This is a genomic window from Pseudomonas sp. W5-36 (genome assembly GCF_046540455.1).
Lineage (GTDB): Bacteria > Pseudomonadota > Gammaproteobacteria > Pseudomonadales > Pseudomonadaceae > Aquipseudomonas > Aquipseudomonas graminis_B.
Genome location: NZ_JAXCIQ010000013.1, coordinates 113,075 through 155,665, shown reverse-complemented (window position 1 = coordinate 155,665; position 42,591 = coordinate 113,075). Strand labels below are relative to the sequence as shown.

The 42,591-nt window shown below is 61.8% G+C and carries 42 protein-coding genes (1 of these 42 running past the window's edge); 19 read left to right on the top strand and 23 right to left on the bottom strand.

Going from position 1 to position 42,591, the window contains the following annotated elements; all coding sequences use genetic code 11:
* The first annotated feature begins 214 nt into the window (after positions 1–214).
* From SLW74_RS20000 to SLW74_RS19985, 4 genes are all read left to right on the top strand, one after another.
* On the top strand, positions 215–1,012 hold the full coding sequence (locus SLW74_RS20000; protein ID WP_410929865.1) for a hydroxymethylpyrimidine/phosphomethylpyrimidine kinase: 798 nt from the start codon (positions 215–217) through the stop codon (positions 1,010–1,012).
* Between the two features lie 23 nt (positions 1,013–1,035).
* The gene (thiE, locus tag SLW74_RS19995; protein WP_410929872.1) at positions 1,036–1,662 is read left to right on the top strand and encodes a thiamine phosphate synthase; all 627 of its coding nucleotides are present in this window, start codon (positions 1,036–1,038) and stop codon (positions 1,660–1,662) included.
* A gap of 57 nt (positions 1,663–1,719) precedes the next feature.
* On the top strand, positions 1,720–3,003 hold the full coding sequence (hemL, locus tag SLW74_RS19990; RefSeq protein WP_065988357.1) for a glutamate-1-semialdehyde 2,1-aminomutase: 1,284 nt from the start codon (positions 1,720–1,722) through the stop codon (positions 3,001–3,003).
* A 198-nt stretch (positions 3,004–3,201) separates the two neighbouring features.
* Positions 3,202–3,768: a tetratricopeptide repeat protein gene (locus SLW74_RS19985; RefSeq protein ID WP_410929864.1), complete on the top strand. Its 567-nt coding sequence runs from the start codon at positions 3,202–3,204 to the stop codon at positions 3,766–3,768.
* A 54-nt stretch (positions 3,769–3,822) separates the two neighbouring features.
* On the opposite strand, the gene SLW74_RS19980 is transcribed toward SLW74_RS19985, so the two are convergent.
* The gene (locus SLW74_RS19980; protein ID WP_410929863.1) at positions 3,823–4,149 is read right to left on the bottom strand and encodes a DUF1820 family protein; all 327 of its coding nucleotides are present in this window, start codon (positions 4,147–4,149) and stop codon (positions 3,823–3,825) included.
* Positions 4,150–4,280: 131 nt separating this feature from the next.
* On the opposite strand from SLW74_RS19980, the gene miaB reads away from it, so the two are divergent.
* The 5 genes from miaB (at position 4,281) to lnt (ending at position 9,806) form a co-directional block, all read left to right on the top strand.
* Positions 4,281–5,609, top strand: a complete 1,329-nt coding sequence (miaB, locus tag SLW74_RS19975; protein ID WP_167355784.1) for a tRNA (N6-isopentenyl adenosine(37)-C2)-methylthiotransferase MiaB — start codon at positions 4,281–4,283, stop codon at positions 5,607–5,609.
* 262 nt (positions 5,610–5,871) lie between these two features.
* Positions 5,872–6,888 (top strand): PhoH family protein, encoded by a 1,017-nt coding sequence (locus SLW74_RS19970; protein ID WP_410929862.1) that lies wholly within the window; start codon positions 5,872–5,874, stop codon positions 6,886–6,888.
* Positions 6,881–7,411: an rRNA maturation RNase YbeY gene (ybeY, locus tag SLW74_RS19965; RefSeq protein ID WP_410929861.1), complete on the top strand. Its 531-nt coding sequence runs from the start codon at positions 6,881–6,883 to the stop codon at positions 7,409–7,411. The genes SLW74_RS19970 and ybeY overlap by 8 nt, the downstream gene beginning before the upstream one ends.
* A gap of 5 nt (positions 7,412–7,416) precedes the next feature.
* Entirely contained in the window at positions 7,417–8,259 is an 843-nt protein-coding gene (locus SLW74_RS19960) for an HlyC/CorC family transporter (RefSeq protein ID WP_065988361.1), read from the top strand.
* A gap of 26 nt (positions 8,260–8,285) precedes the next feature.
* On the top strand, positions 8,286–9,806 hold the full coding sequence (gene lnt / locus SLW74_RS19955) for an apolipoprotein N-acyltransferase (protein ID WP_410929860.1): 1,521 nt from the start codon (positions 8,286–8,288) through the stop codon (positions 9,804–9,806).
* Positions 9,807–10,492: 686 nt separating this feature from the next.
* Here the strand turns inward: lnt and SLW74_RS19950 are convergent.
* The 3 genes from SLW74_RS19950 to SLW74_RS19940 form a co-directional block, all read right to left on the bottom strand.
* Positions 10,493–10,969, bottom strand: a complete 477-nt coding sequence (locus SLW74_RS19950; RefSeq protein WP_410929859.1) for an REP-associated tyrosine transposase — start codon at positions 10,967–10,969, stop codon at positions 10,493–10,495.
* Positions 10,970–11,441: 472 nt separating this feature from the next.
* Positions 11,442–12,203: a YdcF family protein gene (locus SLW74_RS19945; protein ID WP_410929858.1), complete on the bottom strand. Its 762-nt coding sequence runs from the start codon at positions 12,201–12,203 to the stop codon at positions 11,442–11,444.
* 85 nt (positions 12,204–12,288) lie between these two features.
* The gene (locus SLW74_RS19940; protein ID WP_410929857.1) at positions 12,289–12,660 is read right to left on the bottom strand and encodes a hypothetical protein; all 372 of its coding nucleotides are present in this window, start codon (positions 12,658–12,660) and stop codon (positions 12,289–12,291) included.
* A gap of 300 nt (positions 12,661–12,960) precedes the next feature.
* On the opposite strand from SLW74_RS19940, the gene leuS reads away from it, so the two are divergent.
* The 5 genes from leuS to SLW74_RS19915 all read left to right on the top strand — a co-directional run bounded on the left by leuS (position 12,961) and on the right by SLW74_RS19915 (position 19,019).
* Positions 12,961–15,567, top strand: coding sequence for a leucine--tRNA ligase (gene leuS, locus SLW74_RS19935; RefSeq protein ID WP_410929856.1), 2,607 nt, complete (start codon positions 12,961–12,963; stop codon positions 15,565–15,567).
* An 88-nt stretch (positions 15,568–15,655) separates the two neighbouring features.
* Positions 15,656–16,261 carry an LPS assembly lipoprotein LptE gene (gene lptE, locus SLW74_RS19930; protein ID WP_065988367.1) on the top strand — a complete coding sequence of 202 codons (606 nt, stop codon included), beginning with the start codon at positions 15,656–15,658 and terminating at the stop codon, positions 16,259–16,261.
* Between the two features lie 42 nt (positions 16,262–16,303).
* Positions 16,304–17,341 carry a DNA polymerase III subunit delta gene (gene holA / locus SLW74_RS19925; protein ID WP_065988368.1) on the top strand — a complete coding sequence of 346 codons (1,038 nt, stop codon included), beginning with the start codon at positions 16,304–16,306 and terminating at the stop codon, positions 17,339–17,341.
* A 95-nt stretch (positions 17,342–17,436) separates the two neighbouring features.
* Positions 17,437–17,595: an alternative ribosome rescue factor ArfA gene (gene arfA / locus SLW74_RS19920; RefSeq protein WP_037017982.1), complete on the top strand. Its 159-nt coding sequence runs from the start codon at positions 17,437–17,439 to the stop codon at positions 17,593–17,595.
* An 86-nt stretch (positions 17,596–17,681) separates the two neighbouring features.
* Complete coding sequence (locus SLW74_RS19915; protein WP_065988369.1) at positions 17,682–19,019, top strand: lytic murein transglycosylase; 1,338 nt, start codon at positions 17,682–17,684, stop codon at positions 19,017–19,019.
* 85 nt (positions 19,020–19,104) lie between these two features.
* Here SLW74_RS19915 and lipA read toward each other — a convergent pair whose 3' ends face one another.
* The 12 genes from lipA to SLW74_RS19855 form a co-directional block, all read right to left on the bottom strand.
* The gene (gene lipA, locus SLW74_RS19910) at positions 19,105–20,166 is read right to left on the bottom strand and encodes a lipoyl synthase (RefSeq protein ID WP_410929855.1); all 1,062 of its coding nucleotides are present in this window, start codon (positions 20,164–20,166) and stop codon (positions 19,105–19,107) included.
* Between the two features lies 1 nt (position 20,167).
* Positions 20,168–20,815: a lipoyl(octanoyl) transferase LipB gene (gene lipB / locus SLW74_RS19905; RefSeq protein ID WP_065988371.1), complete on the bottom strand. Its 648-nt coding sequence runs from the start codon at positions 20,813–20,815 to the stop codon at positions 20,168–20,170.
* Positions 20,815–21,090, bottom strand: a complete 276-nt coding sequence (locus tag SLW74_RS19900) for a DUF493 domain-containing protein (protein WP_065988372.1) — start codon at positions 21,088–21,090, stop codon at positions 20,815–20,817. Before SLW74_RS19900 ends, lipB begins: the two co-directional genes overlap by 1 nt.
* Positions 21,091–21,188: 98 nt before the next feature.
* Positions 21,189–22,349: a D-alanyl-D-alanine carboxypeptidase family protein gene (locus SLW74_RS19895; protein WP_192133526.1), complete on the bottom strand. Its 1,161-nt coding sequence runs from the start codon at positions 22,347–22,349 to the stop codon at positions 21,189–21,191.
* A gap of 195 nt (positions 22,350–22,544) precedes the next feature.
* Complete coding sequence (locus tag SLW74_RS19890; RefSeq protein ID WP_410929854.1) at positions 22,545–23,588, bottom strand: septal ring lytic transglycosylase RlpA family protein; 1,044 nt, start codon at positions 23,586–23,588, stop codon at positions 22,545–22,547.
* Positions 23,588–24,598 carry a lytic murein transglycosylase B gene (mltB, locus tag SLW74_RS19885; RefSeq protein WP_410929853.1) on the bottom strand — a complete coding sequence of 337 codons (1,011 nt, stop codon included), beginning with the start codon at positions 24,596–24,598 and terminating at the stop codon, positions 23,588–23,590. The genes SLW74_RS19890 and mltB overlap by 1 nt, the downstream gene beginning before the upstream one ends.
* 17 nt (positions 24,599–24,615) lie before the next feature.
* Positions 24,616–25,719 (bottom strand): rod shape-determining protein RodA, encoded by a 1,104-nt coding sequence (rodA, locus tag SLW74_RS19880; RefSeq protein ID WP_065988478.1) that lies wholly within the window; start codon positions 25,717–25,719, stop codon positions 24,616–24,618.
* Between the two features lie 31 nt (positions 25,720–25,750).
* Complete coding sequence (gene mrdA, locus SLW74_RS19875; protein ID WP_410929852.1) at positions 25,751–27,649, bottom strand: penicillin-binding protein 2; 1,899 nt, start codon at positions 27,647–27,649, stop codon at positions 25,751–25,753.
* A 31-nt stretch (positions 27,650–27,680) separates the two neighbouring features.
* Entirely contained in the window at positions 27,681–28,148 is a 468-nt protein-coding gene (gene rlmH, locus SLW74_RS19870) for a 23S rRNA (pseudouridine(1915)-N(3))-methyltransferase RlmH (protein WP_065988377.1), read from the bottom strand.
* 9 nt (positions 28,149–28,157) lie between these two features.
* The gene (gene rsfS, locus SLW74_RS19865) at positions 28,158–28,577 is read right to left on the bottom strand and encodes a ribosome silencing factor (RefSeq protein ID WP_065988378.1); all 420 of its coding nucleotides are present in this window, start codon (positions 28,575–28,577) and stop codon (positions 28,158–28,160) included.
* A gap of 66 nt (positions 28,578–28,643) precedes the next feature.
* Positions 28,644–29,288 (bottom strand): nicotinate-nucleotide adenylyltransferase, encoded by a 645-nt coding sequence (gene nadD / locus SLW74_RS19860; RefSeq protein ID WP_167355788.1) that lies wholly within the window; start codon positions 29,286–29,288, stop codon positions 28,644–28,646.
* Between the two features lie 82 nt (positions 29,289–29,370).
* Positions 29,371–30,645 carry a glutamate-5-semialdehyde dehydrogenase gene (locus tag SLW74_RS19855; protein ID WP_410929851.1) on the bottom strand — a complete coding sequence of 425 codons (1,275 nt, stop codon included), beginning with the start codon at positions 30,643–30,645 and terminating at the stop codon, positions 29,371–29,373.
* A gap of 643 nt (positions 30,646–31,288) precedes the next feature.
* Between SLW74_RS19855 and SLW74_RS19850 the strand changes: the two genes are divergently transcribed.
* Both SLW74_RS19850 and SLW74_RS19845 read left to right on the top strand, forming a co-directional pair.
* Complete coding sequence (locus SLW74_RS19850; protein WP_410929850.1) at positions 31,289–31,972, top strand: DNA-3-methyladenine glycosylase; 684 nt, start codon at positions 31,289–31,291, stop codon at positions 31,970–31,972.
* A gap of 4 nt (positions 31,973–31,976) precedes the next feature.
* Complete coding sequence (locus SLW74_RS19845; protein WP_410929849.1) at positions 31,977–33,293, top strand: bifunctional DedA family/phosphatase PAP2 family protein; 1,317 nt, start codon at positions 31,977–31,979, stop codon at positions 33,291–33,293.
* A 57-nt stretch (positions 33,294–33,350) separates the two neighbouring features.
* On the opposite strand, the gene SLW74_RS19840 is transcribed toward SLW74_RS19845, so the two are convergent.
* From SLW74_RS19840 to SLW74_RS19830, 3 genes are read right to left on the bottom strand one after another with little or no spacing between them, the layout of a single operon-like run.
* Entirely contained in the window at positions 33,351–33,941 is a 591-nt protein-coding gene (locus SLW74_RS19840) for an LON peptidase substrate-binding domain-containing protein (protein ID WP_065988382.1), read from the bottom strand.
* Between the two features lie 10 nt (positions 33,942–33,951).
* Positions 33,952–34,662 carry an LrgB family protein gene (locus tag SLW74_RS19835; protein ID WP_410929871.1) on the bottom strand — a complete coding sequence of 237 codons (711 nt, stop codon included), beginning with the start codon at positions 34,660–34,662 and terminating at the stop codon, positions 33,952–33,954.
* A 2-nt stretch (positions 34,663–34,664) separates the two neighbouring features.
* Positions 34,665–35,027 carry a CidA/LrgA family protein gene (locus SLW74_RS19830; protein ID WP_410929848.1) on the bottom strand — a complete coding sequence of 121 codons (363 nt, stop codon included), beginning with the start codon at positions 35,025–35,027 and terminating at the stop codon, positions 34,665–34,667.
* A 196-nt stretch (positions 35,028–35,223) separates the two neighbouring features.
* Here SLW74_RS19830 and SLW74_RS19825 point away from each other — a divergent pair, with 196 nt between their 5' ends.
* From SLW74_RS19825 to SLW74_RS19815, 3 genes are all read left to right on the top strand, one after another.
* A complete protein-coding gene (locus SLW74_RS19825) occupies positions 35,224–35,679 on the top strand; it encodes a MaoC family dehydratase (RefSeq protein ID WP_065988385.1) in 456 nt (151 codons plus the stop codon).
* A gap of 171 nt (positions 35,680–35,850) precedes the next feature.
* A complete protein-coding gene (locus SLW74_RS19820) occupies positions 35,851–37,545 on the top strand; it encodes a C13 family peptidase (protein WP_410929847.1) in 1,695 nt (564 codons plus the stop codon).
* A gap of 202 nt (positions 37,546–37,747) precedes the next feature.
* The gene (locus tag SLW74_RS19815; protein ID WP_410929846.1) at positions 37,748–38,389 is read left to right on the top strand and encodes an oxidoreductase; all 642 of its coding nucleotides are present in this window, start codon (positions 37,748–37,750) and stop codon (positions 38,387–38,389) included.
* 138 nt (positions 38,390–38,527) lie between these two features.
* Here SLW74_RS19815 and SLW74_RS19810 read toward each other — a convergent pair whose 3' ends face one another.
* The 4 genes from SLW74_RS19810 to SLW74_RS19795 all read right to left on the bottom strand — a co-directional run.
* Positions 38,528–38,815 (bottom strand): YceK/YidQ family lipoprotein, encoded by a 288-nt coding sequence (locus tag SLW74_RS19810; RefSeq protein WP_410929845.1) that lies wholly within the window; start codon positions 38,813–38,815, stop codon positions 38,528–38,530.
* Complete coding sequence (gene ubiX / locus SLW74_RS19805) at positions 38,808–39,437, bottom strand: flavin prenyltransferase UbiX (protein WP_410929844.1); 630 nt, start codon at positions 39,435–39,437, stop codon at positions 38,808–38,810. The genes SLW74_RS19810 and ubiX overlap by 8 nt, the downstream gene beginning before the upstream one ends.
* Positions 39,434–40,783, bottom strand: a complete 1,350-nt coding sequence (mpl, locus tag SLW74_RS19800) for a UDP-N-acetylmuramate:L-alanyl-gamma-D-glutamyl-meso-diaminopimelate ligase (protein ID WP_410929843.1) — start codon at positions 40,781–40,783, stop codon at positions 39,434–39,436. Before mpl ends, ubiX begins: the two co-directional genes overlap by 4 nt.
* Positions 40,784–41,083: 300 nt before the next feature.
* On the bottom strand, positions 41,084–42,591 hold the 3' portion of the coding sequence (locus tag SLW74_RS19795; RefSeq protein ID WP_410929842.1) for a sigma-54-dependent Fis family transcriptional regulator. Its footprint extends 403 nt past the window's final position; the window shows 1,508 of its 1,911 coding nt (coding positions 404–1,911); its start codon lies beyond the right edge, outside the window — the gene reads right to left on this strand; its stop codon occupies positions 41,084–41,086.

Genomic DNA, 42,591 nt, shown 5'->3' with positions numbered 1-42,591 from the left:
TTACTTTTGATCGTATGCTTTTTCATGGGCTCGCCCTCGCTGTCGTTGGCTTCTTAAGAATGCCACCGTGGCGCTACTGACGCCTCGGCTTGGGCGAGTCCATCCAATTACTAACAGCATGCGTCCTGCCGCAAAATTGATGGTGTTTGTACTGGCGCTTTCCCGGCTGAAGCCGGTCCCACCGGCAAAAACTTTAGTGGTAAGCTCGCGCACCATGAATATCTATAGCTCCCGCCCTGTTGTCCTCTGTCTCTCCGGTCACGACCCCAGTGGCGGCGCCGGCTTGCAGGCAGATATCGAAGCCCTGCTCGCCCAGGGTTGCCACGCGGCTCCCGCCATCACCGCCCTGACTGTTCAAGACACCGTGAACGTCACTGACTTTCGCGTGCTGGATCGTGAGTGGGTGCTGGCGCAAGCCAATGCCGTGCTCAACGATTCCGTCGTCGCGGCAGTGAAGCTGGGCATGCTGGGTTCGCTGGAGATAGTCGACACCGTCGTCGAACTGCTGACGGCGCATCCGCACCTGCCCATGGTCTGCGATCCGGTGTTGCGTGCCGGTGGCGGCGGTCGGTTGGGCAAGGACGAAGTGGGTTACGCCATGCGCGAGCGTCTTTTGCCTCTGGCGACTATCGCCACGCCGAACCTGCCGGAAGCGCGCATTCTGGCTGAGCTGCCTGAAGGCACGGCCGATGAGTGCGCCGAGAAGCTGCTGCCGTTCTGTGAGCACCTGTTGATTACCGGCGGTCATGGCGATGAGCACGAAGTTCACAACCGCCTGTACATCCGCGGCGGTCAGTCACGCACCTTTACCTGTCAGCGTCTGCCGGGCAGCTATCACGGCTCCGGCTGCACACTGGCCAGCGCACTGGCGGGAAGACTGGCCCAGGGTCAGGACCTGATCGGCGCTGTGCAAATGGCGCTGGACTACACTTGGCGCACGCTGCGCGATGCCGAACAGCTGGGCCGGGGACAATTCGTTCCGCGCCGCCTGCCGCTGGATTTCTGCTCGTAACGCCACGAAAAAGAGGCACCTTGATGAGATTACGTGGCTTGTATGCCGTGACCGACAGCCAGCTGTTGGCCGGCAAATTCCTGTCTTACGTCGAAGCCGCCCTCGATGGCGGTGTGACCCTTCTGCAATACCGCGACAAATCCGGTGACGAGACCCGCCGCCTGCGCGAGGCCTCAGCGCTCCTCAAACTGTGCGAGCGCTACAAGACCCGCCTGATCATCAACGACGACGCCGAAGTGGCCGCGCGGCTGGGTGTCGGCGTGCATCTGGGGCAAACCGATGGCTCGCTGCCGGACGCCCGCGCCCTGCTCGGTCACAAAGCCATTGTCGGGGCGACCTGCCACGCGCAGCTTGAGCTGGCCGACAAGGCCAAGGCCGACGGCGCCACCTATGTCGCCTTCGGCCGCTTTTTCAATTCCCAGACCAAACCCGGCGCGCCGACCTGCAGCCTCGACCTGCTCAGCCAGGCGCGCAAGCGCATCAATCTGCCCATCGCGGTGATTGGCGGGATTACCCTGGGAAACGCCGCGCCGCTGGTGGCCCATGGCGCCGACTTGCTGGCCGTCGTGCACGGGCTGTTCGGCGCGGAAACCACCCAGGAAGTCACCCGCCGCGCCCGCGCCTTCAACGATTTGTTCAAGCCCGCCTGATTCTGAATCAGGCCGGTTACGCACTCATTCATTCCCGATTCAAACAGAGACCTCATCATGTCCCGTTCTGAAACCCTGTTCGCCAACGCCCAGAAACACATCCCCGGCGGCGTCAACTCGCCGGTCCGCGCCTTCAAAAGCGTCGGTGGCACGCCGCTGTTCTTCAAGCACGCGGTGGGCGCCTACGTCACCGATGAAGACGACAAGCGTTACGTCGATTACGTTGGCTCGTGGGGCCCGATGATTCTGGGCCACAGCCACCCGGACGTGCTGGACGCCGTGCGCAAGCAGCTGGAACACGGTCTGTCGTACGGCGCGCCGACGGCGATGGAAACCGAGATGGCCGATCTGGTCTGCTCGATCGTGCCGTCGATGGAAATGGTGCGCATGGTCAGCTCCGGCACCGAAGCGACCATGAGCGCGATCCGTCTGGCCCGTGGTTTTACCGGTCGGGACAGCATCATCAAATTCGAAGGCTGCTACCACGGCCACTCCGACAGCCTGCTGGTGAAAGCCGGTTCGGGGGCACTGACCCTGGGCGTACCGAGTTCGCCCGGCGTACCGGCGGCGTTCGCCAAGCACACGCTGACCCTGCCGTTCAACGACATCGACGCGGTCAAGACGATGCTGGCTGACGTTGGCCAGGAAGTGGCGTGCATCATCGTCGAGCCGGTGGCGGGCAACATGAACTGCGTGCCGCCCGCGCCGGGTTTCCTGCAAGGCCTGCGCGAGGCCTGCGACGAACATGGCGTGGTGCTGATTTTCGACGAAGTGATGACCGGTTTCCGCGTTGCCCTCGGCGGCGCGCAGGCGTACTACGGCGTGAAGCCGGACCTGAGCACCTTCGGCAAGATCATCGGCGGCGGCATGCCGGTCGGCTGCTTCGGCGGCAAGCGCGAAATCATGTCGCACATCGCGCCGCTGGGCCCGGTGTATCAGGCCGGCACTCTGTCGGGTAACCCGCTGGCGATGGCGGCGGGTCTGACCACCCTGCGCCTAATCAGCCGCCCGGGTTTCCACGACGAACTGACTGCGTTCACCACGCGCCTGCTGGAAGGCCTGCAACAGCGCGCCGACGCCGCCGGCATCCCGTTCGTGACCACCCAGGCGGGCGGCATGTTCGGCCTGTACTTCAGCGACGCCAAAGAAATCGTCACCTTCCAGGACGTGATGACCAGCGACGCCAATCGCTTCAAGCAATTCTTCCACCTGATGCTGGAAGGCGGCGTGTACCTGGCGCCAAGCGCCTTCGAGGCCGGCTTCACCTCCATCGCCCACGGTGACGCGGAGTTGCAGCAGACGCTGGACGCGGCAGAAAAGGCGTTTGCTCAACTGAAATGACCGGCAGACCGGGCGGAACGGATGCCGCCCGAGTGTCTACGGCCTGGTCAACCGCCCTGAATTCAGGTCTATCAAGCCCGCGCAGCAGAAAATCAGTAAAGACTTTGTAAGGTTGCCCTCGCTTATTTCATAATGCGCAGCCAGCACGTTTCGCTGGACGGGCATGCCCGCACCTTTTTCAGAGGTAAGTCGACTTCCATGAATCGCACCGGCCGCACCCTTGCATTGGGCTGCCTGTTGCTTCTTCATCCCCTGCTGGCTAATGCAGGTGGCAACTCGTTGTTGATCCCGGCGGTGGGTCGTTGCACCCTCGATACCCAGCCAGACAACCTGCCAGCAGCGTTGTCCGCTTGTCAGCAGGCGGCTCAGGATGGGGATGCGCAGGCGCAATACGAGTTGGGGAAGTTCTATTACGAGGGCAAAAGTGCGCCACGTGACTTGCCCCAGGCACTCAACTATTTCGAAAAAGCTTCGTTGCAGGGCCATGCCCAGGCGCAGTACCAGCTGGGTTTGATGTTCTTTCGTGGCGAAGGGGTGCAGGCCAACAACATTCAGGCGTATATCGTGCTGAAGATGGCGGCGGTCAACGGTTCGGAAGATGCACTGGACCAGGCGGATGAAGTGTCGGCACAGATGAAGCGCGAGGATCTCGGAGTGGCCACGCAAGTGCTCGGGCAGATCTTCCGCAAATACCTGCTGGAGCTGCAAACCGCTGAAGGACGCACACCGTTCGCGCCCTTCCCTGCCGACAGCGTCAAGCCCTGATCCCGGTGTTATTGCCGATCGCCTGTCCGGTATCGGCTACTTGTAGAGCGTCGGTTACTTGTCCGGCATGGGCATCGGAAACGGCATGACGTTGCCGGTGTGACGCGCCTCGGTGATCTTCGCTGTGCCCATCCGCTCGACTTCATCGATCCGCACGAGCGAGTGCATCGGCACGAAGCTGCGTACGACACCATCGAACTGCGCCTTGAGCTTCTCTTCACTCGGGTCGACCACCACGGTGGTGCGCTCGCCGAAGACGAATTCTTCCACTTCCAGAAAACCCCACAGATCGCTCTGATAGATCTGTTTGGCGTACATCTCGAACACCTGTCCCTGGTTGAGAAAAATCACCTTGTAGATTGGAGCTTCGCGTTTGGTCATAACAGGCAGGCAGTGGTCAGCGTTTTGAAAAGGGCGCGAACTATAGCATGCCGCTGGTTAGACGACGCTAGGAAGCCGGGGCCCGCATCCCTATAATGCGCGGTTCTTTGAATCACCTGATGAACCCGCGCATGGCCAAGAAGCTTTACATCGAAACCCACGGCTGCCAGATGAACGAGTACGACAGCTCGCGCATGGTCGATCTGCTGGGCGAACATCAAGCACTGGAAGTCACCGCACGGGCGGAAGACGCCGACGTCATCCTGCTCAACACCTGTTCAATCCGCGAGCGGGCGCAGGATCGGGTGTACTCCCAGCTTGGCCGCTGGCGGGAACTGAAGCTGGCGAACCCGGAAATGGTCATCGCCGTCGGTGGCTGCGTGGCGAGTCAGGAAGGCGCGGCCATCCGCGACCGCGCACCGTACGTCGACGTGGTCTTCGGCCCGCAGACCCTGCACCGCCTGCCGGAAATGATCGACGCGGCGCGCATCACGCGCCTGCCCCAGGTTGACGTCTCGTTTCCCGAAATCGAAAAATTCGATCACCTGCCCGAGCCCCGTGTCGATGGCCCGAGCGCTTATGTGTCGGTCATGGAAGGCTGCAGCAAATACTGCACGTTCTGCGTGGTGCCTTACACCCGTGGCGAGGAAGTCAGCCGGCCGTTCGACGACGTCATTAACGAGGTGCTTCATCTGGCCGAGAACGGCGTGCGTGAAGTGACCCTGCTGGGCCAGAACGTCAACGGCTATCGCGGCACAACCCACGACGGGCGCCTCGCTGATCTGGCCGAATTGATCCGCGTGGTTGCAGCCATCGACGGCATCGACCGCATTCGCTACACCACCTCGCACCCGCTGGAATTCTCCGACAGCCTGATTCAAGCCCACGCCGAAGTGCCGGAACTGGTGAAGCATCTGCATTTGCCCGTGCAATCAGGTTCTGACCGGATTCTTGCAGCGATGAAACGCAATCACACCGTGCTCGAATACAAGTCACGCCTGCGCAAGCTGCGCGCGGCGGTACCGGACATCTGCATCAGCTCCGACTTCATCGTCGGCTTCCCGGGCGAAACCGAGAAGGATCACCTGCAAACCATGAAGCTGGTGGAAGACGTCGGCATGGATTTCTCCTACTCCTTCGTTTACAGCGCGCGCCCCGGCACGCCCGCAGCCGATCTGCCCGATGACACGTCGGAAGAAGTGAAGAAAGAACGCCTCAAGCAGCTGCAGGACCTGATCAACCGTCAGGGCCTGGACATCAGCCGCAAGATGGCCGGCACCGTGCAGCGCATTCTGGTCACCGACTATTCGAAGAAGGACCCGGGCGAATTGCAGGGCCGTACCGAGAACAACCGGATCGTCAATTTCCGCTGCGACAACCCCCGGCTGATCGGCCAGTTTACCGACGTGTACATCGACAGCGCCCAACCCCACTCGCTCCGCGGGTCGTTGTTGCAATAAGCCAAAAGCGCCCCAATGTAATCGTCACGTCTATTTTTTCGTGCAGGCCCAAGCGTTGAATCAGGTGCCGGACAGCCGCCATACGTCGGCTGCACCGGCCCGCGATTCGGCGCACGGACCCGGCAGGCTGTCTGCCAAAGGGCATCCTGCCGGGCGTCTGCTGACCTCATTTACCCATTAGTGCGCGAACCCTTCCGGACACTGCCTGCAGGGGTTATCCTTCACGTCACTTCACATTGCCGTCGGGCGGCCCAAAACCACTTTGAACGCACCTATCGAACCACATCGCTTCAGCCTCGAACCTATCGAGGCTCACCGCTTCGCCAATCTGTGCGGGCAATTCGACGAGCATCTGCGCTTGATCGAACAGCGCCTGGACATCGAGATCCGCAATCGCGGAGGCCAGTTCGAGATGATCGGCGAACGCAAACAAACCACCTCGGCAGAGAACCTGCTGCGCCGGCTGTATCTGGAAACGAAAGCGACCGAGCTGTCACCGGACATGGTCCATCTGTTTCTGCAGGAATCCGGCGTCGAAGAGCTGGACAACCACCCTGCTGCCGAGGTCGGCGTCGCTTTGCGTACCAAGAAAGGCATGATTCGCCCCCGTGGCTTGAATCAGCAGCGGTACGTGAAGGAAATCCTCGCCAACGACATCAACTTCGGCATCGGCCCGGCCGGTACCGGCAAGACCTATCTGGCGGTGGCCGCTGCGGTGGATGCGCTTGAGCGCGAGACCATCCGCCGCATTCTGCTGGTGCGTCCTGCCGTAGAAGCGGGCGAAAAGCTCGGCTTCCTGCCCGGCGATCTGTCCCAGAAAATCGACCCGTACCTGCGCCCGCTGTATGACGCGCTGTACGAAATGCTCGGCTTCGAATACGTCGCCAAGCTGATCGAGAAGCAGGTGATCGAAGTCGCGCCGCTGGCTTACATGCGCGGTCGCACGCTTAACAATAGCTTCATCATTCTCGACGAGAGTCAGAACACCACCGTCGAGCAGATGAAAATGTTCCTGACCCGTATCGGCTTCGGCTCCACGGCCGTGATCACCGGTGACGTGACCCAGATCGACTTGCCCAAGGGCACGAAATCCGGTCTGAACCACGTCATTGAAGTGCTCAAGGACGTGCCGGGCATCAGCTTCACCCACTTCAAGCCCAAGGACGTCGTGCGCCACCCGCTGGTGCAGCGCATCGTCGAAGCCTACGAGCGCTACGAAGAACGCACCGACAACCCGGCCGCCCCCCACGGTTCACCGGACACTCGCCGCGATGCTTGAGCTGGATCTGCAACTTGCGAGTCAGGCCAGCGCCCCGAGCGAAGCCCAGTTCCGCCTCTGGTGTGAAATGGGCCTGCGCCAGCGTTCGGCTGACTCGGAACTGACCATTCGCCTCGTCGACGAAGCGGAAGGCCGAGAGCTGAACAACACGTGGCGGCACAAGGATTACGCCACCAACGTGTTGTCGTTTCCTGCCGACGTCCCCGACGAGATGCTGGACATTCCGTTGCTGGGCGATCTGGTCATCTGCGTGCCTGTGGTCACCCGTGAAGCCGCTGAACAGGGCAAATCACTGGATGCCCATTGGGCGCATCTGGTGATTCATGGTTGCCTGCATCTGTTGGGCTACGATCACATCGATGATGACGAAGCGGAAGAGATGGAAGCGCTGGAACGGGAGTTGCTTGCAGAACTTGGCTATCCGGATCCTTACGCAGACGACGAACCTGTCGAAGCTGTTCATACAAAAGCATCGCATTCCGATACACCCCATTTAGAAACATCAGCCAAGGACCACGAGTAAGGGCTATGAGCGAAGACCGATCGAGCAACGGGCAAAAGTCATGGTTGGGCAAACTGACCCAGGCATTTGCCCATGAGCCGAAAAACCGTCAGGAGCTATTGGAGCTGCTGCGCGAAGCCCATCAGAACAAGCTGCTGGACAGTGAAGCGCTGGCCATCGTCGAGGGCGCTATTCAGGTCGCCGACCTGCAGGTCCGCGACATCATGGTGCCGCGTTCGCAGATGATCAGCATCAAGGCCAGCCAGACCCCGCGCGAATTCCTGCCGGCCGTGATCGATTCGGCGCACTCGCGCTACCCGGTCATCGGCGAAAGCCACGATGACGTGCTGGGCGTATTGCTCGCCAAGGACCTGCTGCCGCTGATTCTCAAGGAAGACGGTGGCAGCGGCGACGTGAAAAGCCTGCTGCGCCCGGCGACCTTCGTCCCTGAATCCAAGCGCCTGAACGTGCTGTTGCGGGAATTCCGCGCCAACCACAATCACATGGCCATCGTCATCGACGAATACGGCGGCGTGGCGGGTCTGGTGACCATCGAAGACGTGCTCGAGCAAATCGTCGGCGACATCGAAGACGAGCACGACGTCGAGGAAGACAGCTACATCAAGCCGCTGCCCAGTGGCGATTTCCTGGTCAAGGCGCTGACCCCGATCGAGAGCTTCAACGAGTTCTTCGACAGCGGGTTCTCCGATGACGAATTCGACACCGTCGGCGGTCTGGTGATGAACGCGTTCGGGCATCTGCCCAAGCGTAATGAAATCACCGAAATCGGCGCGTACCGTTTCCGCATCCTGAATGCCGACAGCCGTCGTATTCACTTGCTGCGCCTGAGCCCGATCAACCGCACGTAATGCCCTACCCGCTTTAAGGAATGTAAATGCGCTGGATCACCCGCCCCGGCTGGCCCGGTAACCTGCTGGCCATGGTGGCCGGCGCGTTGATTACCCTGGCCCTGGCACCGTTCGATATCTGGCCCCTGGCGATTGTCGCGCTGGTGGTTTTCTATCTCGGTCTGCGTGACCTCACACCGCGTCAGGCCCTCTGGCGCGGCTGGTCCTACGGGTTCGGCCTGTTCGGCGGCGGCACCAGCTGGATTTACGTCAGCATCCACACCTATGGCGAGGCGCCGGTCTGGCTGGCGGCTTTCCTGATGGTGCTGTTCTGCGCAGCGGTGGCGTTTTTCTTCGCCCTGCCGGCGTGGATCTGGGCCCGCTGGATCCGTCGCAACGAAGCGCCGCTGGCAGACTCTCTGGCCTTCGCAGCCCTGTGGTTCGGCCAGGAGATGTTTCGCGGCTGGTTCCTCACCGGTTTCCCCTGGCTTTATTCTGGCTACAGTCAATTGGACGGCCCCCTCAAAGGACTCGCGCCACTGGGCGGCATGTGGCTGATCTCCTTTGTGCTCGCCCTGAGTGCCGCGCTGCTGTGCAATCTGCCCCGCTTACGGACGCGCGCGCCAAAATTGGCGGCAGGCATTGTGTTGCTGCTGGCGCCATGGGTTGCCGGGATGGCGCTGAAAGATCACGCCTGGACCGAGCCTGCCGGCAAGCCGCTGACCGTCGCAGCCATGCAGGGCAACGTCGAACAGAGCATGAAGTGGGACCCGGCGGCGCTCAACGCGCAACTGGCGCTGTACCGCGACATGACGTTCACCTCGAAGAAAGCTGACCTGATCATCTGGCCGGAAACCGCCGTGCCGGTGCTCAAGGAATCGGTCGAAGGCTACCTGTCGGTGATGGGCAAGTTTGCGGCCGAGCGCGATTCGGCGCTGATCACCGGCGTGCCACTGCGAGAGAAAGGCACCCACGGGGAATACCGTTACTACAACGCCATTACCGTCACCGGCGAAGGCGATGGCACTTACCTGAAGCAGAAGCTGGTGCCGTTTGGTGAGTACGTGCCGCTGCAGGACCTATTGCGCGGGCTGATCGGTTTTTTCAATCTGCCGATGTCCGACTTTGCCCGCGGGCCGTCCGGGCAAGCGCTGTTGCAGGCCAAGGGTTATGAGATCGCGCCGTTTATTTGTTACGAAGTGGTGTACCCGGAGTTCGCCGCAGGGCTGTCGGCGCAAAGCGATCTGCTGCTGACGGTGAGCAATGACACGTGGTTCGGCACCTCGATCGGTCCGCTGCAGCACTTGCAGATGGCGCAGATGCGCGCCCTGGAAGCCGGCCGCTGGATGATCCGCGCCACCAACAACGGCGTCAGCGCGCTGATCGACCCGTTCGGCGAAATCACTACCACCGTGCCGCAGTTCGAGCGCGCCGTGATGTACGGCGAAGTCACCCCGATGCAAAACCTCACGCCGTACCTGCACTGGCGCTCGTGGCCGTTGATCGCGCTGTCACTGCTGCTGATCGGCTGGGCGTTCTTCGCGGGTCGGATGGCGAAGGCGGTATGAGCCCTCGAGCGCAGCCAGCTCCGCTGACTGCGCTTGGTCCTACAACTGGCCTGCACCCGCCTGACTGAATGCACGCGGACCATTAGTGGGACCGGCTTCAGCCGGGAAGAGGCCCGCATGAACACCATCAAATATGCGGTGTGTCACCTGACGCTTTCCCGGCTAAAGCCGGTCCCACAATAAATCTCAGCCAGTCTCACCGAATGCGGACAGTCCCACCATTGAGCCACAGCCAGTCCCGCTGACCGCGCGCGATCCTACAATTGGGCCTGCACCCGCCTGAATGAATGCACGCGGACCATTAGTGGGACCGGCTTTAGCCGGGAAGAGGTCGGCACGAACACCATCAAATATGCGGTGTGACACCCGACGCTTTCCCGGCTAAAGCCGGTCCCACAATAAATCTCAGCCAGTCTCACCGAATGCGGACGGTCCCACCATTGAGCCACAGCCAGTCCCGCTGACTGCGCACAGTCCCACCATTAAGCCTCAGCCAGCCCCGCTGACTGCACTTGGTCCTACAGTCGGCCTGCACCCGCCTGACTGAATGCACGCGGACTATTAGTGGGACCGGCTTCAGCCGGGAAGAGGCCGGCACGAACACCATCAAATATGCGGTGTGACACCTGACGCCTTCCCGACTAAAGCCGGTCCCACTAAGAGCATGTGGTGTTTTGGTGGGGTAGCTACAGGCAGTCCCACTCAAGCTCCCACTCGCAGTCCCACAGTGGATAATCTGCCCGGCGCATCACCAGCCCTGCCCGGATTGGGTTATTGATGACATAGCGGGCCATTTCAACAAGGTCTTCATCGGCTCTCACCCCATGATCGTGATAACCCTTCTGCCATGTCATTTTTTTTGCGCCATGTAGCTTGTTCACCGCGAAAGCGCTTCTGCCCTTCAGCGCTTGCATGAGTGCAGGCAGTGATCCTGACTTGAGTTCAAACAGCCAATGCAGATGATCAGGCATAACCACCCAGGCGAATGAGTGCACAACGCCTGAGTCGTGCAACCGTTTCATTTCCTGAACTACCAGGCGGCCTATCTGAGCATCACTGAACAGAGGGGCGCGATCCTTCACCACAGAGGTCACGAGATAGACGTTTCCCTGTTGGGAATATCGACCGATACGCAAAGACCGTTCATGTTTGCTTCCATGCATTTCGCCGCTCTCCCTCGTTGTGAAGGCGAACAGTAAAAGCAGTGAAACGCTTTACCTAGGGTGAGTGGGTATCGAGAGATGTCTGGTGAATGATGACAACCCTGCGGGACCGGCTTCAGCCGGGAAGAGGCCCGCATGAACACCATCAAACATGCAGTGTGACACCCGACGCCTTCCCGGCTAAAGCCGGTCCCACAATAAATGCGGCCAGTCTTGCTGACTGCGCGCGGTCCCATCATTGAGCCGCAGCAAGTCCCGACTGCACGCGATCCTACAACTGGGCAACAGCCTGACTGAATGCACGCGGACTATTAGTGGGACCGGCTTCAGCCGGGAAGAGGCGCGCACGAACACCATCAAATATGCGGTGTGACACCTGACGCTTTCCCGGCTAAAGCCGGTCCCACTAACAGCGTGCGCGGTGTCAGGGGATACGCGCTTTGACAGCGGGACCGAACGCCTGCTGCTCAGCTCACCGGTAAAACAACCGATACCCCACCAACCCCGCCGCTTCGTTGATCAATTGCCCGTTCTGCCACACCGCCCTCGCCTCCGGCGTCCAGCCTCCAAATGGGCGGGCGTTGTCCACGCTCAGGAAGCCGACCGGGGCTGGAACCACGCTGAACCCGGCCTTCTCGAAACTCCAGACCGAACGCGGCATGTGCCACGCCTGGGTCACCACGACCACGCGCTTGATGCCCTGCGGCAACAAGATCGCGGCCGTCATCTTGGCGTTTTCCCAGGTCGTGCGGCTTTCACCTTCCTGCCAACGGACAGTCACGCCAAAGTCGTCGCGCAGGGAGTCGGCCATGATCGCCGCCTCGCTCGGCGGCTCGCCGTAATGCAGCCCGCCGGTGGTGAGGATCGGCAGGCCCGACGCCTTCGACAGACGCGCGGCGTATCTCATGCGTTCCAGCGCAACCCCCGTCGGGATGTCGTTGCCCCAGCTCGGGTCATTGCGTTCCCGGCCCGAGCCCAGAATCACGATCGCATCGGCGCGCTGGGCCAGCGTTGCCCACTCGCTCTGCGGCAGCGGCGGGATGCGCTCGATGCCCTTCGCCGACCACTCCACCACAATCGGCAGACTCATCGCGGCCATCCCGCCGACGCCCATCACGAACAGCACCCGCGCCAACACTGGTCGCCTGTTTCTCAACCACCAGGCGAGCACTAACAACAACAGGAATAGGCCCGGAGGCAGCAGCAGATTTTTGATGAAGTAACGAAAGGGCATCGGGCATCTCCAAAGATGCCCGAAGCCTAGAAGCAATGACGCTAAGCAGCAATGCTCGATTGGCCGGGGTCAGCCCCCGCAGAAGTTAACGCTTGAAATGTTTGCTGGAACTGTAGCGACTCAACTTTGCCGACACCTTGGCTCGGCGCTGATCCTTGAGCCAGATGACATTGGCGTGGGGATGGGGCGCTCGCATCGGCTCTGAAGGCTCCCGTGAGGTGCTGGAACTTCCCCTCGTGGCGATCGGAGAATCCTCTTTGACAACGACTTCGGTTCTGCCCAGATAAGCCTCGATCAACTGAAACTCGGCGTGACTCAAGCCACGCAACTCAAGCTCAACGGGGGATTCGTTTCGAAGTCGCACCGCTGTTTTTGCCGTGTCCAGAGCCAGGCCCAGACGATCGATCAGACGGTCATACACATCAGGTTGCTCTACTTCATGCTGCAGCTCTGCCATCCGTTCACCTCACTGAAGATAAACACTTACCCCCGTCAGTGAGCTTAGCGCCGCTGCAAAAACCGGCGCGATGCCGCGACCAACGGCGGATGCCGCAGATGCCGAGTCTTGAGCACGCAATCAGGGTTTCCCTCGGCTTGGTAGCCTCATGTATGCTACGGCGCTTCCTGTAAATCCACTTCCGCCCAACCGGGCATGGATGCATCGCAATGCGGACGGCCCCGTCTGGCATGCGAAGGCTTCCTGATCCGGTCACGCCGAGAAGCGGTCAAGGGTCACTCATTTCAGCCAAAAGTAGCCATGCACGAACTCTACCAGCCCCGCGAAATCGAAGCCGCCGCCCAGACCTTCTGGGACGAGCAAAAGTCTTTTGAAGTCAGTGAACAGCCAGGCAAGGACACCTTCTACTGCCTGTCGATGTTCCCTTACCCCAGCGGCAAGCTACACATGGGTCACGTGCGCAACTACACCATCGGCGACGTGATCGCCCGCTATCAGCGCATGCAAGGCAAAAACGTGCTGCAGCCGATGGGCTGGGACGCGTTCGGCATGCCGGCGGAAAACGCCGCGATGAAGAACAACGTCGCCCCCGCCAAGTGGACCTACGAAAACATCGCCTACATGAAGAACCAGCTCAAGAGCCTGGGTCTGGCGATCGACTGGTCCCGCGAGATCACCACCTGCAAACCCGATTACTACCGCTGGGAACAATGGCTGTTCACTCGCCTGTTCGAAAAAGGCGTGATCTACCGCAAGAACGGCACCGTGAACTGGGACCCGGTCGACCAGACCGTCCTGGCCAACGAGCAAGTCATCGACGGGCGCGGCTGGCGGTCGGGCGCGGTGATCGAAAAACGCGAAATCCCGATGTACTACTTCAAGATCACCGCCTACGCGGATGAGCTGCTGGAGAGCCTCGACGAGTTGCCGGGCTGGCCTGAACAGGTCAAGACCATGCAGCGCAACTGGATCGGCAAATCCCGTGGCATGGAAGTGCAGTTCCCGTACGACCAGGCGTCCATCGGCGAAGCCGGCACCCTGAAAGTCTTCACCACCCGCCCCGACACCCTCATGGGCGCGACCTACGTGGCCGTTGCCGCCGAGCACCCGCTGGCGACCCTGGCCGCGCAGAATAATCCCGAGCTGCAAGCGTTCATCAACGAATGCAAAAGCGGCAGCGTTGCCGAAGCCGACGTCGCCACCCAGGAAAAGAAAGGCCTGCCGACCTCGCTCTTCGTCGAGCACCCGCTGACCGGCGAGAAGCTCCCGGTGTGGGTCGCCAACTACGTGCTGATGCATTACGGCGACGGTGCGGTCATGGCCGTGCCTGCACACGACGAACGCGATTTCGAGTTCGCCACCAAGTACAGCCTGCCGATCAAAGCCGTTGTGCGCACCAGCGCGGGCGATGAAACCCCTGCGCCTTGGCAGGACGCGTACGGCGAGCACGGCCAGCTCATCAATTCCGGTGAGTTCGACGGCCTGGACTTCACCGGCGCGTTCGACGCCATGGAAGCCGCGCTGCTCAAGAAAGAACTGGGCAACTCACGCACCCAGTTCCGCCTGCGCGACTGGGGCATCAGTCGCCAGCGGTACTGGGGCTGCCCGATCCCGATCATTCACTGCGACACGTGCGGCGACGTGCCTGTCCCGGAAGATCAACTCCCGGTCAAGCTGCCTGAAGACGTGGTACCGGACGGCGCGGGCTCGCCACTGGCGCGCATGCCAGAGTTCTACGAGTGCAGCTGCCCGACCTGCGGTGCGCCGGCCAAGCGCGAAACCGACACCATGGACACCTTCGTCGAGTCCTCGTGGTATTTCGCCCGCTATGCCTCGCCTCACTACGAGGGCGGCATGGTTGACCCTAAGGCCGCGAATCACTGGCTGCCGGTTGATCAGTACATCGGCGGTATCGAACACGCGATCCTGCACCTGCTGTACGCGCGCTTCTTCCACAAGCTGATGCGCGACGAAGGCCTGGTCAGCTCCAACGAGCCGTTCAAGAACCTGCTCACCCAGGGCATGGTCGTGGCCGAGACGTTCTATCGTCTGGAAGCCAACGGCAGCAAAACCTGGTTCAACCCGGCGGATGTCGAGTTCGAACGCGACAGCAAGGCCAAGATTATCGGCGCCAAGCTGATTGCCGATGGCCAGCCGGTTGAAATCGGCGGCATCGAAAAGATGGCGAAATCGAAGAACAACGGCGTCGACCCCCAGTCGATGATCGACCAGTACGGCGCCGACACCTGCCGCCTGTTCATGATGTTTGCCTCGCCGCCTGACATGAGCCTGGAGTGGTCTGACTCCGGCGTGGAAGGCTCCCACCGCTTCCTCAAGCGCGTCTGGCGTCTGGCGCAGGCTCACGTGACGGCGGGCGCTGCAGGCGCACTCGACAAAACCGCGCTGAACGACGACCAGAAGGCCATTCGCCGCTCGATCCACCTGGCCATCAAGCAGGCAGGTCAGGACGTGGGCCAACACCACAAATTCAACACCGCTATCGCTCAGGTGATGACGCTGATGAACGTCCTGGAAAAAGCGCCGCAGGTGTCGGCTCAGGACCGCGCGCTGTTGCAGGAAGGTCTGGAGACGGTCGCCCTGCTGCTGGCGCCGATCACCCCGCACATCAGCCACCAATTGTGGGCGGCGCTGGGCCACTCAGGTCCAATCATCGACGCCGGCTGGCCTGTGGTGGATGACTCGGCACTGGTGCAGGACACGTTGCAGCTGGTGATTCAGGTCAACGGCAAGCTGCGTGGCCATATCGAGATGCCGGCCAGCGCCACCCGCGAGGAAGTCGAGGCTGCCGCACGGATCAACGAAAACGTGCTGCGCTTCATCGACGGCCTGACGATCCGCAAGGTCATCGTGGTGCCGGGCAAACTGGTTAATATCGTCGCCAGCTGACGCAATCATCGGGCGCCTGTCTGCAGGCCCCGCATAAATTTCAAGAACCCGGGATGCCGGGTTCTAACGGATTCAAGGGAGCAACAAGATGATCAAACGCAATCTGCTGGTAATGGGACTCGCGGTTCTGCTGAGCGCCTGCGGTTTCCAGCTGCGCGGCACCGGCACCAACGCCCTGTCGATCAAGGAACTGGACGTGAGCGCGCGCGACGCTTACGGCGACGTCGTCACCCAGCTGCGTCAGACCCTGACCAACAGCGGCGTGCACGTCTACACCGGCGCCCAGTACAAGCTGTTCATCGCCCGTGAAGACGAAGCCCAGCGCACGGCGAGCTACGCCGGCTCCGGTCGCTCCGCCGAATACGAGCTGACCACCGTGCTCAAGTACGAAATTCACGGCAGCAAAGATGTTCTGCTGCTTGATGACTCCGTGCAGTCGCAGAAAGTCTTTGTCCATGACGGCAACAACCTGATCGGCTCTGACCAGGAAGCCGATCAGATCCGTAAGGAAATGCGCACTGACCTCGTGCAGAAAGTGCTGGCCCGTCTGCAGCAGCTGACACCTCAGCGCCTTGACGAGCTGCAAGCCAAAGCCGACGCCGCTGCCCGCGCCCAGGCGGATGCCGAAGCCGCTGCTCAGCGCATTCGCGACGAGACGCCACAGCAGTCGCCTATCGAAATCCCGTCCAAGTGACGGCGTCGGGGCCGGTTCGCCGGCCCTGATCTTTTCTGACCCATGAAACTCGCCCCCGCCCAGCTTTCCAAACACCTTCAAGGTGCGCTTGCGCCTGTCTACATCGTCAGCGGCGATGACCCGCTGCAATGTCAGGAGGCGTGCGACGCCATCCGTGCGGCTGCGCGCCAGCAAGGCTATGACGAACGTCAGGTGTTCAGCGCCGACTCGAGCTTCGACTGGGGCACCCTGCTTCAGGCGGGCGCGAGCATGTCGCTGTTCGCCGAGCGCAGGCTGCTGGAGTTGCGCCTGCCGTCCGGCAAACCCGGCGACAAAGGCGCCGCCGCACTGCTGGAATACTGCGGCCGCCCTGCCGAAGACACGCTGCTGTTGATCAGCCTGCCCAAGCTCGACGGCTCGGCGCAGAAAACCAAATGGGGCAAAGCGCTGGTCGAAGGGCCGCAGACACAGTTCGTGCAGATCTGGCCGGTGGACGCCAGCCAGTTGCCGCAATGGATTCGTCAGCGCCTGTCACAGGCCGGCCTCGCAGCGACCCCGGACGCCATCGAACTGATCGCGGCGCGGGTTGAAGGCAACTTGCTCGCCGCTGCGCAGGAAATCGAAAAGCTCAAGCTGATGGCCGAAGAAGGCCAGATCACGGTCGAGACCGTGCAGGCGGCGGTGGCCGACAGCGCACGCTTCGATGTTTTCGGTCTGACTGACGCCATCCTCAACGGCGAAGCGGCCCACGCGCTGCGGATGCTCGAAGGCCTGCGCGGCGAAGGCGTCGAACCTCCGGTCATTCTCTGGGCGCTGTCCCGCGAGCTTCGCGTGCTGGCCAATCTGGCGTTGCAGTTCAGTCAGGGCATCCCGCTGGACAAAGCCTTCAGCCAGGCGCGTCCGCCCATCTGGGACAAGCGCAAGCCGTTGATGAGCAAAGCCTTGCAACGCCACTCGGCGCGACGCTGGGGCCAGTTGTTGATGGACGCCCAACACATCGACGCGCAGATCAAAGGCCAGGCCCAGGGATCGGTCTGGAGCAGCCTCAGTCGTCTGACGCTGCTGATGGCGGGGCAACGGCTGGCATTGCCGGCGGAATAATCTGTAACGTTTCGATAGCTCAGGTTAATTGGACAGCGGCGCCTAACTGGCAGAATATCCCCGCTGCTCCACCCCACCACTTGAGCGAGAACGCCATGAGCAAAGCCAAAAAGCGGCCGAACAAGGCCAAATCCATCATCGCCCAGCCACTGTTCCGCAGCCGTCAGGAACAACCTGGCAAGGGCAAAGGCAGCTACCGCCGCGAAGCCTTCCAGTCTAAAAGCTGGGAGGCTTCTTCCGTTATGGCGGCTTGAAAACTTCAGGTTACTGACTGACGCCCCACCGACAGGGCCGGCATGTTAAGGTCTGCACCTTCCGGTTTAGCCCTGTGGACCCCAGAATGCCCCCAAGCTTTCCCCGTCGCTGGCACCTCCGCCAGTTGATCGCCGCTTCCAGCCTCTTCGCGCTGGTCGCCTGTGCCGAGCAGCCTACCGCTGCCGTTGCCACCCCGCTCCAGGCCGCACCCGCGGCGCAAGTCGTCAAAAGTCTGCCCGTGCCCTCCGGCGCTGTTGCGCAACCTGACGACGGTAACTTTGAAATCCAGCCCGCAATGACCTTCAGCGAGTGGCAGAGCCAGTTTCGTGCTCTCGCGCTGAACGCGGGTGTGCGCCCGGAGGTGTTTGATAACGCATTTGCCGGCGTCACGCCGGACATGAGCGTGGTCAAGGCCGATCGCAGCCAGCCGGAGTTCAGTCGTCCGGTGTGGGAATACCTCGACGGCGCAATGTCCGCCGTGCGTGTACGCAAGGGTCAGGCCCTGCTCAATCAATACGCCGACGCGCTGAGCGCCATCGAGCAGCGTTATGGCGTCGATCGCCAGGCACTGGTCGCCGTGTGGGGGATGGAGAGCAGCTTCGGTCAGTTCCAGGGCACGCAGTCGGTGATTCGCTCGCTGGCGACGCTGGCCTATGAGGGACGCCGACCACAGTTCGCCCAGGATCAACTGATCGCCGCGCTGCAGATCATTCAGCACGGCGACATCGATGCGCCGAGCATGCTGGGCTCCTGGGCTGGCGCCATGGGCCAGACGCAGTTCATACCGACGACCTACAACACCCACGCGGTGGATTTCGACGGCGACGGTCGCCGTGATATCTGGAACTCCCCCACCGACGCACTGGCCTCCACTGCACATTACCTGCAAAGCTCGGGCTGGCAGAAAGGCCAGCCCTGGGGATTCGAAGTGCAGCTGGCTCAGGGGTTTGACTACGCCCTGGCGGACGCCTCAACGCGCAAATCCATCGGCGAATGGCAGCAGCTGGGCCTGAAGCTGCCGAGCGGCTCTGCGCTGCCGGCCAATCTGCTGCAACAACAAGCCGCCTTGCTGCTGCCTGCGGGCTATAAAGGCCCGGCCTTTCTGGTGATGGATAACTTCCGCGCCATCCTGAAGTACAACAACTCGTCGTCCTATGCGATGGCGATCGGCTTGCTGTCCGAACGATTCAGCGGCGGCGGTTATGTGCAGGGAAGCTGGCCGCGCGGTGATCGTCCGCTGAGCCGCACCGAGCGTATCGAGCTGCAGACGCTGCTCTCGGCCCGGCAGTACGACGCAGGCGCGCCGGACGGGATCATCGGCGCCAACACGCGCAAGGCGATTCGCAGCGCGCAGCAATCCTTTGGCTGGCCTGCGGACGGGTATCCAACCCAGGAACTGCTGCAGCAGTTGCGCCAGCCTTAACTGCGCAGAATGAAACGCAACACAAAAAAACGGGCCGGATATTTCTATCCGGCCCGTTTTGCTTTCTGCGTCAGCGACGCCGTGATCAACCCGCCGTGAGCAGCGACTTGACCAGCTTGGCTTGCTCGTCCGCATGGTACGAGGAACGGACCAAGGGGCCGGAGGCGACGTTCTTGAAGCCCATTTTGTAGCCTTCTTCGGCGAACCAGTCGAATACGTCAGGGTGCACGAAGCGCTGCACCGGCAGGTGGTTGCGCGACGGTTGCAGGTACTGACCCAGGGTCAGCATGTCGATGTTGTGCTCGCGCATGCGCTGCATGACTTCGATGACTTCTTCATCCGTCTCGCCCAGGCCCAGCATCAGCCCGGATTTGGTCGGCACGTGGGGGACCATTTCCTTGAAACGCTTGAGCAAGGTCAGCGACCACTGGTAATCCGAACCCGGACGCGCGGCCTTGTAAAGGCGCGGTACGGTTTCCAGGTTGTGGTTGAAGACGTCTGGTGGCGTCGCGGCGGTGATTTCCAGCGCGATGTCCATACGGCCACGGTAATCCGGGACCAGGGTCTCCAACTGCACGTTCGGCGACAGCATGCGGATTTCGCGGATGCAGTCGGCGAAGTGCTGCGCGCCGCCATCGCGCAGGTCGTCACGGTCCACGGAAGTGATCACGACGTACTTGAGTTTGAGGTCAGCGATGGCGACGGCGAGGTTCTTCGGCTCATCGGTGTCCAGCGCCTTCGGACGGCCATGGCCGACGTCGCAGAACGGGCAGCGACGGGTGCAGATGTCGCCCATGATCATGAAGGTCGCGGTGCCGCCAGAGAAGCACTCGCCCAGGTTCGGGCAGGACGCCTCTTCGCACACGCTGTGCAGCTTGTGCTTGCGCAGCAGCGCTTTGATGCGGTCGACTTCCGGCGAGACCGGGATACGCACACGAATCCAGTCCGGCTTCTTCGGCAGATCGACCGTCGGAATGATCTTCACCGGGATGCGCGCGACTTTTTCCGCACCGCGCAATTTCACGCCGGCTTCCACTTTAGGACGCGCCACACGCTCAGGCGTGGCCACGTTCACCGTCGGGATCAGGGTTTGTACGGCATTCTCTGTATTCACGACAGTGTCAGCTGCCTCATACGCAGTAGTCATATCAATCGATTCCGCCCGTTAGGGTCGTCTGCTCAGCGTAGTCGAGGTGGTTGACGAGCTGCGCACGCAGCCGGGCACTAACCTCGGCAAATTCAATCGGACCTGCCTGTTCGCGCAGCTGGGTCATTGCCAGCCCCGCATACCCGCAGGGATTTATCCGTTTAAAAGGGTCCAGATCCATATCGACGTTCAGCGCAAGGCCATGAAACGAACAGCCGTTACGGATGCGCAGCCCCAGTGAGGCAATCTTGGCGCCGTCGACGTAGACCCCTGGCGCATCAGCCTTGGCTGTGGCGGTGACACCATAACCGGCCAGCAGGTCGATCAGGCTGTGTTCGATCCGGGTGACCAGGTCGCGAACGCCAAAGCCCAGACGGCGCACGTCCAGCAGCAGATACGCCACCAGTTGGCCGGGGCCATGATAAGTCACTTGGCCGCCGCGATCGACCTGCACCACCGGGATATCCCCCGGAAGCAATAAATGCTCGGGCTTGCCGGACTGGCCCTGGGTGAAGACAGGCGGATGCTGCACAAGCCAGACCTCATCGGCGGTTTCGCGGTCGCGGCCGTCGGTGAAGCGTTTCATCGCCTGCCAGGTGGGCTCGTAGTCGGTCAGACCGAGTTCACGAAAGCCCAGAGCCGCGCCCATCACAGCACCATGTGCACGAAGCCGGTGGCCCGCAATTCGCTGTTGATGTCGTAAAGCTGGTCTTGCCCGGTGGCAATGATGTGCAGCTGAACGGTGGTGTACTTGCCGTTGCTGCTCTGGCGCTCGGCCAGGGTTTTCATGTCGACGGTGGCGTGCTTCTCAAGAATCTCGATGACCTTGTCTTTGAAGCCCACGCCCGTGTCGCCGATGATCTTGATGGGATAGTCGGCGCAGGGAAATTCGATTTTTGGCGCTTTTACTTCGGTATCTGTCATGGCAGTAACGGCCTCGTAAGCCGGAAAACGGACAGGCCCCCGGCGCGGTCGGCGACGGGGGCGTACGGAGCAACGGTCAGCGTTTGATCAATCGTTGATCAGTTGAACAGACCGTAGAAGAACAAGCGGATGCTATCCCACAGGCGGCGGAAGATACCACCCTCCTCGACGGCGTCCAGAGCGATCAGGTTGGCACTGTGCACGACCTTGTCGTCCAGCTTGACCTCAACCTTGCCGATGACGTCGCCTTTGGCGATCGGCGCAACCAGCTGTGGATTCATGGTCATGCTCGCGGCCAGCTTCTTCAGCTCGCCTTTTGGCATGGTCATGGTCAGGTCTTCAGCCAGACCGGCTTTGACTTGACGCTCTGTGCCTTTCCAGACCGGCGCCTGAGCCAGTTCGGTGCCCTTCTGATAGAAGGTCTGGGTTTCGAAGAAACGGAAACCGTAGGTCAGCAGTTTCTGGGTTTCGGCAGCACGAGCTTGCTCGCTGTTGGTGCCGAACACGACAGCAATCAGACGCATGCCATCACGCACGGCCGAGGACACCATGCAGTAGCCGGCTTCTTCGGTGTGACCGGTTTTCAGACCGTCGACGGTCTTGTCACGCCACAGCAGCAGGTTGCGGTTTGGCTGTTTGATGCCGTTCCAGAAGAACTCTTTCTGCGAGTAGATCGCGTAGTGCGCCGGGTCTTCGTGGATGATCGCGCGCGCCAGCAGGGCCATGTCATGGGCGGTGGCGTAGTGATCAGGGTTCGGCAGGCCGGTCGGGTTCATGAAGTGGCTGTTGACCATACCCAGGTCGGCAGCGGTCTTGTTCATCAGGTCGGCGAAGGCGTCTTCGCTGCCGGCGATGTGCTCGGAAAGCGCAACGCTGGCGTCGTTACCCGACTGAATGATGATGCCGTGCAGCAGGTCACTGACGGTGACCTGGCTGCCCACTTTGATGAACATCCGCGAACCGCCGGTGCGCCAGGCGTTTTCGCTGACGGTCACCGGGTCGTTTTCGCCGATCTGGCCACGACGGATTTCCAGCGTGGCGATGTAGGCGGTCATCAGCTTGGTCAGACTGGCCGGTGGCAGGCGCTGGTCGCCATTGTTTTCGACCAGAACGTTGCCACTGTTGGCGTCCATCAGCACATAAGCCTTGGCAGCCAGTTGCGGTGGCGATGGCGTCATCTGTTCGACCGCAAACACGGCAGGCGTGGTGAATAGCGGGATAAGCAGGCAAAGGCGTTTTGCAAAGCTGGTGATGTTCATCCGTCTCTCGAAAATGCTAATGGGCAAACATGCCCTTGCGGGCAAAGCGGGTGCCGGGCTACCCCGGCAAACGGGCTCACATTCTACAGAACGTGCCGTGAAAAGCTGCTGACAACGACAAACCCGGTCGGCATGTCGTCGGTCAGGCAGCGAAACGCGCCTCCGTTGCCGGGGCGTTAATCGCTGATGAAAGCGTTACTGGTCCGACGTGACGACGCTTGGCGAGCCGAGATTGGCCGACCTTACGCTGTTTTGCAGCTGCTGGGCTTCACCCGGCGTGTCGACCGGTCCCATCCGCACGCGATAGAGCGTCTGTTGGTTGCGCGCGATCGAACTCACGAACACCGGCGCGCGGACCATCCCGCTCAATTTCGACCTCAGGAGTTCCGCAGCGTCCGGGTTGGCGAAGGCTCCCACTTGGAGAAACAGCCCAGACGCTTGTCCGGAAGCGTTTTTTTTTGCGTCGATCGGCACGGGCGTGACCGGAGCGGCGTGTTGCTGCGGTGGCGGCGTCCATTGCTCGATCGTGCCGGCCGATGCGGTAATCACCGGAGCCGCTGCCTGCCGAGGCGGCGGATTGCTGCTTGCCACTTGCGGCTGATCCAGCATCAGCGGCGCCGGTTTGCCGCGCTGCGCCCAATACTGGGAAGGGTCGATGCCTTCAACTTTTACCCGCGCCGTGCCGTTTTCGGCATAACCGAGCTTCTTCGCCGCGGCATAGGACAGGTCGATGATGCGGTCCGAATAGAACGGGCCGCGATCGTTGACCCGCAGGATCACGGTGCGGTTGTTGTCCAGGTTGGTCACGCGAACATAGCTGGGCAGCGGCAGCGTCTTGTGCGCCGCGCTCATGCCATACAGGTCATAGACTTCGCCGTTTGCCGTGTTCTGCCCGTGGAACTTGGTGCCGTACCACGACGCCGTTCCGGTCTGGGAATAGGTCCTGGAATCGCTGAGGGGGAAATAGGTCTTGCCCAGCACAGTGTACGGGTTGGCCTTGTACGGGCCGGTGTGCAGGGTCGGAATGGCATCGGGGATGCGCGACACATCAACGTCCCACCATGGCGCGCCGTCTTTGTGCGCCCTGTTGATGTCCAGCCCTGGCTGCGAGCGAATGACGTTGCCCTGCTGCCGCTGCGTCGTTGTCGTCGGGCGGCTGGTCGAGCAGCTGACGATCAGCACCGTCAGTGCCGTGAAGGCCATCAGTTTCAATGGTTGGTGCATCGGCAGTGGCCGCATTACTTGACGTCCCGGGCTTGAACAAGCATTTCAGACAGTTGATGCACGGCCATGGCGTACATCACGCTGCGGTTGTATCGCGTGATTGCGTAAAAATTCTTCAGGCCCATCCAGTATTCAGGGCCTTTGTCGCCATCGAGGCGAAATGCCGTGACCGGCATGTCGTCGCGCAGCGCATCATGACTCGCCCAGCCCAACGCTCGCAACTCCCCAACAGTCTTCACCGGATCGATGCCTGGGCTCAAGCCCTGATCGACGCGGTCACCGCGCACGTCCGCGCGGCTGACAACCGGCTGGCCGGCCACCCAGCCGTGACGCTGAAAGTAGCTGGCCACGCTGCCGATTGCATCGTCCGGGTCGTTCCAGATGTTGATGTGGCCATCGCCGTCGAAGTCCACTGCATAGGCGCGGAAACTGCTCGGCATGAACTGGGGCAAGCCCATCGCCCCGGCGTAGGAGCCTTTGAGCGTCAGCGGATCGACCTGCTGTTCGCGGGACAGCAACAGGAACTCGCGCAGCTCCTTGCGGAAAAAGTCGGCGCGCTGGGGATAGTCGAACGCCAGGGTCGACAATGCGTCCATCACCCGGTAATTCCCGGTATTGCGGCCGAAAAACGTCTCGACGCCAATGATCGAAACGATCACCTGAGCGGGCACGCCGTACTCGTGCTCGGCGCGCGCCAGGGCGGCCTCGTGCTGACGCCAGAAGTCGACGCCCCGGGCAACGCGGGCGTCGGTGAGGAACATCGGGCGATAGTCTTTCCACGGTTTGACGCGTTCGGCAGGCCTGGAAATGGCATCGAGGATTGCCTGCTTGCGCTGCACATCGCGGAACACATCGATCAGTTGTTCACCCGCGAATCCATAATCGCGGGTCATTTCGCTGACGAACTGGGCGACTTGAGGAGAGCCGTCATAGTCACCGGCAAGTGATTCCTGCACTAAGCCGAAGATGCCCATCAGACCGACCAGCGGCGCATATCGAGCAGCCCAGCCACGCACTACTTGCATTGAGTTCTTCACCTTAATCAAACCTGAGCGATCCATTTGCGATGCGTATGGACCGACATCAAAACACCAAACGCTGACAGCAGCGTCACCAGCGAAGTTCCGCCGTAGCTAATGAAGGGCAACGGCACGCCTACGACCGGCAGCAGACCGCTGACCATACCGATATTGACGAAAACGTAAACAAAAAAGGTCATGGTCAGGCTGCCCGCGAGCAGCTTGCCGTAGAGCGTCTGCGCCTGGGCGGTGATCACCAGCCCGCGGCCGATGAGCAACAGATAGATCAGCAGCAGCGCGCAAATCCCCACCAGCCCGAATTCCTCGCCGAGCACCGCAATGATGAAGTCGGTGTGACTTTCAGGCAGGAAGTCCAGGTGCGACTGCGTCCCCATGAGCCAGCCTTTGCCGAACACGCCGCCCGAACCGATCGCCGCCTTGGATTGGATGATGTTCCAGCCGGTGCCGAGCGGATCGCTTTCCGGGTCGAGGAAGGTCAGGATCCGCTGCTTCTGGTAGTCGTGCATGAAGAAGAACCACATGCCGACTGCGACCGGGACCGCTGCCGCCACCACGCTGATGATCCAGCGCCAGCGCAGGCCGGCCATGAACAGCACAAAGGTGCCGGAGGCCAGAATCAGCAGCGAGGTGCCGAGGTCCGGCTGACGCACGATCAGAATGAACGGCAGACCGATCAACCCGAGGCTCACCGCCACGTGCTTGAGGTGCGGCGGCAGCGTGCGCTTGGACAGGTACCAGGCGATGGTCGCCGGCATGATGATCTTCATGAATTCCGAGGGCTGAAAGCGGATGACCCCGGGAATGTTGATCCAGCGCGTCGCGCCCATGGCGTTGTGGCCCATGACATCCACCGCCACCAGCAGCAGAACGCCGATCACGTAGGCGGCGGGCACCCAGCGGGCCATGAATCGGGGTTCAAGCTGCGCGATGACGAACATCGACACCAGGCCGATGCCGAAGGAGGTCGCTTGCTTGATCAGCAGGTCCCAACTCTTGCCGCTGGCCGAATACAGCACGAACAGACTGCCCGCCGCCAACGTCAGCAGCAGGATCAGCAGCGGGCCATCGACGTGAATCTTCTGCAGAAACGTGGCGCGACGGCGCATCACATCTTCGCTGGACAGGATGCGGTCGAAATTACTCTTCACGGGCCGCGGTCTCCGGAGGCTGTGCATTGCTGGCGTATTCGGGTTTCAGATGGCCCTGAGGATCAAGCAGCCAGGCGTCCATGACCTGCCGCACCACCGGCGCGGCAACGCCCGATCCCGACTCGCCGTTTTCGATCATCACCGCAACGACGATCTTCGGGCTGTCGGCCGGCGCAAAGCCGACGAACAAGGCGTGGTCGCGGTGGCGTTCCTGGACTTTCGAGCGGTCGTACTTCTCGCCCTGCCGAATGGCCACGACCTGGGCCGTACCGCTCTTGCCGGCGATGCGGTACTGGGCACCGATCGCGGCCTTGCGCGCGGTGCCGCGAGCGCCGTGCATCACTTGCTGCATGCCGTGGTTGACCTTGGCCCAGTCCGACGGATCACGCAGGACGATGTCAGGCATCGGGTTGTGGTCCACCGGCTTCTGCCCTTCGACGGTCCTGGCCAGGTGCGGGCGGTTCCATTTGCCTCTGTTCGCCACCAGCGCGGTGGCCTGGGCCAACTGCAGCGGGGTGGCCTGCATGTAGCCCTGGCCGATCCCCAGAATGAGTGTTTCACCCGGGAACCACGCCTGCCGCCGGGTGACACGTTTCCAGTCACGGGACGGCATCAGGCCGGGGGATTCTTCGAACATGTCCAGCGAGACTTTCTGGCCGATGCCGAACTTGTTCAGGTAGGCCGACAGCCGATCGATCCCAACCTTGTGGGCCAGATCGTAAAAGTAGGTGTCGTTGGAGCGCATGATCGCCGTGTCCAGATCCACCCAGCCATCGCCGGTGCGGTTCCAGTTGCGGTATTTGTGGTCGTAGTTCGGCAGCATGTAATAGCCGGGGTCGAACACCCGCGTGCTCGCCGTGATAACGCCGGTGTCGAGACCGGCAATCGCCACCGCCGGCTTGATCGTCGAACCCGGTGGATACAGGCCCCGCAAAATACGGTTGAACAGCGGGCGGTCGACTGAATCTCGCAGTTCGGAGTACGCCTTGAAGCTGATTCCGGTGACGAACAGATTCGGGTCGAAGCTCGGCTGGCTGACCATCGCCAGCACCTCGCCGGTGCTTGGGTCCAACGCCACCACGGCGCCGCGACGCCCGGCCAGCGCGGCTTCGGCGGCTTCCTGCAACTGGATGTCGAGGCTCAGGACGATGTCCTTGCCGGGCACCGGATCGGTCCGTTTGAGCACGCGCAAGACGCGGCCGCGGGCGTTGGTTTCGACTTCTTCGTAGCCGACCTGGCCGTGCAGCTCGGGCTCGTAAAAGCGCTCGATACCGGTTTTGCCCATGTGGTGAGTGCCGCTGTAATTCACGGGATCGAGGCTTTTCAGCTCTTTCTCGTTGATCCGCCCCATGTAACCCACCGAGTGGGCGAAGTGCTCGCCCTGCGGATAGTGACGAACCAGCTGCGCCACCACTTCAACGCCCGGCAGCCGGAACTGATTAACGGCGATACGGGCGATTTGCTCTTCGGTCAGCTCGAACAGAATGGGCACCGGCTCGAACGGCCGTCGCCCCTGCTTCATGCGTTTTTCGAAGATGATCCGATCATCCGGCGTCAGCTCAAGCACTTGAACGATGGTGTCCAGCACTTGGGTCCAGTCACCGGAACGTTCGCGGGTCATGCTCAGGCTGAAGCTCGGCCGGTTGTCGGCAATGACCACGCCGTTGCGGTCGTAGATCAGCCCGCGACTCGGCGGAATCGGCTGCACGTGAACGCGATTGTTCTCGGACAGCGTCGAGTGGTACTCGTACTGGATGACCTGCAGGAAATACAGCCGCGCGATCAGAACGCAGATCAGCACGACGACCGCGACTGCACCGACCACGACTCGGCTGCGCACCAGGCGTGCGTCCTTTTCGTGGTCTTTCAGGCGGATCGGCTGAGACATTTAGGGCAGGTTCACAGTGAAGGCAGCGGCGCTACTTGTGATAAGGGTGACCGGACAGCACGGTCCAGGCACGATAAATCTGCTCGCCGATGAGGATGCGCACCAGCGGGTGCGGCAACGTCAGTGGCGACAACGACCAACGCTGCTCGGCCCGTGCACAGACTTCCGGCGCCAGCCCTTCCGGACCGCCGACCATCAAGTTGACCGTGCGCGAATCCAGACGCCAGCGATCGAGCTCGCCCGCCAGTTGCTCGGTGCTCCAGGGCTTGCCATGCACTTCAAGCGTGACGATCCGCTCGCCCGGCTGCACTTTCGCCAGCATGGCCTCGCCTTCCTGACGGATGAGGCGTGCCACGTCGGCGTTCTTGCCACGGGTATTGAGCGGAATTTCCACCAGGTCCAGCGCCAGCTCGGATGGCAGACGCTTGGCATACTCATGCCAACCCTCTTCCACCCACTTGGGCATGCGGGAACCGACAGCGATCAGACGCAGACGCACAACGACGCCTTAGGCCTGGTCTTTGTTCAGCTTGTCGAAATGCTCGTGAGCGTTTTCCGGGCTGTGGTGTGCAGCGCTGGCCGAACGGCTCTGCTCGGCACCGGCCCACAGACGCTCGAGGTCGTAAAACTGGCGAGCGGAGGCGGTCATCATGTGAACGATGGCGATGTCCAGGTCGAGCAGCACCCAGTCGCTGTCGCCCTTGCCTTCTTCGCCCAGCGGCTTGAGGCCCTGCTTTTTGACTTCTTCGCGGACCTTGTCGAGCATCGCGTTGATCTGGCGGTTGGAGGTACCGGTCGCGATGACCATGTAATCAGTGATGCTTTGTTTGTCACGAACGTCCAGCACCTGGATATCCTGGGCCTTGACGTCTTCCAGGGCAGCCCTGATCACTTCGATGATTGGGTTTACAGCGCGTTTGTCAGTCATAAAAAACTCTTTTAACTCGTATGTTTGGGCGTTTCTTCGCGCACTTGGCTGCGTAGCAACACACCTTCAGTTCGACGCACGGTACAGCCCGTGCGTATCGATATAGGCCAGTACCGCGTCTGGCACCAGAAAACGTACCGACTTACCGCTGGCCAGCAGTTGACGGATCTGGGTGGCAGACACCGAAAGCGGCGTCTGCCAGACGAACGTAATCTTTCCGCCGGGCCCCTTGAGGGCCTTTGGATCACTGACGGCACGTCCCGCGAGCAGATTTCGCATCGCATCCGGGGACTCGCTGTCGGCGTCCGGGCGTTGCAGCACCACGATATGGCAGTGCTCCAGCAACTCTTCCCACCGATGCCAGGAAGGCAGCCCGCAAAAGGCGTCCCAACCCAGCAATAAAAATAGCTGGTCATCGGCGGCGAGTTCCGCGCGCATCGACTCCAGCGTGTCGATCGTGTACGACGGCTTGTCGCGCAACAGCTCGCGATCATCCACCGTCAAGGGTGGCACCCCGGCGACCGCGCACTGCACCATCGCCAGACGGTCCTGCGCCGACACGCTCGGCGTGTCGCGATGAGGCGGTCGGGCGCTGGGCGTCAGGCGCAGCTCATCGAGTTCCAGCAGTTCGGCAACTTCCAGTGCGCCACGCAAATGGCCAATGTGCACCGGGTCGAACGTGCCGCCGAGTATGCCGATGCGCTGTGGCACCCGTGCCGTGTTCAGCGGAACCGCAATCGGATCGGCCATTGCCTGCGCGCCGCTGCCTGAAGCCTGACCGACGTGGGCCAAGTCAGACCGGCCCCTGCCCGCGCAACTGCGTGCCATCGCCGACGACGATGTATTTCTCGCAGGTCAGGCCTTCAAGCCCCACGGGACCGCGCGCGTGAATCTTGTCGGTCGAAATGCCGATTTCCGCACCCAGGCCGTATTCGAAACCGTCGGCAAAACTGGTGGGCGCGTTGACCATCACCGAACTCGAGTCGACTTCAGCCATGAAGCGGCGAGTCTGGGCTTGCGAGTCGGAGATGATGGCGTCGCTGTGATGCGAGCCGTAGTGATTGATGTGTTCGATGGCTTGGTCCAGACCGGTGACGATGCGGATCGACAGGATCGGCGCAAGGTACTCGGTGTGCCAGTCGTCTTCGGTGGCCGGCAAGACGTCGATCAGGTCGCGGGCGCGCTCGCAGCCGCGCAGTTCGACGCCTTTCTCGCGGAACTGGGTAGCCATGGGCGGCAGGAAGTCTGCGGCGATGGTTTGATCGACCAGCAGGGTTTCCATCGCGCCGCAGATGCCATAACGGTAGGTCTTGGCGTTGAAGCTGATGCGCTGGGCAGCGGCCAGGTCGGCATGGGCACTGACGTAGACGTGGCAGATGCCGTCCAGGTGTTTGATGACCGGGACTTTGGCGTCACGGCTGACGCGTTCGATCAGGCCTTTGCCTCCACGCGGCACGATGACGTCCACGTACTCCGGCATGGTGATCAGTGCGCCAACGGCGGCACGGTCGGTGGTTTCGACGACTTGTACGACGGCGGCCGGCAAACCTGCGTCATCAAGGCCGCGCTGGATGCAGGCGGCGATGGCGCGGTTGGAATGTATGGCTTCGGAGCCGCCACGCAGGATGGTGGCATTCCCGGATTTGAGACAGAGGCTGGCGGCGTCGATGGTTACGTTGGGACGCGACTCATAGATGATGCCGACAACGCCGAGTGGCACGCGCATTTTGCCGACCTGGATGCCGGAGGGCTGGAAGTTCATGTCGCGCAGGGTGCCGATGGGGTCTGGCAGGCTGGCGACCTGGCGCAGGCCGGCGATCATGCTGTCGATGCGGGCCGGGGTCAGGGAGAGGCGTTCGAGCAGAGCGGGTTCGAGTCCATTGGCGCGGCCAGCGGCGAGGTCTTGTTCGTTGGCGGCGGTCAGCTCGGCACGGGAAGCGTCCAGCGCGGCAGCGGTGGCTGCGAGGGCGCGGTTCTTCTGTGCGGTGCTGGCACGGCCGATCACGCGGGAGGCTTCGCGGGCGGCGCGACCCAGGCGGGTCATGTAGTCAAGAACGGACTCAGTCATGGTCTCGGGGGTCTTGGCAAATGGGAAAGCGGCGGATTATAGCTGTCGGGCGTGCTGAACGACAGCGGCGACAGGCGGATGGTCGGAATAAGGAGGTTTTGTTCAGTGAACCAGGCCCACCGAGCGTGGATTCCGCCTAACGGCGGAACTGTTTCGCCTTCTGCGAGTTACTTGGAAAAGCACCCCAAGTAACCAAGGGTGCCTGCTCCCGGTTGGGCCCGACTTCGTCGGGTTCCTTCACTCCGGTCTCGCTCCGTGGGCCCGCGCCGAACGGACATCCATGTCCTGACGGCGCTCTCGCCGCATCCCTGCGGCTCGGCCCACTGCGCGAGACCTGCGTTCAGCCTGCACCCAAGTCGCGTTTGGCGGTGTCTGGAAATCTTGCGTACGAAGATCAAGATCAAAAGCGCGTTTAGGCAGATCAAGAGCTTCCCGGCTGAAGCCGGTCTACAGGGATCGCCGCCGGGAAGGCCGCCCGTGGGCACTGGCGTTGGGAGGGGACTCGTTGGGAGGGGACTGATTTATTTACAACGCTTCACCGTAAATTAATCTGTCCCCGGGTTCGCGGCCGCTCTCACCCATTCAGCTCCAATTAAGGCCGATGTTGATATGATCGCGGTCCATTCTCTGACTGCATTTGTTTATGCCTGACCAATCGCCACGCGCCCTGCCGGACAGTTTTTTTCATCGCGACGCGCAGACGCTTGCCCGGGAGTTACTCGGCAAGGTCATTCGTCACAAGGTCGACGGGGTGTGGTTGTCGGCCCGGATTATTGAGACGGAGGCGTATTACGTGGCCGAGAAAGGCAGTCATGCGTCCCTCGGTTACACGGAAAAACGTAAGGCTTTGTTTCTGGAAGGCGGGCACATTTATATGTATTACGCCCGCGGCGGTGATTCGCTGAATTTCAGTGCGGAGGGCCCGGGCAATGCGGTGTTGATCAAATCGGCCTATCCCTGGGTCGATGCGGTGTCCGATGAGAACGCCCTCGCCCGCATGCTGCTGAACAATCCCGACGCCAGTGGCAACGTGCGCACGCCCGAGCGGCTGTGCGCTGGACAGACATTACTGTGCAAGGCGCTGGGCCTGAAGGTGCCGATGTGGGACGCCAGGCGCATCGATGAAGAGCAACTCTTTGTCGAGGACGTGGGTCAGCGACCGCCGCGGATTATTCAAACCACGCGCCTGGGCATTCCCGCCGGGCGTGACGAGCACCTGATGTACCGGTTCGTTGACGCCGCCTATGCCCGCTTCTGCACACGGAACCCGATCAGACGCGGGCAAGTCGAAGGGCGCGACTATATTCTCATCGAGCAAGGAAACTGAACCCATGGGCGCATGGCTCGACAGCATCACCTCTTGGCTAAGCGCCAACCCTTCCTGGCTCGGCGCGGCGATTTTTATCGTCGCGTTCATCGAATGCCTGGCGATTGCCGGCATCGTCGTCCCCGGCACCGTTGTGCTGTTCGCGATTGCCGCACTGGCCGGCAGCGGGATACTCCCATTGAGCGAAGCGCTTTTGCTGGGCTTCCTCGGCGGTATCCTGGGCGACCTGGTGTCGTACTTCCTCGGCCGGCGCTTCCATCAGAGGATTCGTCAATTGCCGGGTCTGCGCAGTCACCCGGAGTGGATCGGCAGCGCCGAGAACTACTTTCAGCGCTACGGCATTGCCAGCCTGCTGGTCGGCCGCTTCATCGGCCCGCTGCGCCCTATGCTGCCGATGGTGGCCGGGATGTGCGACATGCCGTTCGTGCGCTTTGCCGGCGTCAGCCTGATCGCCGCGGCCGGATGGTCCGTGGCCTATATTCTGCCGGGCTGGGCGACCGGTGCTGCGATCCGCCTGCCGCTGCCGGAAAACTTCTGGCCCCAGGCTGCCGTGGTGGGCGGCGGGCTGGCGCTTCTGCTGGGCATCAGCATCCAAAGCAGCCTGCGACAAAAGCCCTACGCGACGAAAGTTATCGCCCTGACCTGCTTCATTTTGCTGGCAAGCGTTTTCCTGGGCTGGCCGTACCTGGCCGATTTCGATCAGGGCATCATGACTGTGGTGCAGGCCAGCCGGAGCGCTGCAGCCGAGAACTTCGTGGTGATGGTGACGGGCCTGGGGGATTTCCGGACTCAGTTCTGCGCGGCCGCCCTGCTGACCATCCTGCTGGTCGTCACGCGGCAATGGCGCCATGCAATCTTCGTAATCGGTACCACCCTTGGCGCGGCGTTGATCAATCAGAGCATGAAATACACTTTCGCCCGCGCACGGCCTGAGGTCCTGACGGAGGCGCTCGGGACTTACAGCATGCCGAGCGGACATGCCTCGGCCTCGTTTGCGCTATTCATGTCGCTGGCGGTGCTTGCCGGCCGGGGTCAGCCGGTTCGGCTGCGATTGACCTGGCTGTTGCTGGGCGGGATTCCGGCGCTGGCGATCGCCATGTCTCGGGTGTATCTGGGGGTGCACTGGCCGACGGATGTCACGGCCGGGATGCTGCTGGCGTTTTTCACCTGCGCCGCGAGCCTTGCCTTCGTGCAGAACAAGAAGCCGTTGGAGGCGCTGCCAATCAAGGTGTGGTGGCTGGTGCTGCCGGCGATGGTGGCGCTGTTCGGCGGGTTCGGTCTGCACTCGTTCCCCCACGGTTTGATCCGCTACCAGTACTGACGCGACGTGCATGCGGCCCGGCGGGGTAACGAGCCGGGCTGCGAGCAACATCTAGCATCAGGCCTGCATGTCGCCCTGCATTTCGTCGAGCAGGTCCTGAATCGCATCAAGCCGTTCTTCGGCGTCTTCGATTTCCAGCAGCTCGATCTTGTCTTCTTCCGCGAACGGCAACAGGTACGCCAGTTGATTGGCCAGCGAGTGCTGACCGCTGGCGGTGAGGCCCATGTTCAGCGCGGCCACCATCGGGTGTTCAGCCAGCGCAGCGAGCAACGCGACCAGATCGTCGTCCTCTTCCTGCAGCGGTTGCTCCTGGGGATCGTCCAGCCACTCGACTTCGCCGACCAGCAGGTTGTCGCGCTGGGTGCTGTAGTCCTTCACCCGAAAGCGTCGAGCCCCCACAACGCGAATGCCGAGCAGGCCGTTATCCTGCTTCTGGAAATCGGTCACCCGTGCTTCGCAGCCGATCAGCGAGAAACCGTCCGGCACGTCGCCCGTCTCACTGCCTTCAGTGATACAGACCACGCCGAAGCCTTCGCCCTGCTTCATGCAGCGGCCAATCATGTCGAGGTAGCGCGCCTCGAAGAGCTGCAGATCGAGCACGCACCCCGGGAACAGCACGGCATTCAGTGGAAACAACGGCAACGACATAAACCCATCCTCAAGCAACCAGAGACACCGCCAACGGCAGGAACAAGGCCGTGGCGACACCCATCAAACTCATTGCCAGCGCCGCGAAGGCGCCGCATTCCTCACTTTCCTGCAGGGCCGCCGACGTACCCACCGCGTGGGCCGTCAGCCCGAGGGCCATGCCTCGCGCTTCCGGGCTGGTTACCCGCGCCAAGGTCAGCAGACCGGGGCCGAATATGCCGCCGATCACCCCGGTTATCAACACAAACACCGCGGCCAGCGCCGCCACGCCGCCAATCTGCTCGGCCACCAGCATGGCGATCGGCGAGGTGACAGACTTGGGCGCCATAGTCATCAGGATCATGTGATCCGCGCCGAGCAACCAGCCCAGGCCCACGCACAGCCCGGTGGCCAGCACGCCACCCACCACCAGCGTAGTCAATACCGGCCAGAACAGTTGCCGGATGCGCCGCAGATTCAGATAAAGCGGCACCGCCAACGCAACCGTGGCGGGGCCCAGCAGAATGCTGAGGATTTCAGTGCTCTTGCGGTACTCGACGTAGGACAGTCCGCAGCTCACCAATACGCCAATCACCACCAGCATGGAGATGAGCACCGGTTGCAGAAACACCCAGCGGGTTTTCTCGTAACCGGCCAGCACCAGTTGATAAGCGCCCAGCGTGATGGCGATGCCGAACAAGGGGTGATGAATCACCGACAGCCAGGCGCCGTGCCAGTCCAGACTCATAATGGCTCCCGGCGATTGGCCTGGCGGTCGATGAGTTTCTGCATCAGCCAGCCGGCGAAGGTCAGCGAGACCATCAGAGAAATCACCAGCGAGCCGACGATCGCCCAGAAATCTTCGGCGATCTGGTCCGCATACACCATCACGCCCACGGCAGGCGGTACCAGCAGCAGCGGCAGGTAGCGCAGCAGGCTGCTGGCCGCCAGGCTGATGGGTTCGCTGACTTCGCCGCGGGTCATCAGGTAGATCATCAGCAGCACCAGCCCGATGATCGGGCCGGGCAGGATCGACAGAAACAGGTGATTGAGCGCGGTTCCGATCAGTTGGAACAGCACAAGCCAGGTCAGGCCTCTTAGCAACATAGAAAACTCCAGCAGATTCGCGCCGACATTATAGGCACGCCACCCGCTCTGCCTATGGGATGGCATTCGCCAGTTGACGGAACGTTGACCCGCGCGGTGCGGCGTGCTGATCTTCAGTGCCAAGCAATAACAGCGCCGACGCCACGCTGCCTGTGAAGATCGCGCGCAAAAACAATAACTGACAAGGAGAGTAACGATGCCCCACGTACCCGTTGCAGAACTCAAACGCTATGAAGGCAAGGACCTGGGATGCTCCGAATGGCTGACCATCGATCAGGCGCGCATCAATCTGTTCGCTGAGGCCACCGGCGACTTTCAGTTTATCCACGTTGATCCGGTGAAAGCGGCGCAAACCCCGTTCGGATCGACCATCGCCCATGGCTTTCTGTCGCTGTCGCTGATCCCCAAGCTGATGGAGTCCCTGATGGTCGTGCCCGAAGGCATGCAGATGGCGATCAACTATGGCCTGGACAGCGTGCGATTCATTCAGCCGGTGAAAGTGAATTCGCGCGTTCGTCTAAAAGTCACGCTGGCGCAGGTCACCGAAAAGAAGCCCGGCCAATGGCTGCTCAAAGCCACGGCAACGCTTGAAATCGAAGGCCTGGACAAGCCCGCGTTCATTGCTGAACCGCTTTCGCTGTGCTTCGTATAACCCCGCCGTCCCTCTACAAAGCCTCTGCAAACCTTCCAGAAACATGAAACAGTCGTAACAGACTGTTTCATGAGCGTTCCTCGCTGCGGCATACTCGCTGCGGCTGTGTGAGCGACTCGATACACGTACGCGATCAGATCACGCCGAAACATCTTTTTTTCGGGATTTACCATGCGCGCGTTTGCTCCTTTGGCCCTGACCTTCCTTCTTACCGCTTGCGGCGACGGCGAATCGCTGTTGCCCCCGGACGCTCGCCTGCCCGACGGCGGACGCTATCGCGGCGACGTGATCAATGGCGTGCTGCAAGGCAAGGGCCGGATCGATTACCCCAATGGCAGCTGGTACGCCGGGGAATTCAAGAGCGGGCAATGGAACGGCCAGGGCGAGTGGCACGCCAGCAACGGTGACGTGTACCGCGGCGGTTTTCAGGACGGGCTTTTCCATGGCCAGGGCTCGCTGACGACCAGCGCCGGCAGTTACGTCGGCGGCTACAAGCTGGGGCGGCGCGACGGGGAAGGCACGCTGAAAGAGCACGGCATGAGCTATCGCGGCGAGTTCAAGGCCGACCTGTACGACGGCGCCGGTCATCTGGAACTGGACGACGGCAGCGAGTATCAGGGCCAGTTCGCCCACGGCAAACCCAACGGCGAAGGCCAGCGCAACGATTCGGCGGGCAACCAGTTCAGCGGCAAGTTCGTCGATGGCCAGCTTGAAGGCACGGGCAATTTCGACAGCGCCGATGGTGATCAGTACGTCGGCGGCTTCCATAACAACCAGCTCAATGGCCGCGGTCGCTACGAAAACGCCGATGGCGATGTCTGGTCGGGGCAGTTCAAGGATGGCGCGTTCACCGGCAAGGGCGAGTTGATCGGCTCCGATGGCACCCGCTATCAAGGGGAGTTCAAGAACTGGCGCTTCGCAGGCTCAGGCAGCCTGAAGCTCCCGGACGGCAGCGTGTACATCGGCCAGTTCGAGAACGATAACTATCAAGGCAGCGGCGTGCTGACCACGGCGGACGGCGAAGTCCAGAGCGGCACCTGGTCCAACGGCCAGCGCGTGCGCGATGCGGCCGGAAAGCTGCTGCCGGACCCGCTGGAAATGGGCCTGCTCGCCCAGGGCGCCCTGGTCGAAAAAGCCCTCGCCGCCGTGCCCGCCTCCACGCCGGCCATCGAGCTGTACAGCCTCGTCGTGGGTGGCGATGGCAAGCAGAGCGTGTTTCTGCGCGAGGCCGATTACGTGAACAAGCTGCTCGCCACGCGCTTCGGTGCGTTTGGCCAGATCACGCTGGTCAACCATCGCGATCACATGGCCGATCGCCCGCTGGCAACCCGCGAAACCATCAGCCGCGCCGTGCAGACGTTGGCCAAGCGCAGTGGTCCGGAAGATTTGATCTTCATTTACCTCACCAGTCACGGCACCCATGAACACGAGCTGGTGCTGGATCAGCCGCGCCTGGAGCTGTCCGACCTGCCCGCCAACGAGATGGCCGGCGTGCTGGCGCCGCTGAAGAATCGCGATAAGGTGGTGGTGATTTCCGCGTGCTATTCGGGCGGTTTCATTCCGGCGATCAAGGACGAGCGGACGATGGTGATTACCGCATCCCGTGAGGACCGGGTGTCCTTTGGCTGTTCTGAAGAGGCGGATTTCACCTACTTCGGCGAGGCGCTGTTCGGCAAGGCGCTGGTGGAAACCGACGATCTGGTGCAAGCGTTCAATGAGGCGAAAGACATCGTCGCCCAGCGTGAGACGGACGAAAGCTTCGAAGCCTCCGAGCCGCAGATGTGGGCACCGAAAGGCGTGGTCAACCATTGGCGGCAGCTGCGCAAAAGTCAGGCAGAGCGCGCGCTGAATACCGTTCGACGCTGAGTCCCATCGCACCCAATGCAGGATCGGCTTCAACCGGGAAGGGGCCGGGCGGGTCCGCCTGCAAACCGGTTCCGACAGATTGATCCAGGCTCAAGTGCGGGATGCGCGAACATTTCATGTGTTTTTGTGAAACCCTCCCGCTACGCCCGCAGTCTGTTCCGGTACAGCGCCTATGCTTGTGGCGTATCAAGGGAGAAAGATCATGTACTTGACGCCTCAGCACATTTTGCTTGCCGGAGCTACCGGATTGACTGGCGAGCACTTGCTCGACCGCCTGCTCAACGAACCCACTGTCACCCGCCTCCTCGCCCCCAGCCGTCGCCCCCTGGCTGAACACCCACGTCTGGAAAACCCGGTCGGCGATCTCCAGAGTTTGCTGCCCACCCTCGAAGGTCCTGTGGACATCGCCTTCTGCTGCCTGGGCACCACGATCAAACAGGCCGGTTCCCAGGATGCCTTCCGGGCCGTCGATCTGGACATGGTCGTGGCATTTGGCAAACGTGCTCGCGAGCTGGGGGCGCGTCATCTGCTGGTGATCAGCGCAGTGAACGCGGACCCGCAATCGAGCATCTTTTACAGCCGTGTGAAAGGCGAGATGGAAGAAGCGCTGAAGCTTCAGGGCTGGCCGCAGCTGACCATCGTCCAGCCGTCGTTGTTGATTGGCGAGCGGCAGGATCAGCGTCTGATGGAGCAGCTGGCCGGGCCGATTGCCAAGCTGATTCCCGGCAAATACGGCGGCATCGAAGCCTGCAACCTCGCCCGCGCGCTATGGCGCCTGGCGCTGGAAGAGCAGGACGGCGTGCGGGTGGTTGAATCGGATGATTTGCGGCGGCTGGGGAAGTAGCGCCAAGCTGATCCGGCTGACGACACAAACGGTGTAGGAGTGAGCTTGCTCGCGATCAGGTTCTGACAGTCACCATTAATGGAACGGTCAGACCGCAATCGCGAGCAAGCTCACTCCTACAGGGATCGCCGTTCTGAGTTACATCCCGCCCGTCGCCTGAAACCCCACACCCAGCGCGGTCAGAATCGACAATGGCAGCAGCAGCGTGTCGAGGAGCGCGCTGCCGGGCAGGTCGAGCATCGGGTGTTTCGGCGCCTCGGTGCCAAAGCGATCCTTCTCGCAGCAGCCCCCTTCAATGGCGTACAGATCCAGTCGCGTGCCGGCATAAACGACCGGCGCGCCGGGCTGATTGGCGTCGAGAGTGCGCACGGTCGAGCAGCCTGTCGTCAGCAACAGGCCCAAGGCAATGACGACGAGCTTATTCATCGGCGCCAAAATGATGCTCGCCCCAACGCGGCAGCATGTCCTGCGGGATGTTGAGCAGGTTCAGAATCCGCGCGACGACGAAATCCACCAGATCGTCGATCGTCTGCGGCTGGTGATAGAAACCGGGCGACGCCGGCAGAATCACCGCGCCCATGTGCGACAGCTTGAGCATGTTCTCCAGGTGGATGCTGGAGAACGGCGCCTCGCGGGGCACCAGGATCAACTGCCGGCGCTCCTTCAACGTCACGTCTGCGGCGCGCTCGATCAGGTTGTTGCAGGCCCCCGTGGCGATTGCCGACAGCGTACCGGTCGAACACGGCACCACCACCATCGCACTCGGCGAGCCTGAACCGGACGCCACTGGCGACATCCAGTCTTCCTTGCCGTACACCCGAATCTGGCCCGCTGTCGCGCCGGTGTATTCGTTGAGGAAGGCCTGCATCATCTGCGGTTTGGGCGGCAGATTGACGTCGGTCTCGGTGGCCATGACCAACTGCGCGGCTTTGGAGATGAGGAAGTGTACTTCGCGGTCCTCGCGCACCAGGCAGTCCAGCAGGCGCAGGCCGTATTGCGCGCCGGACGCGCCGGTCATCGCCAGGGTAATGCGTTCCGGGCCGCTCATTGCAGGGCCTCCGCGAGTTTGCCGTGCAGGCCGCCGAAGCCGCCGTTGCTCATGATGACCACGTGGGTACCGGGCTCTGCCTGGTTTTTCACAAGCTCGATAATGCCGTCGAGGCTGTCGCACACCAACGATGGAATGGTGCACTCCGCGGCGGTTGCCGCCAGATCCCAACCCAGATTGGCCGGCGCATACCAGACCACCTGATCCGCCTGGACGACGCTTTCCGGCAGGCCGTCGCGGTGGGCGCCGAGCTTCATGGAGTTGGAACGGGGCTCGACGATGGCGATGATCGGCGCATCGCCAACCTTTTTGCGCAGTCCATCCAGCGTGGTGGCGATGGCGGTCGGGTGGTGGGCGAAGTCATCGTAGATAGTGATGCCGCGCACTTCGGCGACCTTCTCCATGCGCCGCTTCACGCTCTTGAACGCACTCAGCGCGTCGACGCCCTGCTGCGGCACCACACCAACGTGGCGGGCAGCGGCGAGGGTCGCCAAGGCATTCGCCACGTTGTGCTGGCCGGTCATGCCCCAATCGACGACGCCTTGGACCGCACCTTCGAATAGCACTTCGAATTTCGAGCCGTCTTCGCTGAGCAGGTTCGCCTGCCATTGACCGCCCTCGCCCGTGGTTTGCACCGGCGTCCAGCAGCCCATTTGAATCACGCGCTCAAGGGCGGGCTCGGTGGTCGGGTGAATGACCAGGCCTTCGCTCGGGATGGTGCGCACGAGGTGGTGGAACTGCCGTTCGATGGCCGGGAGATCGGGGAAGATGTCGGCGTGATCGAATTCCAGGTTGTTGAGGATGGCGGTGCGCGGGCCGTAATGGACGAACTTGGAGCGCTTGTCGAAGAAGGCGCTGTCGTATTCATCCGCCTCGACGACGAAGAATGGCGTTTCGCCCAGGCGCGCCGAGACATCGAAGTTCTGCGGCACGCCGCCAATCAGGAAGCCCGGGGCCATGCCAGCGTGTTCCAGCACCCAGGCGAGCATGCTGCTGGTCGTGGTTTTGCCGTGGGTGCCGGCGACGGCGAGCACCCAGCGACCGCGAAGGACGTGATCGGCCAGCCATTGCGGCCCGGAAACGTAGGGCAGGCCCTTGTTCAGGACATGTTCGACCGCGGGATTGCCGCGCGACATGGCGTTGCCGACCACCACCAGATCCGGTGCCGGTTCGAGGTGCGAAGGGTCGTAACCCTGCATCAACTGAATGCCCTGCGCTTCGAGCTGCGTGCTCATCGGCGGGTAGACGTTGGCATCGGAGCCCGTGACTTTATGGCCCAGATCCTTGGCGAGCACCGCCAGCGAACCCATGAACGTGCCGCAGATACCCAGAATATGAATGTGCATGACCGACCTCTTAGAACATGGGCCGCAGGTTAGCGTAGAAGGCAGTGGATGCGCACGGGGGAATTGAGGGTGCTCGATCAGACTGGTTGAAGGGGACCACGGTTGAAGGGGACTGATTTATTTACAACGCTTCACCGTAAATTAATCTGTCCCCGTTTCAGACAGGGAAGACGTCAGATCGCACACTGCAGAATTGATGGCGCTCAAACCGGCCTCTTCCCGGCTGAAGCCGGTCCTACATGGGACCGCATGCACACGCAGAATTGCGAGCATTCACACCGGTTTCATCCACCCAGAACTTCAGCGGTTGATCCCATGCTTGCGCAGCTTTCTGTACAGCGTATTCCGGCTCACCCCCAATTCCCGGGCGGCGTGGGTCATGTGCCAGCGCTGGGTGTCCAGGGTGGCGATGAGCGCTGCGCGTTCGGCGTCGTCCAGCGGCGAGTGGACCTCATCGGGCTTTGTCTGCGCACTCCCCTGCCGAATCGCCGCCGGCAGATCTTCATAACCAATCCGCCCCTCATCACACAGCGCCGCCAGGGTCCGCAGCACGTTGCGCATCTGCCGCACGTTGCCGGGCCAGTTGAAGTCGAGCAGCGCCTGCCTCGCCTTCGCCTCAATCACAATCGAAAGCCCATCCGCCTCTTGCTTCAGCAACAACTCCAGCAACTGCGCCTTATCACTCCGCTCTCTCAACGGCGGCAAGGCGATTTCCAGGCCATTAAGCCGATAAAACAAATCTTCACGAAAGCTGCCGTCCTCCACCCGCTCCAGCAAATTCCGGTGGGTCGCGCTGATCAGTCGTACATCCACCGCTTGCGGCTCGCCGCCAATAGGCACCACCAACCGGTCTTCCAGCACGCGCAGTAAACGGGTCTGCAAGGCCACCGGCATGTCGCCGATCTCATCCAGAAACAACGTACCGCCATCGGCCTGCTGCAACTTGCCGCGCATGCCTTCCTTGCGCGCACCGGTAAAACTGCCGCCGCGATAGCCGAACAGCTCGCTCTCGATCAGGCTTTCCGGAATGGCCGCGCAGTTCAGCGCCACGAACGGCTTGGCGGAGCGCTGACTCGCCTGATGCACTGCCTTGGCAAACGCCTCCTTGCCAGAGCCGGTTTCACCGTTGATCAGCAACGGTACGTCGCGCTCGAATACCTTCAGCGCCCTGCGGAAATCAGTTTGCAGCGACGCATCGCCCAGGCAGATGTCGTGCGAAGAAAACGGCACAGCCAACGTGCTGACCACCGGCGCAACAAGGCCCTTCAGCTCGGCACGCGATTGCCCACGCAATACGGCGAAGAGTCCCCGCCCGTCCCGCGTGCGCAGCGGCCAACTGGCGGCGGCGTCCGGCGAAGCGCGGCTCAGCAGCTCATCCAGCGAGCAGTCAAACAACGATTCCACGCCCTGCCCGACCAGTTCGTCACGGCTCAAGCCGAGCAGATTCAGCGCGCTCTGGTTCAGCGCACTGACGCGGCCCTCGCCGTCTAACGCCAAAAGCCCTTCGCTGAACAAACCGACTGCACCGGCCTGAAGGTGAAAACGCAGGAGCCACTGACTGTCGAAGTGGCGCAGGAAATAACTGCTTTCGATCATCTTCGCCGACAGATTCACCAGCGCCATGGTGTGAAACTGGCTCTGGCGGGACACGTCGTGACGGGCCGATGAAACGTCGAGCACCGCAAGCAGATCGCCATGGGGATCGAACACCGGGCTCGCCGAACAAGTGAGGCCGGTGTGACGGCCGCGAAAATGCTCGTCGCGATGGATCGTCACCGACTGACGCTCGACCAGGCAGGTGCCGATGC

What these genes read in the sequence shown, in the direction of transcription:
- SLW74_RS19950 (WP_410929859.1), bottom strand. Translation starts at nt 10,969, where the DNA reads ATGCATGGAAGCAAACATGAACGGTCTTTGCGTATCGGTCGATATTCC.
- lptE (WP_065988367.1), top strand. Translation starts at nt 15,656, where the DNA reads ATGATCAAACGCAATCTGCTGGTAATGGGACTCGCGGTTCTGCTGAGC.
- lipA (WP_410929855.1), bottom strand. Translation starts at nt 20,166, where the DNA reads ATGACTACTGCGTATGAGGCAGCTGACACTGTCGTGAATACAGAGAAT.
- SLW74_RS19820 (WP_410929847.1), top strand. Translation starts at nt 35,851, where the DNA reads ATGCGCGCGTTTGCTCCTTTGGCCCTGACCTTCCTTCTTACCGCTTGC.
- mpl (WP_410929843.1), bottom strand. Translation starts at nt 40,783, where the DNA reads ATGCACATTCATATTCTGGGTATCTGCGGCACGTTCATGGGTTCGCTG.
- holA (WP_065988368.1), top strand. Translation starts at nt 16,304, where the DNA reads ATGAAACTCGCCCCCGCCCAGCTTTCCAAACACCTTCAAGGTGCGCTT.
- SLW74_RS19945 (WP_410929858.1), bottom strand. Translation starts at nt 12,203, where the DNA reads ATGCCCTTTCGTTACTTCATCAAAAATCTGCTGCTGCCTCCGGGCCTA.
- SLW74_RS19855 (WP_410929851.1), bottom strand. Translation starts at nt 30,645, where the DNA reads ATGACTGAGTCCGTTCTTGACTACATGACCCGCCTGGGTCGCGCCGCC.
- SLW74_RS19890 (WP_410929854.1), bottom strand. Translation starts at nt 23,588, where the DNA reads ATGCGGCCACTGCCGATGCACCAACCATTGAAACTGATGGCCTTCACG.
- thiE (WP_410929872.1), top strand. Translation starts at nt 1,036, where the DNA reads ATGAGATTACGTGGCTTGTATGCCGTGACCGACAGCCAGCTGTTGGCC.
- SLW74_RS19900 (WP_065988372.1), bottom strand. Translation starts at nt 21,090, where the DNA reads ATGACAGATACCGAAGTAAAAGCGCCAAAAATCGAATTTCCCTGCGCC.
- ubiX (WP_410929844.1), bottom strand. Translation starts at nt 39,437, where the DNA reads ATGAGCGGCCCGGAACGCATTACCCTGGCGATGACCGGCGCGTCCGGC.
- hemL (WP_065988357.1), top strand. Translation starts at nt 1,720, where the DNA reads ATGTCCCGTTCTGAAACCCTGTTCGCCAACGCCCAGAAACACATCCCC.
- mrdA (WP_410929852.1), bottom strand. Translation starts at nt 27,649, where the DNA reads ATGTCTCAGCCGATCCGCCTGAAAGACCACGAAAAGGACGCACGCCTG.
- SLW74_RS19815 (WP_410929846.1), top strand. Translation starts at nt 37,748, where the DNA reads ATGTACTTGACGCCTCAGCACATTTTGCTTGCCGGAGCTACCGGATTG.
- SLW74_RS19830 (WP_410929848.1), bottom strand. Translation starts at nt 35,027, where the DNA reads ATGTTGCTAAGAGGCCTGACCTGGCTTGTGCTGTTCCAACTGATCGGA.
- SLW74_RS19825 (WP_065988385.1), top strand. Translation starts at nt 35,224, where the DNA reads ATGCCCCACGTACCCGTTGCAGAACTCAAACGCTATGAAGGCAAGGAC.
- arfA (WP_037017982.1), top strand. Translation starts at nt 17,437, where the DNA reads ATGAGCAAAGCCAAAAAGCGGCCGAACAAGGCCAAATCCATCATCGCC.
- rodA (WP_065988478.1), bottom strand. Translation starts at nt 25,719, where the DNA reads ATGCGCCGTCGCGCCACGTTTCTGCAGAAGATTCACGTCGATGGCCCG.
- SLW74_RS19840 (WP_065988382.1), bottom strand. Translation starts at nt 33,941, where the DNA reads ATGTCGTTGCCGTTGTTTCCACTGAATGCCGTGCTGTTCCCGGGGTGC.
- SLW74_RS19960 (WP_065988361.1), top strand. Translation starts at nt 7,417, where the DNA reads ATGAGCGAAGACCGATCGAGCAACGGGCAAAAGTCATGGTTGGGCAAA.
- lnt (WP_410929860.1), top strand. Translation starts at nt 8,286, where the DNA reads ATGCGCTGGATCACCCGCCCCGGCTGGCCCGGTAACCTGCTGGCCATG.
- rsfS (WP_065988378.1), bottom strand. Translation starts at nt 28,577, where the DNA reads ATGACTGACAAACGCGCTGTAAACCCAATCATCGAAGTGATCAGGGCT.
- leuS (WP_410929856.1), top strand. Translation starts at nt 12,961, where the DNA reads ATGCACGAACTCTACCAGCCCCGCGAAATCGAAGCCGCCGCCCAGACC.
- SLW74_RS19940 (WP_410929857.1), bottom strand. Translation starts at nt 12,660, where the DNA reads ATGGCAGAGCTGCAGCATGAAGTAGAGCAACCTGATGTGTATGACCGT.
- lipB (WP_065988371.1), bottom strand. Translation starts at nt 20,815, where the DNA reads ATGGGCGCGGCTCTGGGCTTTCGTGAACTCGGTCTGACCGACTACGAG.
- SLW74_RS19895 (WP_192133526.1), bottom strand. Translation starts at nt 22,349, where the DNA reads ATGAACATCACCAGCTTTGCAAAACGCCTTTGCCTGCTTATCCCGCTA.
- miaB (WP_167355784.1), top strand. Translation starts at nt 4,281, where the DNA reads ATGGCCAAGAAGCTTTACATCGAAACCCACGGCTGCCAGATGAACGAG.
- SLW74_RS19915 (WP_065988369.1), top strand. Translation starts at nt 17,682, where the DNA reads ATGCCCCCAAGCTTTCCCCGTCGCTGGCACCTCCGCCAGTTGATCGCC.
- mltB (WP_410929853.1), bottom strand. Translation starts at nt 24,598, where the DNA reads ATGCAAGTAGTGCGTGGCTGGGCTGCTCGATATGCGCCGCTGGTCGGT.
- SLW74_RS19845 (WP_410929849.1), top strand. Translation starts at nt 31,977, where the DNA reads ATGGGCGCATGGCTCGACAGCATCACCTCTTGGCTAAGCGCCAACCCT.
- SLW74_RS20000 (WP_410929865.1), top strand. Translation starts at nt 215, where the DNA reads ATGAATATCTATAGCTCCCGCCCTGTTGTCCTCTGTCTCTCCGGTCAC.
- ybeY (WP_410929861.1), top strand. Translation starts at nt 6,881, where the DNA reads ATGCTTGAGCTGGATCTGCAACTTGCGAGTCAGGCCAGCGCCCCGAGC.
- SLW74_RS19985 (WP_410929864.1), top strand. Translation starts at nt 3,202, where the DNA reads ATGAATCGCACCGGCCGCACCCTTGCATTGGGCTGCCTGTTGCTTCTT.
- SLW74_RS19810 (WP_410929845.1), bottom strand. Translation starts at nt 38,815, where the DNA reads ATGAATAAGCTCGTCGTCATTGCCTTGGGCCTGTTGCTGACGACAGGC.
- SLW74_RS19850 (WP_410929850.1), top strand. Translation starts at nt 31,289, where the DNA reads ATGCCTGACCAATCGCCACGCGCCCTGCCGGACAGTTTTTTTCATCGC.
- SLW74_RS19980 (WP_410929863.1), bottom strand. Translation starts at nt 4,149, where the DNA reads ATGACCAAACGCGAAGCTCCAATCTACAAGGTGATTTTTCTCAACCAG.